At 67.2% G+C, this 57671-nt stretch carries 52 protein-coding genes and 1 riboswitch (1 of these 53 running past the window's edge); of the genes, 23 read left to right on the forward strand and 29 right to left on the reverse strand.

Features of this window, described 5'->3' with window-relative positions:
* Together ruvX and VHL31_RS11845 are read left to right on the forward strand one after the other, a co-directional pair.
* On the forward strand, window positions 1-581 hold a 581-nt coding region (ruvX, locus tag VHL31_RS11840), incomplete at its 5' end, for a Holliday junction resolvase RuvX (RefSeq protein WP_329661420.1).
* A gap of 74 nt (window positions 582-655) precedes the next feature.
* Entirely contained in the window at window positions 656-1642 is a 987-nt protein-coding gene (locus tag VHL31_RS11845; protein WP_329661421.1) for an MBL fold metallo-hydrolase, read from the forward strand.
* A 106-nt stretch (window positions 1643-1748) separates the two neighbouring features.
* Here the strand turns inward: VHL31_RS11845 and cmoA are convergent, their stop codons facing one another.
* Window positions 1749-2483: a carboxy-S-adenosyl-L-methionine synthase CmoA gene (cmoA, locus tag VHL31_RS11850; RefSeq protein WP_329661422.1), complete on the reverse strand. Its 735-nt coding sequence runs from the start codon at window positions 2481-2483 to the stop codon at window positions 1749-1751.
* Window positions 2484-2940: 457 nt separating this feature from the next.
* Between cmoA and VHL31_RS11855 the strand changes: the two genes are divergently transcribed.
* On the forward strand, window positions 2941-3669 hold the full coding sequence (locus VHL31_RS11855; RefSeq protein WP_329661423.1) for an isoprenylcysteine carboxylmethyltransferase family protein: 729 nt from the start codon (window positions 2941-2943) through the stop codon (window positions 3667-3669).
* Here the strand turns inward: VHL31_RS11855 and VHL31_RS11860 are convergent.
* The 12 genes from VHL31_RS11860 to mtnK all read right to left on the reverse strand — a co-directional run bounded on the left by VHL31_RS11860 (window position 3666) and on the right by mtnK (window position 16051).
* Window positions 3666-3962, reverse strand: a complete 297-nt coding sequence (locus tag VHL31_RS11860; protein WP_329661424.1) for a DUF2293 domain-containing protein — start codon at window positions 3960-3962, stop codon at window positions 3666-3668. The two genes, VHL31_RS11855 and VHL31_RS11860, sit on opposite strands and share 4 nt — an antisense overlap.
* 35 nt (window positions 3963-3997) lie before the next feature.
* Complete coding sequence (locus tag VHL31_RS11865; protein WP_329661425.1) at window positions 3998-4753, reverse strand: SGNH/GDSL hydrolase family protein; 756 nt, start codon at window positions 4751-4753, stop codon at window positions 3998-4000.
* Window positions 4754-4772: 19 nt separating this feature from the next.
* Window positions 4773-5870: a patatin-like phospholipase family protein gene (locus VHL31_RS11870; protein WP_329661426.1), complete on the reverse strand. Its 1098-nt coding sequence runs from the start codon at window positions 5868-5870 to the stop codon at window positions 4773-4775.
* A gap of 88 nt (window positions 5871-5958) precedes the next feature.
* Window positions 5959-6873 (reverse strand): 50S ribosomal protein L11 methyltransferase, encoded by a 915-nt coding sequence (locus tag VHL31_RS11875; protein ID WP_329661427.1) that lies wholly within the window; start codon window positions 6871-6873, stop codon window positions 5959-5961.
* Entirely contained in the window at window positions 6870-9131 is a 2262-nt protein-coding gene (locus VHL31_RS11880) for an ATP-dependent helicase (RefSeq protein WP_329661428.1), read from the reverse strand. Before VHL31_RS11880 ends, VHL31_RS11875 begins: the two co-directional genes overlap by 4 nt.
* 140 nt (window positions 9132-9271) lie before the next feature.
* Window positions 9272-10297 (reverse strand): alcohol dehydrogenase AdhP, encoded by a 1026-nt coding sequence (gene adhP / locus VHL31_RS11885; RefSeq protein WP_349262419.1) that lies wholly within the window; start codon window positions 10295-10297, stop codon window positions 9272-9274.
* A gap of 109 nt (window positions 10298-10406) precedes the next feature.
* Entirely contained in the window at window positions 10407-11003 is a 597-nt protein-coding gene (folE, locus tag VHL31_RS11890) for a GTP cyclohydrolase I FolE (protein WP_329661429.1), read from the reverse strand.
* Entirely contained in the window at window positions 11000-12016 is a 1017-nt protein-coding gene (locus VHL31_RS11895; protein ID WP_329661430.1) for a threonine aldolase family protein, read from the reverse strand. The genes folE and VHL31_RS11895 overlap by 4 nt, the downstream gene beginning before the upstream one ends.
* Before the next feature lie 5 nt (window positions 12017-12021).
* Window positions 12022-12816: an ABC transporter ATP-binding protein gene (locus VHL31_RS11900; RefSeq protein WP_329661431.1), complete on the reverse strand. Its 795-nt coding sequence runs from the start codon at window positions 12814-12816 to the stop codon at window positions 12022-12024.
* Window positions 12813-13700, reverse strand: coding sequence for an ABC transporter permease (locus VHL31_RS11905; protein ID WP_329661432.1), 888 nt, complete (start codon window positions 13698-13700; stop codon window positions 12813-12815). The genes VHL31_RS11900 and VHL31_RS11905 overlap by 4 nt, the downstream gene beginning before the upstream one ends.
* 17 nt (window positions 13701-13717) lie before the next feature.
* Complete coding sequence (locus tag VHL31_RS11910; RefSeq protein WP_329661433.1) at window positions 13718-14677, reverse strand: ABC transporter substrate-binding protein; 960 nt, start codon at window positions 14675-14677, stop codon at window positions 13718-13720.
* 99 nt (window positions 14678-14776) lie between these two features.
* Window positions 14777-16051, reverse strand: coding sequence for an S-methyl-5-thioribose kinase (mtnK, locus tag VHL31_RS11915; RefSeq protein WP_329661434.1), 1275 nt, complete (start codon window positions 16049-16051; stop codon window positions 14777-14779).
* A 233-nt stretch (window positions 16052-16284) separates the two neighbouring features.
* Here mtnK and VHL31_RS11920 point away from each other — a divergent pair, with 233 nt between their 5' ends.
* Window positions 16285-16494 carry a hypothetical protein gene (locus tag VHL31_RS11920; RefSeq protein WP_329661435.1) on the forward strand — a complete coding sequence of 70 codons (210 nt, stop codon included), beginning with the start codon at window positions 16285-16287 and terminating at the stop codon, window positions 16492-16494.
* Here VHL31_RS11920 and VHL31_RS11925 read toward each other — a convergent pair whose 3' ends face one another.
* Complete coding sequence (locus VHL31_RS11925; RefSeq protein ID WP_329661436.1) at window positions 16495-17178, reverse strand: response regulator transcription factor; 684 nt, start codon at window positions 17176-17178, stop codon at window positions 16495-16497.
* A gap of 324 nt (window positions 17179-17502) precedes the next feature.
* Between VHL31_RS11925 and VHL31_RS11930 the strand changes: the two genes are divergently transcribed.
* From VHL31_RS11930 to uvrB, 4 genes are all read left to right on the forward strand, one after another.
* A complete protein-coding gene (locus VHL31_RS11930; RefSeq protein ID WP_329661437.1) occupies window positions 17503-18990 on the forward strand; it encodes a glycosyltransferase in 1488 nt (495 codons plus the stop codon).
* Complete coding sequence (locus tag VHL31_RS11935) at window positions 18991-20058, forward strand: PilZ domain-containing protein (protein WP_329661438.1); 1068 nt, start codon at window positions 18991-18993, stop codon at window positions 20056-20058. It abuts the gene before it with no gap.
* Between the two features lie 15 nt (window positions 20059-20073).
* Complete coding sequence (locus tag VHL31_RS11940) at window positions 20074-20751, forward strand: GNAT family N-acetyltransferase (RefSeq protein ID WP_329661439.1); 678 nt, start codon at window positions 20074-20076, stop codon at window positions 20749-20751.
* A 97-nt stretch (window positions 20752-20848) separates the two neighbouring features.
* Entirely contained in the window at window positions 20849-23038 is a 2190-nt protein-coding gene (gene uvrB, locus VHL31_RS11945) for an excinuclease ABC subunit UvrB (RefSeq protein ID WP_329661440.1), read from the forward strand.
* 16 nt (window positions 23039-23054) lie between these two features.
* On the opposite strand, the gene VHL31_RS11950 is transcribed toward uvrB, so the two are convergent.
* Together VHL31_RS11950 and VHL31_RS11955 are read right to left on the reverse strand one after the other, a co-directional pair.
* Window positions 23055-23495, reverse strand: a complete 441-nt coding sequence (locus VHL31_RS11950) for a nucleoside deaminase (protein WP_329661441.1) — start codon at window positions 23493-23495, stop codon at window positions 23055-23057.
* Window positions 23492-24133 (reverse strand): DUF3426 domain-containing protein, encoded by a 642-nt coding sequence (locus VHL31_RS11955; protein ID WP_329661442.1) that lies wholly within the window; start codon window positions 24131-24133, stop codon window positions 23492-23494. The genes VHL31_RS11950 and VHL31_RS11955 overlap by 4 nt, the downstream gene beginning before the upstream one ends.
* A gap of 126 nt (window positions 24134-24259) precedes the next feature.
* On the opposite strand from VHL31_RS11955, the gene VHL31_RS11960 reads away from it, so the two are divergent.
* Both VHL31_RS11960 and VHL31_RS11965 read left to right on the forward strand, forming a co-directional pair.
* Complete coding sequence (locus VHL31_RS11960) at window positions 24260-24973, forward strand: cell division ATP-binding protein FtsE (RefSeq protein ID WP_329661443.1); 714 nt, start codon at window positions 24260-24262, stop codon at window positions 24971-24973.
* Window positions 24970-25833: an FtsX-like permease family protein gene (locus tag VHL31_RS11965; RefSeq protein ID WP_329661444.1), complete on the forward strand. Its 864-nt coding sequence runs from the start codon at window positions 24970-24972 to the stop codon at window positions 25831-25833. Before VHL31_RS11960 ends, VHL31_RS11965 begins: the two co-directional genes overlap by 4 nt.
* 9 nt (window positions 25834-25842) lie before the next feature.
* Here VHL31_RS11965 and gloB read toward each other — a convergent pair whose 3' ends face one another.
* The gene (gene gloB, locus VHL31_RS11970) at window positions 25843-26583 is read right to left on the reverse strand and encodes a hydroxyacylglutathione hydrolase (protein ID WP_329661445.1); all 741 of its coding nucleotides are present in this window, start codon (window positions 26581-26583) and stop codon (window positions 25843-25845) included.
* 105 nt (window positions 26584-26688) lie between these two features.
* Here gloB and VHL31_RS11975 point away from each other — a divergent pair, with 105 nt between their 5' ends.
* Together VHL31_RS11975 and VHL31_RS11980 are read left to right on the forward strand one after the other, a co-directional pair.
* Window positions 26689-27471, forward strand: a complete 783-nt coding sequence (locus tag VHL31_RS11975) for a class I SAM-dependent methyltransferase (protein ID WP_329661446.1) — start codon at window positions 26689-26691, stop codon at window positions 27469-27471.
* Between the two features lie 339 nt (window positions 27472-27810).
* A complete protein-coding gene (locus VHL31_RS11980) occupies window positions 27811-28155 on the forward strand; it encodes a DUF805 domain-containing protein (protein WP_329661447.1) in 345 nt (114 codons plus the stop codon).
* A 14-nt stretch (window positions 28156-28169) separates the two neighbouring features.
* Here VHL31_RS11980 and VHL31_RS11985 read toward each other — a convergent pair whose 3' ends face one another.
* Entirely contained in the window at window positions 28170-29099 is a 930-nt protein-coding gene (locus VHL31_RS11985) for a homoserine O-succinyltransferase (RefSeq protein WP_329661448.1), read from the reverse strand.
* Between the two features lie 86 nt (window positions 29100-29185).
* Window positions 29186-29264, reverse strand: a riboswitch (SAM riboswitch).
* 282 nt (window positions 29265-29546) lie between these two features.
* Between VHL31_RS11985 and VHL31_RS11990 the strand changes: the two genes are divergently transcribed.
* The 7 genes from VHL31_RS11990 (at window position 29547) to VHL31_RS12020 (ending at window position 41958) form a co-directional block, all read left to right on the forward strand.
* Window positions 29547-32027: a glycogen/starch/alpha-glucan phosphorylase gene (locus VHL31_RS11990; RefSeq protein WP_329661507.1), complete on the forward strand. Its 2481-nt coding sequence runs from the start codon at window positions 29547-29549 to the stop codon at window positions 32025-32027.
* 313 nt (window positions 32028-32340) lie between these two features.
* Window positions 32341-32724, forward strand: coding sequence for an alpha amylase C-terminal domain-containing protein (locus VHL31_RS11995; protein WP_329661449.1), 384 nt, complete (start codon window positions 32341-32343; stop codon window positions 32722-32724).
* A gap of 37 nt (window positions 32725-32761) precedes the next feature.
* The gene (glgC, locus tag VHL31_RS12000; protein ID WP_329661450.1) at window positions 32762-34030 is read left to right on the forward strand and encodes a glucose-1-phosphate adenylyltransferase; all 1269 of its coding nucleotides are present in this window, start codon (window positions 32762-32764) and stop codon (window positions 34028-34030) included.
* Complete coding sequence (gene glgA, locus VHL31_RS12005) at window positions 34030-35490, forward strand: glycogen synthase GlgA (protein WP_329661451.1); 1461 nt, start codon at window positions 34030-34032, stop codon at window positions 35488-35490. Before glgC ends, glgA begins: the two co-directional genes overlap by 1 nt.
* Window positions 35487-37118 carry an alpha-D-glucose phosphate-specific phosphoglucomutase gene (locus VHL31_RS12010; protein WP_329661452.1) on the forward strand — a complete coding sequence of 544 codons (1632 nt, stop codon included), beginning with the start codon at window positions 35487-35489 and terminating at the stop codon, window positions 37116-37118. The genes glgA and VHL31_RS12010 overlap by 4 nt, the downstream gene beginning before the upstream one ends.
* Entirely contained in the window at window positions 37119-41204 is a 4086-nt protein-coding gene (gene glgX, locus VHL31_RS12015) for a glycogen debranching protein GlgX (RefSeq protein ID WP_329661453.1), read from the forward strand. It abuts the gene before it with no gap.
* Window positions 41205-41208: 4 nt separating this feature from the next.
* Window positions 41209-41958: an SDR family oxidoreductase gene (locus tag VHL31_RS12020; RefSeq protein ID WP_329661454.1), complete on the forward strand. Its 750-nt coding sequence runs from the start codon at window positions 41209-41211 to the stop codon at window positions 41956-41958.
* Between the two features lie 46 nt (window positions 41959-42004).
* On the opposite strand, the gene gabT is transcribed toward VHL31_RS12020, so the two are convergent.
* The 11 genes from gabT to VHL31_RS12075 all read right to left on the reverse strand — a co-directional run bounded on the left by gabT (window position 42005) and on the right by VHL31_RS12075 (window position 53885).
* Complete coding sequence (gabT, locus tag VHL31_RS12025; RefSeq protein WP_414653708.1) at window positions 42005-43336, reverse strand: 4-aminobutyrate--2-oxoglutarate transaminase; 1332 nt, start codon at window positions 43334-43336, stop codon at window positions 42005-42007.
* The gene (locus VHL31_RS12030) at window positions 43305-44996 is read right to left on the reverse strand and encodes an NAD(P)/FAD-dependent oxidoreductase (protein WP_329661456.1); all 1692 of its coding nucleotides are present in this window, start codon (window positions 44994-44996) and stop codon (window positions 43305-43307) included. Before VHL31_RS12030 ends, gabT begins: the two co-directional genes overlap by 32 nt.
* Before the next feature lie 11 nt (window positions 44997-45007).
* Window positions 45008-45955 carry an agmatinase gene (gene speB, locus VHL31_RS12035; protein WP_329661457.1) on the reverse strand — a complete coding sequence of 316 codons (948 nt, stop codon included), beginning with the start codon at window positions 45953-45955 and terminating at the stop codon, window positions 45008-45010.
* Window positions 45952-46752, reverse strand: a complete 801-nt coding sequence (locus tag VHL31_RS12040) for a carbon-nitrogen hydrolase family protein (protein WP_329661458.1) — start codon at window positions 46750-46752, stop codon at window positions 45952-45954. Before VHL31_RS12040 ends, speB begins: the two co-directional genes overlap by 4 nt.
* A 14-nt stretch (window positions 46753-46766) precedes the next feature.
* On the reverse strand, window positions 46767-48365 hold the full coding sequence (locus VHL31_RS12045; RefSeq protein ID WP_329661459.1) for a 5-guanidino-2-oxopentanoate decarboxylase: 1599 nt from the start codon (window positions 48363-48365) through the stop codon (window positions 46767-46769).
* Window positions 48366-48368: 3 nt separating this feature from the next.
* Window positions 48369-49163: an ABC transporter permease gene (locus tag VHL31_RS12050; RefSeq protein WP_329661460.1), complete on the reverse strand. Its 795-nt coding sequence runs from the start codon at window positions 49161-49163 to the stop codon at window positions 48369-48371.
* Window positions 49160-50017, reverse strand: coding sequence for an ABC transporter permease (locus VHL31_RS12055; protein WP_329661461.1), 858 nt, complete (start codon window positions 50015-50017; stop codon window positions 49160-49162). The genes VHL31_RS12050 and VHL31_RS12055 overlap by 4 nt, the downstream gene beginning before the upstream one ends.
* A complete protein-coding gene (locus VHL31_RS12060) occupies window positions 50014-51069 on the reverse strand; it encodes an ABC transporter ATP-binding protein (RefSeq protein ID WP_329661462.1) in 1056 nt (351 codons plus the stop codon). The genes VHL31_RS12055 and VHL31_RS12060 overlap by 4 nt, the downstream gene beginning before the upstream one ends.
* Window positions 51070-51114: 45 nt before the next feature.
* Window positions 51115-52206: an ABC transporter substrate-binding protein gene (locus tag VHL31_RS12065; RefSeq protein WP_414653711.1), complete on the reverse strand. Its 1092-nt coding sequence runs from the start codon at window positions 52204-52206 to the stop codon at window positions 51115-51117.
* A gap of 197 nt (window positions 52207-52403) precedes the next feature.
* The gene (locus VHL31_RS12070; protein WP_329661508.1) at window positions 52404-53225 is read right to left on the reverse strand and encodes an SGNH/GDSL hydrolase family protein; all 822 of its coding nucleotides are present in this window, start codon (window positions 53223-53225) and stop codon (window positions 52404-52406) included.
* A gap of 129 nt (window positions 53226-53354) precedes the next feature.
* The gene (locus VHL31_RS12075; RefSeq protein WP_329661464.1) at window positions 53355-53885 is read right to left on the reverse strand and encodes a TlpA disulfide reductase family protein; all 531 of its coding nucleotides are present in this window, start codon (window positions 53883-53885) and stop codon (window positions 53355-53357) included.
* Window positions 53886-53926: 41 nt separating this feature from the next.
* Here VHL31_RS12075 and argH point away from each other — a divergent pair, with 41 nt between their 5' ends.
* The 4 genes in view from argH to VHL31_RS12090 are tightly spaced (at most 44 nt apart) and all read left to right on the forward strand, a layout consistent with a single transcriptional unit that may run on beyond the window.
* Window positions 53927-55294, forward strand: coding sequence for an argininosuccinate lyase (argH, locus tag VHL31_RS12080; protein ID WP_349262420.1), 1368 nt, complete (start codon window positions 53927-53929; stop codon window positions 55292-55294).
* 30 nt (window positions 55295-55324) lie between these two features.
* Complete coding sequence (gene lptM / locus VHL31_RS26945; protein WP_414653709.1) at window positions 55325-55441, forward strand: LPS translocon maturation chaperone LptM; 117 nt, start codon at window positions 55325-55327, stop codon at window positions 55439-55441.
* Window positions 55438-56697, forward strand: a complete 1260-nt coding sequence (gene lysA / locus VHL31_RS12085) for a diaminopimelate decarboxylase (protein WP_329661466.1) — start codon at window positions 55438-55440, stop codon at window positions 56695-56697. Before lptM ends, lysA begins: the two co-directional genes overlap by 4 nt.
* Window positions 56698-56741: 44 nt before the next feature.
* On the forward strand, window positions 56742-57671 hold the 5' end (the start) of the coding sequence (locus VHL31_RS12090; RefSeq protein ID WP_329661467.1) for a TIGR02302 family protein. 1644 nt of this gene lie beyond the right edge of the window; the window shows 930 of its 2574 coding nt (coding positions 1-930); the start codon lies at window positions 56742-56744; its stop codon lies beyond the right edge, outside the window.

Below are 57671 nucleotides of genomic sequence, written 5' to 3' on the forward strand. Positions count from 1 at the left end.
TCGCCACCGTGGCCTTGTCGATCGCCATGGATCTCTGGTCTCCTGCGCACGAAATAGGGAGAAGCGGCCAGCGGGCCGCAAAAGGCGCACGGAAGCTAGTGGCGACATCGATCTTCCGCAACCATGCCGACTTCGCGGCCACCCTGCCCAGGCGCGGCGGACTCCTGGCGCTGGACGTCAGCAAGCGCGCCATCGGCCTTGCCGGCACGGATGCCGAGCGGCGGATGGTGACGCCCTTGTTCACCCATCCCCGCAAGTCCTGGGCTCATGACCGCGAGACGCTGGTGCAACTCGTGCGCAAGCGGGCCACGGTGGCGCTGGTGGTGGGATGGCCGCTCGGGCTGGACGACCAGGAAGGGCAGGCCTGCGATCGCGTCCGCAACTTCCTGGACCTGCTGGTGCCGGTGCTGAACCTGCCGGTGCTCCTGCAGGACGAGCGGTTCACGACGGGCGGTGTCGAGGCCGCGATCGAGGCGGGCGACCTGCCGCCGCCGGGCAAGGACGGGAAGATCGATCATCTGGCTGCCGCACTGATCCTCGATGAAGCGCTCCATCATATCGGACGCCCGGCCGTCGCCTGAACCGGCCGGCGCACTATTTGGGCACGTATGGCGAGGGCATATTCAGCCGGTCTGATGGACAGGGAGAGACAGCGATGAATGTGGAACACGATATCGGCCGCCGTGGCGTGCTGGCGCTGACCGCGGGCGCGGCCGCCGCGCCGTTTGCCATTGCCGGACTGGGAACATCGAGTGCCATGGCGCAGACGACGGAGCAGGGCAGCGCGCGGCCGGTCTTCTACCGGTTCATGCTCGGTGAGTTCGAGGTCACGACCCTGCTGGACGGCTTCAACCAGGGCGAAGGGCCGCATCCGATCTTCGGCATGAACCAGCCGGCCGAGGCGGTGCAGGAACTGGCCCGCCTGAACTTCCTGCCTCCTGACCGGATGGAGAACAGCTACACGCCCGTCCTGGTGAAGGCGGGGCAAGAGCTGGTGCTGTTCGATACCGGCAACGTGCCCGGCCGCCGGCCGACCAGCGGGAACCTGCTGCAGAGCATGCAGGCGGCGGGCTACAGCCCGGAACAGGTGACCGTGGTGGTCATCACCCACATGCATGGCGACCATATCGGCGGCCTGATGCGTGACGGCCAGCCTGCCTTTCCGAATGCCCGCTACGTGACGGGGCAGGTCGAGTATGATTTCTGGTCGGCCGATGATCGCCTGGATGGTCCGACCGCCGATGGCGCCAAGCTGGTCCGCTCCAACGTGGTGCCACTTGCGGAGAAGACGACGTTTCTCGGCGACGACGGCGAGGTCGTGACCGGCATCCGGTCCGTCGCCGCGTTCGGGCACAGCCCCGGCCACATGGCCTACCATCTGGAGAGCGGCAGCGCGCGGCTGCTGCTCTGGGCCGATACGGCGAACCACTACGTGATGTCGGTCCAGCGACCGGAATGGCACGTGCGGTTTGATATGGACAAGGACGCCGCGATCGCGACGCGCAAGCGGCTGCTGGACATGGCGGCGGCCGACAGGATCCCCGTCACCGGCTACCACATGCCGTTCCCGGCGCTGGGCTACATCGACCGGCATCCCGACCGCTATCTATGGGTGCCCGTGACGTACCAGCTCAATCTCTGATCGCTGCAGCTTCACAGTCAGATCGAGCGGTGCCGCCAGCGGACAACTCTCTGAATCGAGACCATCGTAGGGGAGTTGCCGCGGGGACCGCTCGGCTGCCGCCAGGCTAATCCTTCACGGCGGCGATGGCGCAGAAATTGTACCAGCGAAAGAATTCCTCGACTGACGTGAAGCCGGCACTCTCGATCAGAGCCACGTTCTCCTCGTACCTGTAGGGGATGAGCACGTTCTCCAAGGCTTCACGTTTCTTCGCTATCTCCATCTCGCTATATCCGTTGCGCCGCTTCATCCCGTAATACTTGTTGATGAACAGGCGGTTCAGCATCCCGTTCGGGCTGGTGATCTTCTCGACCAGGATCAGGCAACCATTCCTCGTCATGCCCTGGTGGATGTGCCGAACCAGGCGTTCGCGGTGAAGCGGCCGCACGAACTGCAAGGTGAGCACGAGCAGGACGACCGACGCGTTCTCGATCGCCGGCAGGGTGTGGATGTCGGCTTCCACAAGCTCGTAGGGGCGGCCGCTCGGCAGGCTGCCCAGCTTGTGCCGGGCCTGGTCGAGCATGCTCGAGGCGTTGTCGATGCCGACGAAGCGCACGCTCGGGTCCACCCTGGCATCCAGCCTTTCCAGGCTGGTACCCGTCGAGCAGCCAAGGTCATAGAGGCTCGTGCCGGGGACGGCAAAGTCGGCTGCAAGTTCGGCCACCATGCGCTGGATCTCGGCATAGAACGGGACCGAGCGCTCGACCATGTCGTCGAACACGACGGATACCCGCTCGTCGAAGCGGAAGTCGCTGGTGGCGGCCTGCTGGTCGGCAAAGACCCGGTCGACGGCCTGCTGCACCGTCCTGCTACGCCCACAAACAGCGGGCGGCATGGGGCGGGAAGGTGCAGGGTCCATGACGGACGGAGAAGGTTCGACAGCCGGCGCCGTCAACGTGCTGCTCATGGCTGTTCCCCTGAGGATATGCCTCAACAATCGGACATCAGGCTAGCCGCGCAACCTGACGTGAACCTGACCAGCGGAACCGATCCCGCCCAAAACCGCGTCAGCATCAGCAAAGCATCATCTTAAATATGTCATTAAGCCGGCAAATAAAATGTATTTTCAGGATGCCCTGATATCTGCATGCGTCCCCCAAACACAGTTATGTGAACTGGCTTGATCTTGGCTGGCGCCAGCCATTGCCGGGGTGCATGATCTCACTGGTCCTGTAACCCGGCTTTTTTTGTCGATGGATGTTTCACCCGAACGGCAGGTGGACTGGCACATCCGCCTGCGTGTCATGGAGATTGCGGTCATGAATCTGGTGCGGATGGGGGCGCTGTCGTTCAAGCATCGCGGGCTGCTGTTGCCGATCGCCGTCGTGATCCTGCTCATCCCGGGCCCGCACCTCGTTGATGATCCGGCCGCCATCGGTCTGCTGGGACTGGTGGTCGCCCTGATCGGGCAGGCCATCCGCAATGGCACGATCGGGCTCGCCTACATCATCCGCGGCGGTAAAGATCACAAGGTCTATGCCGAGGACCTCGTGACTTCCGGAATCTACGCACACGTGCGCAACCCCATGTATCTCGGCAATGCCTTTCTCCTGGCAGGCCTGGGGCTGGCGACCAATTCCTGGGTGTTCATGCTGGTGGGCGTGCCGATCGGCGTGGCTACCCACGCCACGATCATGGCGGCGGAGGAGGACTTCCTGCGCCGCAAGTTCGGACCGGCCTATGAAGCCTATTGCGCGCGGGTGCCGCGCCTGCTGCCCAAGCTGTCCGGCCTGACCGCGACGATCCGCAGCATGACGTTCAACGGCTGGCGCGTGCTGCGGCAGGAATATGCCAAGCCGTTCGACTGGATCGTCGCCATCGCGCTGGTCACCATGCTGAACCTGTGGCGCGGCAGCCTCCTGGCGGAGCACCGGGGTCTGGTTCTCTTCCTGCTCATGCTGATCGTGGCCCGCCTCGTCATCTGGCTGGTGGTGCAGCGTCATGGCCAGCCACCGGCAGGCATCACCCATCCGCAGGGGCCGGCCTAGTCCCCTCCGGTGAGCTTTCGCCGCACACCCCAGGCTTGCAGCGCCTCGGTCATCTCGTCGGCCACGAAGGCCCGTGCACTATCGACGTCGTAGCCGTCGGCGAGCAGGTCGTCATACTCGGTCAGGGTGTGCCGGACATAGGCGACGAGGGACAGCCAGGCTGCCTCCTCGGGCGAAGCCCTGTCGAGGCCCGGGCTGTCCATCGCATGGTCGACGACGGCGTCCGCCTCGAAACGGGGGATCTTCGGCGCCAGCCGCCGCAAGGCTTCCTCGATGGTGCTGCGCCTGCTCATCGTTCGGACCGATCCGCTCCCGCCGTCGTTGGCCGCTAGACGAAGATCTCCGAACGATGTCGCCCGACATCGTGCTGGGCAAGCAGGGTGGCGATGGCCTTGGCGATCTTCCCGCCTCCTTGCACCGAGGGCTCGATCGGGTTGGCGAAGTCGGCCTCCTCGTTACAGATCAACCTCAGGTCCACGACCGGCAGGCCGCGACGGAAGGCCTGGCGGGTGATGCCGTCATTGAGAACCGCCAGCGCGGTGATCGCCAGCGTGCGCCGCGGCTCGGGATAGCGGGTGTCGTAGATCGTGCAGACGGCCGTCGGCCGGTCCAGCCGCAGGACCTGGTCCAGCATCTCGCCATAGGCGGCCTCGAACCACTGCCGGACGCGTGCCACCTCCATCAGGGCCTCGGCGACCGTGTCCACCGGCTGCTCAAAGATGCCGGCATGGCTGAGCGCGTCGTTGCCGCCGATGCTGATCACGAGATGGCTGGCGTCGGCCGGCATGGTGCGCAGCTGGCGGGGAATATCGCCGAGCCTGCCACCGTCGACGGCCGCGAGGCTGGCCCGCCAGCCGCCCGGGATCTGCTGGCGCAGCTGAGTGACCACGTCAGGACCGCCTCCGACATAGGCGCCGTTGTCGAAGACGGAATCGCCCAGCAGGACCACATGGCTCATCGACCGCTCCTGTGCCAGTGCACCGGCATCCGCCAGCATGGCGGCAGAGGCGGCGAGAACGGCGCCGCGCCGCGAGATCCCGCCGGGCGCCATCGTGCGAGCGGGAAAGGGAGGAAGCGGGCGCACATCCATGGCTCCGGCAGGGTCATAGCTCGTGGACCGACAGGCCCGGCGGAAACGCGGCCGCCGAGACCTCGGCCAGCGTCTGCAGCGCAGTGCGCATGTGCACGGCTCCTCGCTCCCAGCGCTCGTTCAGGGTCACCTCCGAATAGTCGAACATCTTGCCCCCACCCGCTTCGTCCGGTGCGGCGCGCTGGCCGATCAGCAGGACCACCGTCGGTCGCATCCGGCTGTCGGCCAGGAGGTGCACGACCTCGGGGTCCTGACGGCGTTCCGGCGGCAGCATCGCGGCAAGGCGCTGGATGTCGGCGCGCAACCGGTACGTCGCCTGCTGGCCCTGCAGGAGGCCCTGGGTCTGGTTGCCGAAGACGAGGTCGAGGCTGCGCGCCAGGGCGGCCGACAGGGAATGGGGCCGGCTTCCCTGCCGAGCGAACAACTCGACGACGAAGCAGACCTGTTCCCCATCTCCGGGTTCCTCCAGGACCAGGTCCAGCGGCGTGTTGCTGGAGAGGCCGCCATCGCCGAGAAGCCGCCCGTCCAGCTCCACCGGAGTGAACAGTGGTGTGAGGGCGCAGGAGGCGAGGATGTGCTCGACGCCGATCCGGCAGCCCTTGCCCGTGTCGAACACCACCCGCTCGCCGCTGACGATATCGGTGGCGGCGATGGTGACGCGGACCGGCCCGTCATTGAGAAGGTCGAAATCCACCAGTTCCTGCAACCACTCCTTGAGCGGCGACAGCTCGTAGAGGCCGGGGTTGCCGACGCTGGGGAAAAAGCGAGGGCGAAACATGCCGGGCCTGCCGAACAGGTGAGCCTGCATGACGCTGGCCAGGTTGTAGATCTGGCGCGGCGGGCCGGCTGCGGGCGTTCCCAGGAGGGACGCCAGGGGCGACGGGTTGTTGGCCGAGAATTGCCAGAACCGCTTGAGCTGGCTCACACGGCGCTCAGGCGGGCTGCCGGCGATGATCGCGGCGATCGCGGCACCCGTCGAACTGCCGGCCAGCCATTCGAGCGGCAATCCGCTGCCGTCATGCAGCGCGGCATAGGCACCCGCATGGTAGGCGCCAAGCGCCACGCCACCGGAAAGCACCAGGGCGGCACGGCGCGCTGGTTGGTCGTTCATGAAGCTCCTCGCTGCATTGCGCGCACCCGTGACCTGGATGCAAGCCTTGCCCGACAAAGCTTCCGCGACCCGGAAGGGGTTCCCGCGGCTAGCGCGGCTGGCGCAGGGTAATGATGACCCAGCGGTCGATGAGGAGGCGCCGCCGGCTGCGCAGGCCGGTCCGCCGGAACGCCGCCTCGACCCTGGCCGCCTGCTCGTCGATCAGCCCGGACAGGATCGCCACGCCGCCCGGCGCCAGCGCCCGTGCAAGGGAATCGGCCATCGCGACCAGCGGGTTGGCCAGGATGTTGGCGAAGATCAGGTCGTGGCCGCGCGGGTGGAACACCCCAGGCGTGGCGAAGCCGTCGCCGGCCCGGCAGGTGACACGGTGCGCCGCGCCATTGGTGCGGACATTCTCCGCAGCCACCTCGACCGCCACCGGATCCACGTCCACAGCCAGGACGGTGGCACGGGTGGCCTTGGCCGCGGCGATGGCGAGGATGCCGGAGCCGGTGCCCATGTCGAGGATGCGCCGCCAGGCCCGCCGATGGAGCACGCGGTCGAAGGCGAGCAGGCAGCCCTTGGTCGTGGCATGCTCGCCCGAACCGAACGCCAGGCCGGCATCGATCTGGATGGCGATCCGGTCGGGCGGGACCTGGTCCGCCTGGGCGCTGCCATGGACGTAGAAGCGGCCGGCCTCCACCGGCGGGAACTCGCGGCGCATGGCCTCGGTCCAGGCGGCCTCGGTGATCTCCTCGATCGCCAGGTCCGGCAGGTCCGGGATCAGGTCGCCCACCAGCTCCAGCAGGCGCTCGCGCTGGGCCGCCAGCTTCGGCCGCTCCGCCTCGACGATCTCCATCCGCCAGCGCTCGACGGTGAAGCCGCCATCGCCCTCGTGCTCGAACATGCCGGCCGACAGGCCCAGCTCGTCCAGCCGCTCGAACACCGCCTGGGCCAAGCCATCGTCGAGCACGAAGCTGGTGCGCCAGAGCGAGCCGGTCGTGGCATGGAAGACGTTGCTCACGCCTTCTTTTCCACAAAGCTGGCCATCACCTTCTTCACCCCCGACTTGTCGAAGGCGATGGTGAGCTTGTCGCCCTCGATGTCCTCGACCGTGCCCGGCCCGAACTTCTCGTGGAAGACCCGGTCGCCACGGCCGAAGGCGACCGTCGATGTCGGGCGCGGGCGGACCAGCTCCGCGCGTCCCTCCAGCACCTTGCCGGCACGCTCGAAGCCGGGTCCGCGCCCGGCCGCCGCCACCCTGCCGATGGGGAAGAGCGAGGTGACGCCGAAGGTGGGGTCGATGTCGGCGCGGCTCGCATTGTTGCGCAGGAGGTGGTGGATGTGCTCGCCCGGCAATTCCTCCACGAAGCGCGAGGGCAGGGCGGCACCCCATTGGCCGAAGATCCGCCGGTTCGCGGCATAGGTGATGGTGCAGCGCTTCTTCGCCCGGGTGATGCCCACATAGGCCAGGCGCCGCTCTTCCTCGAGCGACTTGGTGCCGCCTTCGTCCATCGCCCGCTGGTTCGGGAACAGGCCTTCCTCCCAGCCGGTCAGGAAGACGTAGTCGTATTCGAGACCCTTGGCGGCGTGCAGCGTCATCAGCGTGACCATGTCGCCGTCATTGTCGGCGGCGTTGTCCATGACGAGGCCGACATGCTCCAGGAAGGCCGGCAAGCTCTCGAACTCCTCGATCGCCTTGACCAGCTCCTTCAGATTCTCCAGCCGTCCCTGCGCCTCGGGAGACCGGTCGGCCTGCCACATCGCGATATAGCCGGATTCCTCCAGCACCGCCTCGACGAGGTCGCGCGGCGACCGGCGCGGCAGGTCGTCCCGCCAGCGGGCAAACGCGCGCAGCAGGTCGGTCAGCTGCTTGCGGCCGCGGGCCGGCAACTCGTCCGTCCCGAGCAGGGCCTCGGTAGCAGCTAGCACGCTGCGGTCGGTGGCGCGCGCCGCCTTGCGCAGGGCCTGCACGGTAGCCTCGCCGATGCCGCGCTTGGGCGTGTTGACGATCCGCTCGAAGGCCAGGTCATCGTCCGGCTGCACGACGACGCGAAGATAGGCGATCGCATCGCGGATCTCGGCGCGCTCATAGAAGCGCAGGCCGCCGATCACCCGGTAGGGCAGGCCCAGCTGGATGAAGCGTTCCTCGAACGCGCGCGTCTGGTGGCCGGCGCGAACCAGCACCGCGGCATCGGCCAGCTTCGCCTTGGCCCGCTGCAGCGCTTCCAGTTCGTCGCCGACAAAGATCGCCTCCTCCTGCTCGTCCCAAAGGCTGGCGACGCGGACCTTCTCGCCGTCGATGTCCTCGGTCCAAAGCGTCTTGTCGTGCCGTGCCCGGTTGCGGGCGATCAGGCCGGCAGCGGCCCCCAGGATATGGCCGGTGGAGCGGTAGTTCCGCTCCAGGCGGACGACCGTGGCACCCGGAAAGTCTTCCTCGAAGCGCAGGATGTTGCCGACTTCCGCGCCGCGCCAGCTGTAGATCGACTGGTCGTCGTCGCCGACGCAGGTGATGTTGCGGTGCTGCTGGGCCAGCAGGCGCAGCAGGAGGTACTGGGCGACGTTGGTGTCCTGGTACTCGTCGACCAGGATCGCCCGGAAGCGCCGCTGGTACTGGGCCAGCACGTCCGGCGCCTTGCGGAACAATTCCAGGCAATGCAGCAGCAGGTCGCCGAAATCGCAGGCGTTCAGCGTCGCCAGGCGCTCCTGGTAGAGCGAGTAGCAGGACAGCGTCTTGCCGCCCGCGAAGTCGCCCACCTCGGAGGCCGGCACCTTGTCCGGCGTCCAGCCCCGGTCCTTCCAGCGCTGGATCACGCCCAGCAGCGCGCGGGCCGGCCAGCGCTTGTCGTCGATCTCCAGCGCTTCCAGGACCTGCTTGAGCAGCCGGATCTGGTCATCAGTGTCCAGGATGGTGAAGCTCGACTTCAGGCCGACGATCTCGGCGTGGTAGCGCAGGAGGCGGGTGCCCATGGCGTGGAACGTGCCGAGCCACATGCCCTGCACGCTCTGGCCGATCAGCCGCTCGACCCGGTGCACCATTTCCCGTGCGGCCTTGTTGGTGAAGGTCACCGCCAGGATCTCGAAGGGCCGCACCCGTCCGGTCACCAGCAGGTGGGCCAGGCGCGTGGTCAGCACGCGGGTCTTGCCCGTGCCGGCGCCGGCCAGGATCAGCAGGGGGCCATCCTCGGCGGTCACGGCGGCGTACTGCTCGGGGTTCAGCCCGGCGAGGTAGGGGGCTGGCGAGCGGTGCAGCGCGGGAGCGGGCCCTGGGGCTAGCGACATGGGCGGCGGGGATCCGAGCGGGCGTGGTTCAGTGGAACATAAGGTGATCGACGAGGGAATAGGCGCTGGGGACAGCCGGGAGCAACCCCCGGCTGCACCGCCGGGACCCAAGGCTCGAGATGGACGGCAAGCGGTTCCGGTCAGTCCATGCGCAGCACGATGCGCCCGTCGATGCCGCCCTGTTCCATGCGGGCGAAGATCGCGTTGATGTTCTCGATCTCGTCCCAGGCGAAGTGCGCAGCGACCGTTCCGTCGCCGGCAAACGCCAGCGACTCCTCCAGGTCCTGGCGCGTGCCCACGATCGAACCGCGCACGGTGATCCGCTTCAGCACCGTGTCGAAGATCGGCAGGGCGAACTTGCCGGGCGGCAGGCCAACCAGGGACATGGTGCCGAGCGGCCGCAGCACGCCGAAGGCCTGCTCGAAGGCGGCCGGCGAGACCGCCGTCACCAGGACACCGTGGGCGCCGCCAATCCGGCGCTGGATCTCGGCGACCGGGTCGGTCTCCTTCGCGTTGACCACGAGATCGGCACCGAGCTTCGTGGCCAGATCGAGCTTGTCCTGGTGGATGTCGACGGCGGCGACATGCATGCCCATGGCCCGGGCATACTGGACCGCCATGTGGCCGAGGCCTCCGATGCCCGAGACGACCACCCACTCGCCGGGCTTCACCTCGGTTTCCTTGAGGCCCTTGTAGACCGTTACGCCGGCGCAGAGCACCGGTGCGGCCGGACCCCAGTCCAGGCCGTCCGGCAGGCGTCCGACATAGTCGGGGTCGGCCAGCGCGAACTGGGCAAAACTGCCGTTCACGGAATAGCCGGTGTTCTGCTGCTTGCCGCACAGCGTTTCCCAGCCGGTCCGGCAGTACGGGCAATAGCCGCAGGAGGTGTGCAGCCAGGGGATGCCGACCCGGTCGCCTTCCTTCACCCGCTGCACGTTGCGGCCGATGGCGGCGACCGTGCCGACACCTTCGTGGCCTGGGATGAATGGCGGGTTCGGCTTCACCGGCCAGTCGCCGTTCACGGCATGCAGGTCGGTATGGCAGACACCGGTCGCCGCGATCCTGACCAGGATCTGGTCGGGCCCGGGCTCCGGTACCGGCAGCTCCTCGATCACGAGCGGCTTGCCGAACGCGCGTGCCACGGCGGCCTTCATCATGTTCGTCAATTGCGGCGCTCCCTTGCCTGGTGGCTCCGTGATGGGCGGCAAGCTATCCCATGGGCTGTGCGCCTGTCCTTCCTGGAACCGCCGGCTGCGCCATCTCGCCCGATGCCGTTCAGCGTCCCGCGATGCCGCCGGGACCTGCGATCAGTGCCAGGAACTCCTGCCGATCCGCAGGTTCCGTCTCGAAGCAGCCGAGATAGCGCGAGGTGACCATCGTGGCACCGGGGCGGTGGACACCACGCGTCGTCATGCAGTGATGCGTCGCCTCAACCAGGACGGCTACGCCCTTCGGCAGCAGGATGTCCCGGATGGCCTCTGCGATCTGCGTGGTCAGCCGCTCCTGGACCTGGAGCCGCTTGGCAAAGCAGTCCACCAGCCTGGCCAGGCAGCCGATGCCCACGACCCGGTTGCCGGGGCGATAGGCCAGGTGGGCGCGGCCGATCATCGGGGCCAGGTGATGCTCGCAATGGCTCTCGAACGCGATGTCGCGCAGGAGCACGATCCCTTTGGTCCCGTCGATCTCGTCGAAGCTGGTGCCAAGGATCGCCTCCGGGCTCGTCCCGTAGCCGCGGAAATGCTCCAGATAGGCATCGACCACGCGTTGCGGGGTGCGGCGCAGCCCGGCCCGATCGGGGTCGTCGCCGATCCAGCGGAGCAGCGTCGCCACGGCCTGCTCCGCCTCTTCCCGCGATGGTTGGCCAGTGGTCATCCCACCGACGCCAAGAGCCGGTCGATGTCGTCCGCGCTGGTCGACCAGGAGGCGACGAGCCTGGTGCCGCCGTTCTCGTAGCCCGGATAGAACAATGCCTTCTCCGCGAGCCGGTCCTGCAGCGCTGGCGGCAGTTGCGCGAAGACCAGGTTCGCCTCGACCGGATAGAGAAGCCGCGCTCCCCTTTTCACGAGCCCCTCGGCGAGCCTCGTCGCCATGGCGTTGGCGTGGGCGGCGCGCTCCAGCCACCTGCCGCCGGCAAGAGCCCCCATGGCCTGGGCTGCGAGATAGCGCCCCTTGCTCTGCACCTGGCCGCTGCGCTTGCGCAGGAAGGGTGCCGCATGGCTGCGCGCCTTGCCGAACAGCAGGATCAGCTCGGCTGCCATGCCCCCGTTCTTGGTCATGCCGAACACCAGCGCGTCGACGCCGGCCCGCCAGGACAGGTCGGCCGGGGAGGCGCCGGTCCGTGCCAGCGCGTTCGCGAAGCGCGCGCCGTCCAGCATGAAGTGCATGTCGAAGCGCCGGGCGACCGTGCCGAACGCCCGCATCTCGTCGAGCGACCAGACCAGGCCGCGCTCGGAGGCCTGGGCGACCAGGAGGACCTTGGGCTGGGCCGAATGCATGGAGCCGAAATGGTAGCCGTCCAGCGCGCTCGCCACGTCGTCGGGGCCGAGGCGGCCATGGGGCTCGCCCACCGTGATCCAGCTGGCTCCGCCCGTGAACATGAGCGGCGCGTTGCACTCGTCCTGCACCACATGGGCCAGGGGATGGCAGACCACGGCACCCCAGGCAGGGCAGATGATCGAGAGGGCGAGGGCATTCGCGCCCGTACCGGTGATCGCCATGACGAGGTCGAGATCGTCGGTCTCGAAGACCCGCGCCAGCTCGTCCTTCAGCCGCTGCGACCAGCCGTCGGCGCCATAGGCGGTATCATGGCCTTCGTTGGCCCGTGCCAGGGCATCCATGACCTCGGGTGCAATGGGGGCGGTGTTGTCGCTGCGCAGGTCGAGCAAGGGGGTCATCCTACCAGGAGGGCATCGTCGTCGAGTTCGCCGCCCTGCCGACGGCGGAACAGCCGAAGGAGGTCCGGCACGTCCAGGCCGGCCCGGGCCTCGCCCGCCACGTCGAAGGCGACCTTGCCCTCGTGCAGCATGACGGTGCGGGTGCCGTGATCAAGCGCCTGGCGCATCGAGTGGGTGACCATCAGGGCGGTGAGGCGGTGCCGCTGGACGATCTTTTCGGTGAGACCGAGCACGAGTTCGGCCGTGCGCGGGTCGAGCGCGGCCGTGTGCTCGTCGAGGAGCAGGATCTTCATTGGCGCCAGCGCCGCCATCAGGAGGCTCACCGCCTGGCGCTGCCCGCCGGACAGGAGCCCCACCGGATCGGTCAGGCGGTTCTCCAGGCCCAGCCCCAGCTCCGCCAGCGACTCCCGGAACTGCTGGCGGCGGGCGGCCGTCAAAGCGCCGTTCAGGCCGCGCACGGATCCCCGGGCGATGCCCAGCGCCATGTTCTCCTCGATGGTCAGCTGCTCGCAGGTGCCGGCCTTCGGATCCTGGAACACACGTGCCACCAGTTCCGCCCGCCGATGCGCCGGCAGGCGGGTGACGTCGCGGCCGTCGATGACGATGCTGCCCTCGTCCGGCACCACGTCGCCCGAGAGGACACCCAGCAGCGTGCTCTTCCCGGCGCCGTTGCTCCCGATCACCGTCACGAACTGGCCGGCCTCGATCGCGAGGTCGACGCCGCGCAGCGCCCTCGTCTCCAGGGCGGTGCCACGGCCGAACGTGATCTCGATGCCTTCCATCGCGATCATCGTGCCGCCCTCATCCGGGCACGCAGCTTCGGCGCCAGCAGCGCGAAACCGACCAGCAGGGCTGTCACCAGGTTCAGGTCGGACGCCTGGATGCCGAGCATGTCGACGTCCAGCGCGAAGGCGATGACCAGGCGGTAGAGGAGCGAGCCCAAGAGGCAGGCGACGAGCGCGCCTAGGATCCCCTTCAGTCGGAACAGGGTCTCGCCCACGATCACGGCTGCCAGCCCGACCACGATGGTGCCAAGGCCCATGGTGACGTCGGCAAAGCCGTTCGCCTGGGCGAACAGGGCGCCGGCCAGGGCGCACAGCCCGTTGGAGAGCGCCATGCCGCCCAGCACCTGCCGGCTGGTGTCGATGCCCTGGGCGCGCGCCATCTTCGGGTTGGCTCCGGTGGCACGCAGGGAGAGTCCCAGCTCCGAATGGAGGAAGCGCGCGAGGAGCAGGGTGATGACGGCGACCACGACGAGCTCGACCAGGATCCTGGCCAGGTCGAACGACAGGAACGCTTGGCCCTCGAACGGGGTGAACAGGGTGGTCTGGCCCAGTAGGGCGACGTTCGGGCGGCCCATGATGCGGATGTTGATGCTGAACAGCGCGATCATGACCAGGATCGACGCCAGGAGATGCAGGATGCCGAAGCGCACGGCCAGCACCGCCGTTACCCAGCCGGCCACGGCCCCGGCCAGGATGGCGAGGACGGTCGCGGTAAACGGGTCCAGGCCGGCCACGATCGCCGCCGCGCAGACGCTGGCACCCAAGGGGAAGGAGCCGTCGACGGTCAGATCCGGGAAGTTCAGGACGCGAAACGACAGGAACACGGCGAGCCCGACCAGCCCGTAGATCAGGCCGAGTTCGACCGCGCCTAGAAACGAGATGAGCGACAAGGGGGGCCCTTCCTTCGTCAGGCGCCCACGATCTTGGCCGCGCGTGACAGCACGGCTTCGGGGATGGTGACGCCGAATGCGGCTGCCGCCGTCGGGTTCAGGACTAGGTCCGTGCCCTGCGCGACCTCGACCGCAAGGTCGCCCGGCTTCTCGCCTTTCAGCACCCGGGCGACGATCGCGGCTGTCTGCACGCCCACCTGGAAATAGTCGAAGCCGATCGAGCCGATGCAGCCACGGGCGACGCTGTCCGTGTCACCGCTGAAGACGGGTATCTTCGCCTGGCGCGCCACCACGATCAGGCTCTCCAGGGCGGAGACGATCGTGTTGTCCGTGGGCACGTAGATGGCGTCCACTTGGCCGGCCAGGCTCCGGGCGGCGGCCACCACGTCGGCCGACTTCGACGCCGTGGCCTCGACCACCTGAATCCCGCGCTCGTTGGCGTAGCCGGTCATCAGGCGGAGGAGGGTGACGGCGTTGGCCTCGCCGGGGTTGTAGGGGATGCCCAGGGTCTTCACCTGCGGGCTGATCTCCAGGATCAGGTCGAGATGCTGGGCCAGCGGCGACAGGTCGGAAAGGCCGGTCACGTTGCCGCCCGGGCGCGCCAGGTCTGTCACCAGCCCGGCACCAACCGGATCGGTCACCGCCGTGAACACGATCGGGATGTCCTTGGTGGCCGAGGCCGCCGCCTGGGCCGAGGGCGTGCTGATCGCCACGATGACGGCCGGCGCCATGCCGACGAAGCTGCGGGCGATCTGCGCTGCCGTCGCGGGCTGGCCCTGCGCGCTCTCGTAGGTCGTCTCGGCTGCAACGCCCTGCTGCTTCAGCCCCTCGATGACGCCGTCCCGGCAGGCATCCAGCGCCGGGTGCTCGACGATAGCGGTGATCGCCACGAGCGGCGCGTCGGCGGCCCATCCGCGCACGGGCAGGGTGGTGGTGATGAGCAGGGCTATAATGAAGCTGCGGCGATCGACACGCATGGGCACCATTCCGAGGACCGAATGACGCGGTGCTTTATGCCTCGTCCGCAGGGGGGACAAGCGCTTGGTGCGCCGGCCACCCTCGCCGAGCAACGACCTCTAGCCGAGATCCCGCTCCCTGATCGCTCTGGCACGCCCGGTGACCTGCTCGACGGAAGCATAGCTGCCGGCGTTCACCACCAGGTCCCGCGCCAGTTCCAGGACGCGTTTCTCGCAGGCCGCGCGACGGTCGGGATCCTCGATCCGCTCGAGGTCGGCATTGTGGGCAAGGCCCAGGGTACGCCGGATCATCGATGCGCCGGCATAGCGGACGGCGTCGGTCCACATCTGCTCGATGAAGGCGTTTTGGGCCTGCGCGAAGATCGCCGAGCCTTCCGGCAGGAGGTCGCGCGGGTAGGCGTCGCCGGTCCGGTGGCGGGTCCAAAGGTCCAGGAACTTCTGGGCGAACCCGTGCCAGACCCCATGAATCGTTTCCACCACCCAGGCGCGATAGGCGTCCCGCTCGTGCGATACCGTCTCGTGGCCGTCATGGCTGAAGAAGTTCAGCACCAGGTTGCCGAGCAGCTTGCCGATGTCGAACGCCATCGGCCCCACGAAGGCGAACTCGGGATCGATGACCCTGGTCTCGTCAGGGGTGACCATGATCGATCCCGTATGCAGGTCCCCGTGCAGCAGGGCCTCGGCCCTCGACAGGAAGTCCAGCTTGAGCCTCGAGATGGCGAGCTTCAGCTGGTCGTCGCCCCGCCAAGCCGCGGCCCAGCCATCCAACTGCGGGCTCGTCCACCGATTGAGCTCGTGCACCATGTAGGGATGGGTGAAGATCAGGTCCTCGGTGATCTTGCACAGGTCCGTGTTCGGGCAGAACTCGGTGATCATCGCCTTGCGCTGCGCCGCCGGCAGGGCCAGGTCCGACGTGAAGAACAGCGAGCGAGCCATGTAGTCGGTGATGTGCTCGACGAAGCGGGGATAGATCACGGCGTCGATCATGCCCCGGCGCATGATGATGTGCGGCGAGAGCAGTTCCATCACGATGAGGAAGAGCGTCGGCTCGTAGTGGAGGATCTGCGGCACCAGGCCATGGCAGTGCTCCGCCTGGATCACGCTCGCCCGGTACTCGAAGAAGGCGCGGTTGAGGTCGAGAGGCCAGCTCTCGCCGACCAGCCGCACATAGGGCAGGGCCTGCTTGACGCAGATGCCGCCGTTGTTGCCCTCCACGATGAACACGAGGTTGAGGTTGCCGTCGCCGACCTCGCGAACCTGCCAGCTTCCGCTGTCGCCGCCTAAGCGGGCCACGATGTCGGGCAGGCCCGCCAGGAGGTGCCGCAACTCGTTCTCGTCCATCATGCGATAGCCGTCGGGCGTCGGCAGCGCCATGTCGTCCAGCCTTCCTGTTGTCCTGCCGCGCCCGGTCGCGCGGCACACGGTGCAGGGCGCGTTTAGCGGCGGGATCCAGGCTGGTGCAAGGGACGGAACTGGGCCGCCGCTGGCCGGTTGAGGTCCGGACGCATCGGTACCCTGCCGGCTACACGGACGACTATCGGGCGCGGATGTTGGTTCTTCGGCCGGCTGCGTGCGTGCGGCGGGCCGGCCCGTTTAGGATCATGGCGATGGGTTTGCTCGAATTGACGATCACGGTCGGCTATCTCGCCGCGATGTGCATCTACGGCTACCTCTGCTACGTCCAGGGGGTCATGGACCGTGACCGCGACGGACGCCTGCCCGCCGTGCAGAAGGCCCTGCGCTTTGGTGATCGCTTCATCGAGCCGGCTGCGCCCGCACGGCGCCGCGCGGCCGAGGTTCGTCAGCTCGGACGCTGATCAGCGCGCCAGGCGGTAGCCGCCTGCCTCGGTGACGATCAGCGAAACCTGGCCCGGGTTCGGCTCGACCTTCTGTCTCAGCCGGTAGATATGCGTCTCCAGCGTATGGGTGGTGACGCCGGTATTATAGCCCCACACCTCGTCCAGCAGCACCTCGCGCGCGACCGGCTTGTCGCCGATCCGGTAGAGATACTTCAGGATCGCGGTTTCCTTCTCGGTCAGGTGAATCTTGCGGCTGCCGTTCATGAGCATCTTGGCGGCCGGCTTGAACTGGTAGGGGCCGACCTGGAACACCGCGTCGTCGGACAGTTCGTGCTGGCGGAGATGCGCGCGGATGCGCGCCATCAGCACCCACATGCGGAACGGCTTGGTGACGTAGTCGTTGGCGCCGCTCTCCAGCGCCAGCACCTCGTCGGCATCGCCGTCGCGGCCTGTCAGCATGATGACCGGCGCCTTCACGCCGTTCCTGCGCAGGAGCTTGCACAGGTCACGCCCGTCGGTGTCGGGAAGGCCCACGTCCAGGATGACGAGATCGAACTCCTCGCCCTTCACAATGGCCAGGGCTTCCTTGCCCGATCCGGCTTCCGTGACCCTGAAGCCTTCATGCATGGCGAGCTGCTCGGCCAGTTCACGACGAAGAGCGACATCGTCGTCGACGATCAGGATACGTTCGTTCTTAGCCATTCAACCAGCCCGTCACGCCACATGCTTCAGCGGCGGTTGCCAACCTATGAGTGACGATCACGAAGCTCAAGTGATCCACAGCGTCGATGCGGTCGGCCCCATGGGCGCGGACCGGCGTGGCGGTCGCAGGAAAGTGGCGCCACGTGGCATGACACACCGTCCTGGTGAAGATCGCCCCTGCGACGCTTCTGCCTTTCCCAGGGCGGGCGCCGCCGACTACAGAAACGGGCCGGCATCTTGTTGACGGGAGCGGCGACTGGTCCGGATCTGCGGCCTCATGAAGGAAACGATGACCAGAGACGGAAGGTCGGAGGTGGAGCCAGGATGATCCTGGCACTGCATTTCCTCGTGGTCGCGGCCGCGGTCATCCTGGTGCCGCCCTCTGCCGTGGCCGCCGTCGGTCATGGCATCCTGTTCGTGCCCGTCACCGTCGGAATCTGGCGCTATGGATGGGGCTTGGTCCACCTGGTCCGGGCGCTGCTGTTCCGGGGTCTCGTGTTCCCCAGGCTCCGTCGGCGCGCCGAGCGGGCGTGGGAGCCTGGCATCGGGGCTGCCACCGAACTCTTCGTGATCGTGACGAGCTATCGGATCGCCGCCGCCACGACTCTCGCATGCTGGCGGTCGGTCATCGCGGAAGCGGCTGCGTGGGAGGGTCCCGTGACGCTGGTAGCCTCGGTGGTCGAGCGCGGCGACGAGATGGCGATCCGCCGGCTGTTCGACCTGTCGGCGCCGCCATCCCGCGTCCGGCTCCTGCTCGTCCGCCTGCCGGGGCAGGGCAAGCGGCGGGCCCTGGCGACGGCGCTGCGCGGCGTGTCCCGGCGGATGCCGCCACCGGACGCGGTGGTGGCCGTGATGGACGGCGACACCATCCTGCCCGTCGGCAGCTTGGCCCGCACCGTTCCCTTCTTCTTGCACAATCCGCGGCTGGGCGGCATCACCACGGACGAACGGCCGGCGACGCTCGGTCATCGCTTCCCTTTCTCCTCATGGTACCAGCTTCGCTTCGCACGTCGGCACCAGACCATGAGTTCGGTGGCCCTGTCCGGTCGCGTCCTGGCCATGACCGGCCGGTTCTCGCTCTTCCCGGCCGACATCGCGACCGACCCGTCATTCATCGACACGGTCGAGAATGACGGCATGGACCACTGGCGGCTCGGTCACATCCCGTTTCTTACCGGCGAGGACAAGTCGACCTGGTTCCATCTGCTGCGCGCCGGTCGCCCGATGCTCTACGTGCCGGACGTGCAGGTCCTGACGGTGGAGCACCCGCCGCCGGGCGGCTTCCTGCGCGCCTCGCGCAAGCTGGTGCTGCGCTGGTCCGGCAACATGCTGCGCTCCGGGCGCAAGGCGATCGCCCTTGGACCGGGCAGGACCGGCTGGTTCCTGTGGTGGAGCCTGATCGACCAGCGCATCTCGATCTGGACCCCGCTCATCGGGCCGATCGCTGCGATCGTGACGGCGGTGGTGGCTACCCCTTGGGCGCTGCTCTTCTACGCCATCTGGGTCGTGTTCACGCGATCCGTCCAGACACTGGTCCTGCTGACCGCCCGTTCGTCCGTCGAGGGAAGCTGGCCGCTCCTGTTGTGGTACGATCAGGTCGTGTTGGCCCTGGTCAAGGCGAGGGCCCTGTTCAGGTTGGACAGGCAACGCTGGACTCGCCAGAACATCAGCAGCCGCAGTCCGGCGAACGGCTGGCGTGGAGCATTGGTCGAGGCGGGAGCGATCTACTTGCAGGTACTGGCGGTTCTGGGCCTGGGTACGTTTTTCGTCTTCTGGTCCGGTACCTTCCCGTGGCCGTTCGAAGGGCACTGAATGTCGAAGCAGGGAACGTCGAAGCAGGGTGCGGTCGAGCCGCCCGTTCACGAGGCGGAGATCCATCGCCAGCACGTCCGGCTGAAGATCCCGATTCGGGCCGAGATCGACGGCGCATGGTTCCAGGTCGACGACTGGTCGCTGGGAGGCTTTGGCGTGGATGCCGAGCCTCCGGCCTTTCGGGAGGGCGAGATCTTCCCGGTGGTGCTCGCCCTGCCGTTCGAGGACTTCGAGCTGACGGTCCGCCTCGACGCCGAGTTGGTCTATCGCCTGCCCGACAGGCCGCGCTTCGGCTGCCGCTTCACCGGCATGACCCGCGGTCAGATCAGCCTGTTCCGCCATATCGTCGACCGCTACCTGACCGGCGAGATCGCCTCGCCCGACGACGTGCTCGTGGCACTCGGGCGCGACTCGTTCGGCCCTGCGCGGGTGCCATCCGTTGACGAGGAAGGCGGCGGCCTCCGCCGGGTGCTGGGCTGGGCCCTGGCGGGCCTGGCGGGTCTGGCCCTGGCCGCGGTCGTGGCCTGGGGGGCCTATGAGCGGTTCTACCGTATCCGCGTCACCGACGCGCGGATCGAAGTGCCGATCTATCGTGTGAGCGCACCGGTCGTCGGCGAATTGAACCAGCTGGTTGCGGTGCGGGCGCCCACCTCGGAAGGCATGCCGATCGGCCAGGTGACCGGGCCAGACGGCCGCGCCTACAATCTTCTGGCGCCCTGCAACTGCACGATCGGCCAGTGGCAGGCGGCGGACGGTGCCGCCGTGACGGCCGGAAGCTCCGTCGCCCTGCTCATCTCGAACGACGTGCCGCTGAAGGTCGTGGCGAGGGTGCCGCTGGACAAGGCGCGGACCCTGACACCCGGAACGCCCGTACGCCTGTCCCTGCCAGGCGAAGGGGCCAGCCGCACGGGCCAGATCGAGCAGATCGAGCTGAAGGTCCCGCTGGAGAGCCTGATCGACCGGCGTCCGGCCGGCCGCGGAGATCCCCTCGTGCCGGTGGTCGTGCGCCCCGACGAGCCGCTGGACTTCGACCTGCTGGGTACGCCCGTCACCGTCGACCTGCGCTAGCCGGTGGCCCCCGTCGTGGACAGCTCTTTGGGTGTGCAGGTCCAGGCCTTCCTGAAGGGCTACCTGAACGCCCGAAGCGCCGCCGGCTCCGAGCTGGCCGTCGGCGAGGACCTGGCGATCGTCCGCTACCGCGTGCCGATGGGCCGTCCATCCGAGCTGTTCTGCTGGGGTACCCGCACCAAGCGCCTGCCACTGGAGCGCGGGATGTGGCTGACCTTGATCGGCGCCGACGCGGCGAGCTGGCCGCGCGACCTGCCTCGATCCATGCAGAAGCTCGCCGACGAGTACCTGATGGAGGCGATGCTGCCGCTCGGCGCGGAGGTTGCGGCCGACATCCAGGTGCATGAACTTGCCGATGCATCGGGCGCTGCCCGCCGCGTGGCGGCACGACCCGCCGCTGGCGCCGTGCATGCGGCCGTCGCCTATTTCGGTGCCGAGACGAACGGTACGTTGGCCGCGACGGCGCGTTTCGGCTGGGCCGACCGGGGCTTGGTGGTGGTGGACCAGGTCCTCACGCAGCCGGCCTTTCGCCGCCGAGGAATGGGTGAAGCCCTGATGGCGGCGATGAGCGCCAGGGCCGGTGCGCTGGGTGCGGCCCGCATGCTGCTGATCTCCTCGGAGGAGGGGCGGCGCCTCTACGAGCGGGTCGGCTTCCGGCTGCTGGCCCCTGTGGCGGTCTACCGGCAGGCCTAGAAACTCCCTGGCACCTGCGGTTCGTTCTCCTCTTGTTCTCGGAGGATCCACTCCCCACCATGTCACGTACATGGTCCGGAGCGGCGGCGGGGCGAGCATGAACACGACGGAAGGCCTGACCGGGCTGGAACTGCTCAAGGCGGTGGCGGAAGCGCCGGACCTGATCCAGAGGCCGGAGGGCGGGCAGGCCCTCACCCTGGCGTCGGACTACCAGCCCGCCGGCGACCAGCCGCAGGCCATCGCAGAGATCACCGACGCCCTCCTGCGTGGCGAGCGCGACCAGGTGCTGCTGGGCGTCACCGGCTCCGGGAAGACGTTCACCATGGCGAACGTCATCAAGAACCTGCAGCGGCCGACACTGATCCTGGCACCCAACAAGATCCTGGCCGCCCAGCTCTATGGCGAGATGAAGAGCTTCTTTCCCGAGAACTCGGTCGAGTACTTCGTCTCGTACTATGACTACTACCAGCCGGAAGCCTACGTCGCCCGGACCGACACCTATATCGAGAAGACGTCGGCCATCAACGAGCAGATCGACCGGATGCGCCACTCGGCGACCCGCGCGCTGTTCGAGCGTGACGATGTGGTGATCGTGGCGTCGGTCAGCTGCATCTACGGCATCGGTAGCCCCGAGACCTATGCCCGGATGACCATGACGCTCAAGCGCGGCCAGAAGGTCGACCGCGCCAAGCTGCTGCGCGCCTTCGTCGAGCTTCAGTACAAGCGCAACGACATGGAGCTGGCCCGCGGCAACTTCCGGGCGAAGGGCGACGTGATCGAGATCTTCCCGGCCCATCTGGAGGACAAGGCCTGGCGGATCGACCTGTTCGGCGACACGGTCGACGCGCTGGTGGAAATCGATCCGCTCACGGGCAAGCGGCTGGAGAAGATGGACCAGATCCGCCTCTACCCGAACAGCCATTACGTGACACCCAAGCCCACGTTGCAGGCGGCTGTGGAAGGGATCAAGAAGGAGCTGGAGGAGACGCTGGAGCACTACCGGGCGACCGGCAAGCTGCTGGAAGCCGAGCGGATCGAGCAGCGGACGACTGCCGACCTCGAAATGATCCTGACCACCGGCTCCTGCTCCGGCATCGAGAACTACTCGCGCTATCTGACCGGCCGCGCGCCTGGCGAGCCGCCGCCGACCCTGTTCGAGTACCTGCCGAAGAACGCCTTGCTGATCGTCGACGAGAGCCACGTGACGGTCCCGCAGGTGGGCGGCATGTACAAGGGCGACTTCGCCCGCAAGTCGATCCTGGCCGAGTTCGGCTTCCGCCTGCCGTCCTGCAAGGACAACCGCCCCCTCAAGTTCGAGGAATGGGACGCGATGCGGCCGCAGACGATCTTCGTCTCGGCCACGCCCGGCCCCTGGGAGATGGAGCGGACCGGCGGCGCGTTCTCCGAGCAGGTCATCCGCCCGACCGGCCTGATCGACCCGGTCTGCGAGGTGCGACCCGTCGAGCACCAGGTCGACGACCTGATGCACGAGATCAGGCTCGCCAAGGAGAAGGGCCTGCGCACGCTGGTGACGACGCTCACCAAGCGCATGGCCGAGGACCTGTCGGAGTACCTGCACGAGCAGGGCATCCATGTCCGCTACATGCATTCTGATATCGACACGCTGGAGCGCATCGAGATCATCCGCGATCTGCGCCTGGGCAAGTTCGACGTCTTGGTCGGCATCAACCTGCTGCGCGAGGGCCTGGACATTCCCGAATGCGGGCTGGTGGCGATCCTGGACGCCGACAAGGAAGGCTACCTCCGCTCGGAAACGTCCCTGGTGCAGACGATCGGCCGTGCCGCGCGCAACGTGGAGGGCAAGGTCATCCTCTACGCCGACACGATGACCCGCTCGATCAGGGCGGCTCTGTCGGAGACGGAGCGCCGGCGCGCCAAGCAGCTCGCCCACAACGAGTTGCACGGCATCACCCCGCAGACGATCAAGCGGCACATCGCCGACATCATGCGCGACGTGGCCGAGCGCGACTACGTGACGATCGACCTGGTCGAGGACAAGCCGACCATCCTGAGCGGCATGGAGCTGCAGCGCCATATCGGCGAGCTGGAGAACCGGATGCGCAAGGCAGCCGCCAACCTCGAGTTCGAGGAGGCAGCCCGGCTGCGCGACGAGATCAAGCGGCTGGAGGATGGCGAGCTGGGGATGCCGTCGCGGCCGGTGGCGCAGGCGAGCGCCAATGCCTGGAAGCCCACCAGCAAGTCGCGGGCGGAAAAGGCCAGGGACGCCAAGGCAAAGGCGCGGGGACGCAAGCGGCAGGGAGCCTGACCAGATCGCCCTGGTATTAACGCCGGGCCTGGAAGAACCCTCGCAACAGCTCCGCCGCCTCGCTCTCGCGGATGCCGGCTACCACCTCCGGCCGATGGTGGCAGGTCGGCTGCTCGAAGATCCGCGGGCCGTTCTCGACGCCGCCGCCCTTTGGATCCGAGGCGCCGTAGTACAGCCGGCGAATGCGTGCGAACGAGATGGCCTGGGCGCACATGGGGCAGGGCTCCAGCGTGACCCACAGGTCGCACTCGGGCAGGCGTGGCGATCCGGCCCGAGCCGCGGCGGCGCGCAGTACCACCATCTCGGCATGGGCGGTGGGGTCGTGTCGTTCCTCGACCCGGTTGCCGTCCGCGGCCACGATCTCGCCACCCTGCACGATCACGGCACCCACCGGCACTTCACCACGGTCTGCCGCGGCCCGGGCTTCCGCGAGCGCAAGCTCGACCGGTGAGCTCAAGGACGATTCTCGAGCCGCACGGCCGTATGACGGGCCTCCGGCGGAACATCCTGGACCCTGGTCTCGAACCGGACGGTGGCACGGGCCTCGAGGATCGCCGGCTCGACCTTGATGATCTCGTTCACCAGCTCCTTGCGGTCATCGTCCAGCACCGACACGTGGAGCGGCGGGACGGTCCTGGCATAGTCGGTCGTGTTCACCACTTCGCCCGTCACCACCAGCACGCGCACGCCGTTCTCCTGGGTCTCCGCCGAGGTCACGCCGCGGATCTCGATGCCCGGGTCGATCGTCACCGACAGCCCGACCAGCCGATAGACGCCAGCGGTCTGCGGCCACATGGTCGCGATGCGGTCGCGCGCCAGCACGGCACCGGCGACGAGGGTGACCAGAACGAGCAGCACGATCCAGCCGAGCCTGCTGCTGCGGCTTCCCGGCCTGACGGTGCCGGAGGTCTCACCGGGGCGAACCGGATCGGGCGCCGGCGGCGGCGGAGCGGTGGCGGACTCGGTGGCCGTGTGCTGGGGATCCACGAACCAGCGATGGCGACAGTTGGCGCAGGATACCATGCGGCCGCGCTCGCCGATGGCAGCGCTGTCGATCCGGTACTTGGCGGCGCAGTTGGGACAGGTGACGATCATGGGATCCGGAACGTATCGTATACCACACGTGTCCGTTGCAACGTGCGGATCTTCACGTAATCGTCGTCAGGCAACGTCGCCTCAGCGTTCGTCGTTTGCCGACCGGCAACCTGCTTGGGTTCAAAATTGAACGACCAGCGCGAAATCATTGTCCAGCTCATCGGCGCCGCCATGGCATATGGCTCGGGCCCGGACGTTCTGCGCGACATCGACCTCACGCTGCAAGCGGGATCGTTCCACGTGCTCACCGGCCGGAGCGGTGCCGGCAAGACCTCGCTGCTGAAGATGATCGCGCTGGCGAGGCCACTGGCGCGCGGGCGCCTGGACCTGTTCGGCCAGGACGTGACGCATGTACGGCGCCATGCCCGCCCGGGGCTGAGGCGCAGGATCGGCATGATCTTCCAGGACTTCCGCCTGCTCGACCATCTGACCGTCTTTGACAACGTCGCCTTGCCGTTGCGGCTCGCCCAGGTCGACACGAAGGAGACCGAGATGTCGACCGGGGAGATGCTGTCCTGGCTCGGCATGGACAATCTCGCTAGGGAGTTCCCGCCCGTGCTGTCCATGGGCCAGCGCCAGCTGATCGCCGCCGCGCGGGCGGTGGTGACGCGGCCGGCCTTGCTTTTGGCCGACGAGCCCACGAGCCATCTGGACCACGATCGGGGCGACCGGTTGATGCGCCTGTTCATGGAACTCAATCGGATGGGCACGGCAGTTCTGATCGCTACGCACCACGCCGGTGCCCTGCGCCGGTACCCGTTCCGGCAGTTGCAGGTGCATGACGGTACGTTGTGGCCTGCCGGACCGGCCGCCTGGCAGCCGGCGGAACGCATCGCATGAAGCGCAGCGACGTCGTGATCCCGCTCGACCGCACGGCCGCTGGCCGCATGATGACTTGGTCGATCGCCGTCCTGGTCTATCTCGCGGTGCTGGCGCTGGCAGTGGCCGGTGCTGCGCACCAGTTGCTGGGTGCTGCCGCGGAGAACGCCAACGTCGCGATCGTGTCGCTGCCGCCGCCGCTCGATGCCTCGAAGGCGGAAGGCGACCTCGCGGCGGTCACCGCCCTCCTGCTGGCTGATCCCGACATCGTCCGGGTCGACCGGATCCCGGCAGCCGAGGTCAGCGATCTTCTCGGTCAACCCGACGGGACGACGCTGCCGCTGCCCAGCCTCCTGGAACTGCGGTTCCGGCCGGCCCTGGAACCGGACTTCACGCGCGTGACCGGGCTCGTCCGCAGCGTCGTGCCGGACGCCGTCGTCGAGGACGCCGGCAAGGCCGGCGGCGCGAGGATCGATGTGGCGGAGAGCCTGCGCCTCCTGGGTACGGCTGCGGCCATCATGTTCCTGGCGGCTGCCATCGCCCTGGTCGTCGCCGTCATCCGCAGCGCCGTCCGTCACCAGGATGAGACCGTCGATCTTCTGCGGATGCTTGGGGCCTCCGACCGTTTCCTGGCCCGGCAGTTCCAGCGCCACGTGCTGCACGTGGCGCTGCGCGGGGGCCTGATCGGCTTTGCCGCGGCTGCCGTGACGATCGTCGTCCTGCTGGATGCCGGCGGCCTTCTCGAGCTGCCGGGCCTGGCGTCGCTGACCGCGATGCCGACCCCCTGGATCCTGCTGGCCGCCGTCCCACTGGTGATGGTCCTCCTGCTCACCGCGATCGGCCGCGTCACGGCGGGCCTGGCTCTGCGGCATCTGGATTGATCGGCAGGCTTACCCCCTGAAGCTGTTCTTCTCGGCGCGCAACTGGGCAAAACGCTCGGCCGTTCCCGCCAGGAGGAAGGGATTGGTGCGCTTTTCCTCGGCCAGGGTCGTGGGCACGGTCGGCTCGCCGGCGCTGCGCATGGCCTGGATCTTCTCGAGCCGCGCCTTGATCTCGGCGTTGTCGGGGAAGACATGGGCCGCGAATTTCGCGTTGCCGAGCGTGTACTCGTGCCCGGAATAGACGACCGTGTCGTCCGGCAGACCGCTCAGCAGCTGCAGCGAGTGCCAGAGCACGTCCGGCGTTCCCTCGCCGACCCGGCCGCAGCCCATGGTGAACATGACGTCGCCGCAGAACAGGACCTTCGCGTCGGGCAGGTAGTAGCTGATATGGCCCTGGCAGTGGCCGGGCGTATCCAGGACTTCCACCGTCGTGCCCAGGAGCTCGAAGCGCTGGCCGGGCTCCACCGTGCGGGTGAGCTTCGGCAGGCGATGGCAGTCTGCGCCGTTGCCGATCACCTCGACATGCGTGGCAAGCGCCAGCTGCTCGACGCCGTCGATATGGTCCGCATGATAATGGGTGATCAGGATCGTCCCGATCTGCAGACCCCGCTCGGCGAGCTTCTGGGCAATCGGCTCCGCGGCACCCGGGTCGACGATCACGACCGTCGAGTTGCCGTTCCGCCGCAGCATGAACGCGTAGTTGTCGTCCAGGATCGGCAGCAGTTCCACGGTGATATCGGTGTCGGCCAAGTCTCGTCTCCCCTTCATGATCGCGGTCGGGATCGTATATGGTCCGCAAGGGCGGGTCGTGCCAGCTTGGCGGCCTGCCGATCTGAGGCCGATGCCGGTGATGCGATGACGACCGACCTGGAGCAGTTCTATGCGAGCCGCAAGGGCCAGCTGGCGCGCCGGCTGGTCGGACTGCAACTGCGCCAGCTATGGCCCGACGTGACCGGAAAGACCATCGTCGGCCTGGGCTTCGCCGCGCCCTACATGGATGTGTTCGCCGAGCAGGCTGCCCAGACCATCGCGCTGGTGCCATCCAGCATGGGTGCCGGCCGCTGGCCCGAAGAAGGGCCCAATCGCCTTGCGATTTTCCAGGAAGACGAGATCCCACTGGCAGACCAGAGCGTCGACCGCATCCTCATGGTGCATGCACTGGAAACCTGCCGCAGTCTTGACCGGCTCATGCGCGAGATCTGGCGGGTGTTGGCGGACGACGGCCGGATCGTGTTGATCGTGCCCAACCGGCACGGCCTCTGGTGCCTTTCCGACACCACCCCGTTCGGTCAGGGCTCGCCGTTCACGGCCGGACAGTTGCAGCGGCTCCTGGCCCGGCATCTGCTTGTTCGCGGGGAGGTGCGTCGGGCCATGTTCGTGCCGCCGTGGAATCTCAAGCTGCTGCAGCGGATGGCCATTCCACTGGAACGGGCCGGCCAGCGGCTCTGGCCGGAACTGTCGGGAATCCTGCTGGCCGAGGCGGAAAAGCAGCTCTATCTCGGTGCTCCTTCCTTCCAGATCGCCCAGCCGCGCCGTCGCCGCTACGTCGTCATGCCGGAAACCGCCGCCGCCCGGACCAGCACCACCGTCCCCGTCCGCATGCTCGCCCCGAACGACCGCAGGCCGCCCAGGCGGTAATCACCGGTCCGGCAGGTTCCGCCGGGTGGACGAGGCCCACACCGCTGCACGCCGGCACCGTCGACGCGGAGCGCATGTGGCTGTTCATCGGATCACTGCGGCGATGTGCCAGTAGGCCTACGGCCAAGCGGCAAGATTTTTTTAATGAAACTCAGGCATAAGCGTGCCGAGGTTCAAGTTTCCCTGCTGTCCATGCGCTTGCAGGCCTATAACCGCTCGATGTAGCAACTGCATCTGACCGGCATCCGCGGCATGAATGTTCACATTCTTTGCCGGTGAGACCATCGCTCGTGACGCTGCTTGCCGGTCATGGAGTTTTTGCCTTGAGGAGATCCTCCCATGTCATTTGTTGAGGCAGTATCGGCTTGCTTCTCCAAGTACGCGACATTTCGAGGCAGGGCATCCAGGTCCGAGTTCTGGTACTTCAGCCTGTTCATCGTCCTGGTGATGATTGGGGCGACCATCCTTGATGCCGCGCTGTTTCCTCACGGGCGCTCGCTTTTTCCGTCGATCCTGGGCCTCGTCATCCTGCTTCCCAGCATCGCGGTGCTGGTGCGGCGGCTGCACGACACGGATCGGTCGGGCTGGTGGTACTGGATCTCGTTCGTGCCGCTGATCGGCACGATCGTGCTGTTCGTGTTCGCCGTGCAGCGAGGTACGCCGGGGCAGAACAGCTATGGGTGAATGCTGCGCGGCTGCTATGAGCCGATGGCGTCCAGCTCGAACGGCGTCGTCTGGTACATCTCGTTGATCCAGTTGCCGAAGAGCAGGTGGGCATAGGCCCGCCAGCGGTTCACCGGCCGCTTGGACAGGTCGTCGTCGGGATAGTAGCGCAGCGGCATCTCGATGTTCAGGCCGCGTTCCAGGTCGCGCCGATATTCGCGGTCGAGCGTGAACGTGTCGTATTCCAGGTGGTTGAACATGAAGAGGTGCCGGTTGGCCGGGTCCTCGCACAGGCAGAGGCCGGCACGGGATGAGCGCGCGAGCACCCGGATGCTGCCATCGGTCGGCAGGTCCTCTTCCCGAACCTCGGTGTGGCGGCTGACCGGCACCCAGAACTCGTCGTCGAAGCCGCGCATGAGCGGCGAACGCGCAGCGTCGCGCGGTTCGGTGACTTCGTGGCGGAAGATGCCGAAGCGCTTCTGGGGCAGGGCATGCTTGGGCACGCCGTGGAAATGGTAGAGCGCAGCCTGGGCGCCCCAGCAGACGTTGAAGGTCGAGTGCACATGGGTGCGCGACCATTCGAGGACGTCGACCAGCTCCTGCCAATACTTGACGTCCTCGAACTCGAGCAGCTCGACCGGCGCGCCGGTGATCAGAAGCCCGTCGAACTTGCGCTCCCGCACCTGCTCCCAGCTCCGATAGAAGCTCTGCAGATGGGACTGCGGAACGTTGCTGGGCACGTAGCTGCCGGTTGAGATCAGCGTCAGTTCGACCTGGAGCGGCGTAGCACCCAAGAGCCGTGCGAACTGGGTCTCGGTCGTCAGCTTGTCCGGCATGAGGTTGAGAAGGCCGACCTGCATGGGCCGGATGTCCTGCTTCTCGGCGACATCTTCCCCGATCAGGCGTACGCCTTCGTTCCGCAGCAGTTCCGCCGCCGGCAGATCGTTGGGTATCTTGATGGGCATGAATCGGTCCTCAGGCTCTCACCTAGCCTAACGGCCGACCGATCATGGACGGATATGTGACGATCTCCTGGGCAGGCCCCAGAAAATCTTCCTATATCACGACCTTTTAGCGGTTTGTTTAGCGTGGCCGCAAGCCGGTCGGCGCAAATCACCACGGACAACGACTGGAAGCTGGCCGTCCGCTCCCGGCTTGTCAAGGTATCGCCCCGCAGGCGCGATATTCCGCCGGCGCAGGGACGTGGATGCGGATTTATGCATCCCGGCCTCCCGTTTCCGAAGGGGCCCTTGCCAACCCGAACACAACCGCTGGAATGTACGGGCGCGGCTCCGGCTTTCAACGTGGACGATGCGGGGTGGGCCGCGCACCTTCGCGCCACATAGAGTTTGCGCAGGCTCATGGATCGGCTGGAACCGTCCGGAACCCTGTGCTGAAGGACCTGCGTCGTGATGGATACTGTCCAGCCGATCTCCATCCCGCCCGCCTCGAAGCGGCTGGCGGCCTCCCCCCCGACGGACCTGAAGGAAGCGATCGTCACGACGCTTCGCTACTCCGTCGGCAAGAACCCGGACTTCGCGCGCCTGCACGACTGGTACGCGGCCACCGCCCTGGCCCTTCGCGACCGCTTGGTCGACAAATGGTTCGCCACTACCGATCAGACCTACCGGCAGCAGAAGAAGCGGGTTTACTATCTGTCGCTGGAGTTCCTGATCGGCCGGCTCCTCACCGATACGGCCAGCAACCTGGGATTGCTGGACGAGGTGAAGGAGGCGCTGCGTGCGCACGGGATCGACTTCGAGGCGGTCAAGGCGCTGGAGCCGGATGCGGCCTTGGGCAATGGCGGCCTGGGGCGCCTGGCCGCCTGCTTCATGGAGAGCATGGCGACCGTCGGGGTGCCCGGCTACGGCTACGGCATCCGCTACGATTTCGGCCTGTTCCGTCAGGTCATCCGCGACGGCTGGCAGGTCGAGCTGCCGGAAGACTGGCTGGCCTTCGGCAATCCCTGGGAATTCGAGCGGCCCGAGGTGAACTACGAGATCGGCTTTGGCGGCCATGTCGAGGCCGAGGACGATGTCGACGGGAAGGTCGCCTATGCCTGGCAGCCTTCCGAGCGGGTAATCGCCCAGGCCTATGACACACCCGTGGTCGGCTGGCAGGGCAAGACCGTCAACACGCTGCGTCTATGGGCCGCCCGCCCGATCACGCCGATCCGCCTGGATGCGTTCAACCGCGGCCATCATGTCGACGCGTTCGCCGAGCAGGTGCGGGCGACCGCGATCTCGCGCGTGCTCTACCCCGACGATTCCACGCCCGAAGGCCATGAGCTGCGGCTGCGCCAGGAGTTCTTCTTCACCTCCGCCTCGCTGCAGGACCTGATCCGGCGCCACCTCACCCAGTATGACGACCTGACCTCGCTGCCCGAGGCGGCCAGCATCCAGCTGAACGATACGCACCCGGCCCTCTCGGTGCTGGAGCTGATGCGCATCCTGGTCGACCAGAACGGGTTCGAGCTGGACAAGGCGTTCGCCATCACCCGCGCCACGTTGGGCTACACCAATCACACCCTTCTGCCGGAGGCCCTGGAGACCTGGCCCGTGCCGCTGTTCGAGCGGTTGCTGCCGAGGCACATGCAGCTGGTCTTCGAGATCAATGCCATGCACTTGGCATCAGTCCGCCAGCGTCCGGACGCCAACGACGATCTGATCCGCTCCGTGTCGCTGATCGACGAAAGCCACGGCCGGCGCGTCCGCATGGGCCATCTGGCCTTCATCGGCTCGAAGATGGTCAACGGGGTGTCCGGCCTGCACGGCGAGCTGATGCGCGACACCGTGTTCAAGGACCTGAACAGGCTCTTCCCGGACCGCATCACCCACATCACGAACGGCATCACCTTCCGGCGCTGGATGGTGGAGTGCAATCCGGACCTGGCCCGGCTGATCACCCAGGCGATCGGCGATGAATGGATCGCCCGGGCGGACCGACTGAAGGATCTGGAGCGATTTGCCGACGATCAGAACTTCCTGGAGCGTTTCGCGCAGGTCAAGCGGGGAGCCAAGGACCGGCTGGCCGCCTTCGTGGCGCAACGAACCGGGATCCGGATCGACCCGCAATCAATGTTCGACATCCAGATCAAGCGCATCCACGAGTACAAGCGGCAGCTGCTGAACATCCTAGAAACGATCCATCTCTACGAAGCCATGCGCGCCAACCCCGAGCGCGACTGGACACCGCGCGTCAAGATCTTCGCCGGCAAGGCGGCGGCGAGCTATCATCGCGCCAAGCTGATCATCAAGCTGATCAACGACGTGGCGCGGGTGATCAACCGCGACCCGACGGTTCGCGACAAGCTGCGGGTCGTGTTCATGCCGAACTACAACGTCTCGCTCGCCGAGATGCTGGTGCCGGCGGCGGACCTCTCCGAGCAGATCTCGACCGCCGGCATGGAGGCATCCGGCACCGGCAACATGAAGTTTCAGGCCAACGGTGCGGTGACGATCGGAACGCTGGATGGCGCCAATGTCGAGATCAGCGAGCGGGTAGGGCGCGACAACATCCTGATCTTCGGGCTGACGGCCGATGAGGTCCGCGAGCGCTGGAGCAAGGGCCACAATCCGCGCGCCATCATCGAGGGCAATCCCGATCTCACCCAGGTGCTGGAAGCGGTCCGCAGCGGCGTGTTCTCGCCGGACGATCCCGGCCGCTACGCCCCGATCGTGGAAGACCTCTACAGTTCGGACTATTTCATGATTGCCGCCGACTTCGCGGACTTCGTGCGCGCCCAGCGCGAGGCGGACGGGCTGTACCGCCGGTCCGCGCGGTGGCGCCACATGTCGCTGCGGAACACGGCGAATGCCGGCTGGTTCTCCTCCGATCGGGCAATCCGCGAGTATGCCGAGCGGATCTGGCATGCGCCGATGGACCCCGAATGAAGTAGTCCATCGTGCAACCCGCCTCCGACTACCTCGTCCTCCACTCGGCCTCGACGCCGTGCTGGAGGCCCGTCATGGCGACCTGTTCGCCGTGCTCGGGCCACACAAGGTCGGGGGCGGGATCGTCATCCGCACGTTCGTGCCGTCGGAGGACCCCTGCGGGCCCCATGGACGACGACCTCTTAGGCGAGTTCGATGGCTGGGACGGCTGCCGTCATGCGATGCGCCGTCGCCTGGGCGCGGCCTCGAGCTGTTGCTGGCCGAACTGCGCGAAGGCGTCCCCTGCAAGTACGAGATCCGTGGGGCGGACGACATGCTGCTGGCGCTGAAAGCCGACCCAGTCGGCTTTGCCGCCGTCTACCAGGCAGGCGCCGCCTCGACCATGGCCAAGGTCGATGCTTTTGCCTGGAAGGACGACGAGCGGCTCTTTGGCGCCAGAGGCGCCCCGCCAGTCACGGTCGCCAGCAATTTCAAGTCCAAGCCCAGGCTTCATTATCGCCTGAGCCTGCCGAAACCTGGAAGCGGGCAAGCAGTTCTCAACACGGATGCTGCGTACTACCGAGGCAGCGGGATGGGCAATCTCGGTGGAATCGTGAGCGAGCCGATACCATGGCACGGCCGGCCGTACCCGGCGCTCGTCACGCTTCCCCCGCTTTCCACCCTGTTCTTCGTGGCGAATGATGAGCAAGCTGCCTGAGCGGCTGGCATGACAAGAACGGGCGAGGGGGCGACCGATGAACGAAGTCAGGACACCGACCACGGCACTGGCACGCAATGCCATGGCTTATGTTCTGGCAGGGGGACGAGGATCGCGCCTCCATGAGCTCACCGATCGCCGCGCCAAGCCCGCCGTCTATTTCGGCGGCAAGACCCGGATCATCGACTTCGCGCTGAGCAACGCCCTCAACTCCGGAATCCGGCGCATCGCGGTCGCCACCCAGTACAAGGCGCACAGCCTGATCCGTCACCTGCAGCGCGGCTGGAACTTCCTCCGCCCCGAGCGCAACGAGGGATTCGACATTCTGCCTGCCAGCCAGCGCGTCTCCGAGACGCAATGGTACGAAGGCACCGCTGACGCCGTCTTCCAGAACATCGACATCATCCAGGACTACAAGCCCGAGTTCATGGTCATCCTGGCCGGTGACCATGTCTACAAGATGGACTACGGGCTGATGTTGCAGCAGCACTGTGATACCGGGGCCGACGTCACCGTGGGCTGCCTGGAAGTCCCACGCATGGAGGCGGTGGGCTTCGGCGTCATGCATATCGACGAGAACTTGCGCATCGTCGACTTCCTGGAGAAGCCCAAGGATCCGCCGGGCATGCCGAACAACCCGGACCTGGCCCTGGCCAGCATGGGCATCTACGTCTTCAAGACCGACTTCCTGTTCGACCAGCTTCGCCGCGACGCGGAGGACCCGAACTCCTCGCGGGACTTCGGCAAGGACCTGATCCCCTACCTCGTCAAGAACGGCAAGGCGGTTGCCCACCGGTTCACCCAGTCCTGCGTGAAGTCGAAGGCGGAGAACGAGGCCTACTGGCGCGACGTCGGCACGGTCGACGCCTACTGGGAAGCCAATATCGACCTGACCGACATCGTCCCGCAACTCGACCTCTACGACCATGAATGGCCGATCTGGACCTATTCCGAACTCACCCCGCCGGCCAAGTTCGTCCACGACGTCGAAGGCCGGCGCGGTGAAGCGGTGAGCTCGCTGGTGTCGGGTGGCTGCATCGTGTCGGGTTCGAAGATCCGCCGCTCGCTGCTCTTCAACCGCGTGCATGTCCATTCCTATGGTGTGCTCGACGGTGCGGTGGTGCTCCCCTACGTGACGATCGGCCGTGGCGCCCGTCTGCGCAACGTCATCATCGACGGCGGCGTCACCATCCCGGATGGGCTGGTGGTCGGCGAGGATCCGGAACGTGACGTCCAGCGCTTCCGGCGGACGGACCGGGGCATCTGCCTCATCACCCAGCCAATGATCGACCGGCTCGCGCTGTAATGGCGCTTTCGGTTCTCTCGGTCGCATCCGAGTGCTTTCCCCTCGTCAAGACCGGAGGGCTGGCGGATGTGGTGGGGGCACTGCCCAATGCGCTGGCGCCGCACGACGTGGCGGTGCGCACACTCCTGCCCGCCTACCGCCAAGTCATGGGCAAGGCGCTCGACGTCGAGCGCCTGCTCGACCTGCCGGACCTGTTCGGCGCCGACGGCAGGCTGCTCGGGGCAAGATCGCCGGACGGATCCGACCTGCTGCTGGTCGACGCCCCGCACCTCTATGATCGCGTCGGCGGACCTTACCTCGACGCGACCGGGCAGGACTGGCCCGACAACGCGCAGCGCTTCGCTGCCCTCTCAATGGTGGCAGCCCGGCTCGGGCGCGGTCTCCTGCAGGGCTTCAGGCCCGACATCGTCCACGCCCATGACTGGCAGGCGGGCCTGGCCCCAGCCTATCTGGCCCTGTTCGGCGGCCGGCGTCCAGCCACGGTGCAGACCGTCCACAACCTGGCCTTTCAGGGCCAGTTCCCGCCGCGGCTCTTGGGCGAACTGCACCTGCCGAGCAGCGCCTTCGTCCCGGAAAGCCTGGAATATTACGGGCAGATCGGCTTCCTGAAGGCCGGGCTGAACTACGCGGACCGGATCACCACGGTCAGCCCGACCTATGCGCGCGAGATCCGGACGCCAGAGGGCGGCATGGGCCTGGACGGGCTTCTCAACGCCAGGGGCGACCGGCTGATCGGGATCGTCAACGGGATCGACATGACGATCTGGGATCCTGCCAACGATCCGCTGCTGGCCAGCAACTACACGGCCGATCGCCTGGACGGCCGGGCACCGAACAAGACGGCCTTGCGGGCGCGCTTCGGTCTGGACGAGGATGCCTCCCCGGTCTTCTGCATGATCACCAGGCTCAGCTGGCAGAAGGGCATCGACCTCCTCCTGGATAGCGCCCCCTATCTGGTGGAGGCCGGTGGCCAGCTGGCCATCCTGGGTGCTGGCGACATCCAGACCGAGGGTGCCTATGCCAGGCTGGCCGAGCGGCATCCGGGCCGGGTCGGCTGCATGTTCGGCTACAGCGAGGAGATCGCCCACCTGCTCGAGGCAGGGTCGGATGCGATCCTGATCCCGTCCCGCTTCGAGCCGTGCGGCCTGACCCAACTCTATGGCTTGCGCTACGGCTGCGTGCCGGTGGTGAGCCGGGTTGGCGGGCTCGCCGATACGGTGGTCGATGCGAACGATGCCGCCTGCAACGCCGGCGTGGCGACGGGAATCCAGTTCTTCCCCGTCACCACCTCGGCCCTGCGGGACGCGGTCCGCCGCACGCTGGCCTTGCACGAGGACCGCGACGCCTGGACCAGAATGCAGCAGAACGGCATGCGCAGCGACCTTGGCTGGGCACGACGTGCCGGCATCTACGCGGATCTCTACCGCAAGCTCGTTGAAAAGGGGGGAATGGCAACATGACGATCCAGACGATCCCGACCGAACCGTTCCCCGACCAGAAGCCCGGCACGTCGGGCCTGCGCAAGAAGACCCAGGTCTTCATGCAGCCTCGCTACGTCGAGAACTTCGTCCAGTCGATCTTCGACAGCCTCGACGACAAGCAGGGCAAGATGCTGGTCGTAGGGGGCGACGGCCGGTTCTTCAACCGTGAGGCCATCCAGGTCATCCTGAAGATGGCCGCGGCCAACGGCTTCGGCGCGGTGCTGGTCGGCCAGGGTGGCCTCCTGTCCACCCCGGCCGCCTCCTGCGTGATCCGGGCCCGCAAGGCCTTTGGGGGCATCATCCTGTCCGCCTCGCACAACCCGGGCGGCGCCGACGGAGACTTCGGCATCAAGTACAATATCGGCAACGGCGGGCCGGCCCCGGAGAAGATCACCGAGGCGATCTTCGCCTGCACGAAGACGATCAGCGAATACCGGATCTCGGACGCGGCGGACGTCGACCTGGATACGCTCGGCCAACAGGACCTTGACGGCATGGCCGTGCACGTCATCGATCCGGTCGAGGACTATCTGGGCCTGATGGCCAACATCTTCGACTTTCCCAAGATCCAGGAGATGTTCGCGTCGGGCTTCACCATGCGCTTCGACGCCATGCATGCCGTGACCGGACCCTATGCCACGGTCATCCTGGAGGGCGTGCTGGGTGCCATGCCCGGCACCGTCGTCAACGGCATGCCCTCGCCGGATTTCGGTGGCCATCACCCGGACCCGAACCTGGTCCACGCCAAGGAACTCCATGACCTGATGATGGGACCGGACGCCCCGGATTTCGGCGCGGCCTCGGACGGCGACGGCGACCGCAACCTGATCATCGGCAAGGGGATCTTCGTGACCCCGTCGGACAGCCTGGCCATCCTCGCGGCCAACGCCCACCTCGCCAAGGGCTATGCCGGCGGGATCAAGGGCATCGCCCGGTCGATGCCGACCAGTGCCGCGGCCGATCGGGTGGCGGAGAAGCTCGGCGTTCCTCTCTACGAGACGCCCACCGGCTGGAAGTTCTTCGGCAACCTGCTCGACGCTGGCATGGCGACGATCTGCGGCGAGGAGAGTGCCGGGACGGGCTCGGACCATGTCCGCGAGAAGGACGGGCTCTGGGCTGTCCTTCTGTGGCTGAACATCCTGGCGGTACGCAGGCAGTCGGCGAAAGACATCGTCGCCGAGCATTGGGCCACCTACGGGCGCAACTACTATACGCGCCACGACTACGAGGAGGTCGATGCCGAGGCGGCCGGCAAGCTGGTCGAGGAGTTGCGCATGCGCCTGAGCGAGCTGCCGGGGAGAGTCGCAAATGGCCGGGGCATCTCGCGGGCGGATGACTTCACCTACAACGATCCGGTCGACGGCTCGACCAGCGCGAAGCAGGGCATCCGCATCCTGTTCGACGACGGTGCCCGGATCGTCCTGCGCCTTTCCGGCACGGGCACGGCCGGCGCCACGCTGCGCCTTTATCTCGAGCGCTTCGAACCCGATCCCACCCGCCACCAACTGGATACGCAGGACGTGCTGGCCGACCTGATCGACACCGCCGAGCAACTGGCCGGCATCAAGGCGCGCACCGGACGCGACGCGCCCTCGGTCATCACCTGAGTGGCTTTCCGAATTCTCCCGGGACGCCCGCACCCGCTTGGCGTCACGCTGGACGGGACCGGCGTGAACGTCGCATGGCCGACGCTCAACGCCGGGCGGGTCGAGTTCTGCATCTTCGACACCGAGGGCGAGCGCGAGATCGCCCGCCTCGTCCTGCCCGATCGCGAGAACGGCGTCGTCTTCGGCCGGATCGAAGGGGTGGGGCCGGGCACCCGCTACGGCCTTCGCGCCCATGGGCCCTATGCGCCCGAGGCCGGGCACCGCTTCAACCCGAACAAGCTGCTGGTGGATCCCTGGGCGAAGGTGCTGGACCGCCCGTTCCGGCTGACCTCGGCCATGTTCGGCTATCGCCGTGGCGACGGGGCGGCCGACCTGTCCTTCGACGACCGCGACAGCGCTCCTGACATGCCGAAGGCGGTCGTGGCTGGTCCGGTGGCCGGTCGAGCCGACAGCCGCCTGCGGACTCCCTGGACCCGTACCATCGTCTACGAGGCGCATGTCAAAGGGCTGACCCAGCTCCATCCGGCGCTGCCCGAGCGGGTCAGGGGGAAGCTGGCGGGTCTGGCGGAGCCGGCCATCCTCGAGCATTTCGGGAGGCTCGGGGTCACGACGGTCGAGTTGCTGCCGATTCATGCCTTTCTGGACGAGCGCCACCTCGTCGACAACGGGCTCGGCAACTACTGGGGCTACAATCCCGTTGCCTTCTCCGCACCGGATCCTCGCTACGTTGCCGGCGCTGCCATGGACGAGGTCGCCGAGACGATGGAGCGATTGCACCGTGCCGGCATCGAGGTGATCCTCGATGTCGTCTACAACCATAGCGCCGAGGGCGACGAGTTCGGCCCGACCGTGTCGCTGCGCGGCCTCGACAACGCGCTCTACTACCGGCTCGATCCGGCCAATCCGCGTTTCTATCTGAACGATGCCGGCTGCGGGAACACGCTGGCGACCGAGCGCGCGCCCGTGCTGCGCATGGTCATGGATTCCCTGAGGCACTGGGCGGCGCTGGGTGTCGACGGCTTCCGGTTCGACTTGGCCACGACCGTCGCACGCACCGCGCAGGGCTACCAGAAGGACGGCCCGTTCCTGATGGCGCTGCAGCAGGATCCGGTGCTGGCCGACCTCAAGATGATCATGGAGCCCTGGGACATCGGCCCGGGCGGCTGGCAGACCGGCAACTTCCCGGCTGGCTTCGTCGAATGGAACGACCGGTTCCGCGACGACATGCGCCAGTTCTGGAAGGGCGAGAGCGAGATGATCGGCCGGCTGGCCACCCGACTGGCTGGCTCGCAGGACCTGTTCGGCAAGGGCGAGCGAGGGCCGGTCGACAGCCTGAACTTCATCACCGCCCATGACGGCTTCACGTTGCGCGACCTGGTCTCCTACGAGCGCAAGCACAACCAGGCCAACCTCGAGGACAACCGGGACGGTTCCGACAGCAACCATTCCTGGAACAACGGTGCGGAGGGCCATTCGGACAATCTTGGCGTGATCGGCCGGCGCCATGCCGACATCCGCGCCCTTTTGGCCTGTCTCCTCGTGTCCCGCGGCACGCCGATGCTGACCATGGGCGACGAACTCGGCCGGACCCAGCACGGCAACAACAATGCCTACTGCCAGGACGGGCCGCTCAGCTGGGTGCACTGGGACGAGGCCCCGCCCGAGGCGGATGGCGTCGTCGATTTCATCGGCCGTCTGGTCAAGTTGCGGCAGGAGCATCCCGCCCTTCGTCCCCAGGGCTTCCTGAACGGGGAGACGGTCATCTGGCGTCGCGAGGATGGCCGCGTCTTCGACGAGGGTGACTGGCATCGTCACGATCGTCGTTTCATCGGGATGGAACTGCGGTTCGGGCCGGCGACGGCCGAAGATCACGACCACCTCTACGTCGCGATCAATGGGCATCATGGCCCCGTCCATCTCACCTTGCCCGAGCCGGATCGGTGCTGGCGTCAGGAACTCTGCTCGGCCTCGGACGCTCCACCGGTGACGCTACGTGCGAACCAGCTCGAATTGCAGGCCCGATCCGTGACCATTCTGACCGATCGTGACTACCCCAGCGACGGCAACGACCCCGAGACGCTGAAGCGTCTGGCAGACCTTGCCGGCATCGACCTCACCTGGTGGGACATTGGTGGCACCCGGCACGACGTGTCGCCGGACAGCCTGAAGTCGCTGCTGGAAGCCATGCGCATCCCCGCGGGCAGCCCTGGCGACATCGCCGAATCCCTCGACCGCATCACGCGCGAGCCCTGGCAGCGGATGCTGCCGAGGCTGCAGGTGGCGCGTGTCGGGCAGCCGATCACGCTCGACATCACGGTTGCCGATCCGGACCGGCCGGTCGAGCTCGACCTGGCGGCCGAGAACGGCGAGGAGCGTCGGATCAGGATCGAGCCGGGCCAGGGCTCGGTGCTGGCACGGCGGGACATGGACGGGCGGACGCTCACCCGCTTTCGGGTCACGCTGCCGGAGATGCTGTCGGCCGGGCGGTGGCAGGTCAGGAACGACCCGGAGCCCACCTTTCTCCTGGTGTCCCCCGGCCGCTGCTACCTGCCCGACGCCTTGCAGCGTGGCGGCCGCCGCTTCGGCATCACGACCCACCTCTACTCGCTTCGCAGCCGCGAGCGCGATTCGGGAATTGGCGACTTCGAGACGCTCGCCTTCTTCGTGGACGCCTGTAAGGAGCTGGGTGCCGATATCGTCGGCCTCAATCCTTTCCATGCGCTGTTCCTGAGCGATCCCGGGCGCGCCAGCCCTTATTACCCCTCCGACCGCCGTTTCGTGGACCTGCGCTACTTCACGAGTGTCCTCGACCAGCAATACCTGCCTCGGGGCGAGCCGGAGGATGGCGGCCGGATCATCGACTACCCGGGGGTGGTCGCGGCGAAACTCGCGGCGGCCGAGCAGGCTTTCGCGGCCCTGATCGACCAGAGCCAGCTCGATGTGTTCATCGGCGAGCATGGCGAGGAACTCGCCTCCTTCGCCACCTTCCAGGCGCTGGAGGAACGGTTCGGCTCCAGCGACTGGCATAGCTGGCCGGATTGGGCACACCGCCCGGAGACAGTGGGCGACCGGATCGACCCGGCGCGGGTCCGGTTCTTCTCCTATCTGCAGTGGATGCTGGACCAGCAACTGGAGGTGGCCGCCGGGCGCACCGAGGGCATGGCGGTCGGCCTCTACCGCGATCTGGCTGTCGGCGCCGCTCCCTCGGGCGCTGAGTTCTGGTCGCAGCAGGGACGGTTCGCCCGCAACGTCGCCATCGGCTCGCCGCCCGACCCGTTCAGCGCGTCCGGCCAGATCTGGGGCGTGCCGCCGCTCGATCCGCAGATGCTGATCAAGGAAGTCATGGCGGGCTGGCGCCGTCTCCTGCGTGCCAACATGCGCCATGCCGGTGCCTTGCGCATCGACCACGCCATGACCTTGCAGCGCCTGTTCTGGGTTCCTTCCGGTGCCTCGGCGCTGGACGGCGCCTATGTGCGCAATCCCGTCGACGCGATGTTCGCCGAGCTTGCGATCACCAGCGGGCAGGCGCGCTGCATGATCGTCGCCGAGGATCTCGGCACCGTTCCGGAAGGCTTCGGCCAGCGTTTGGCGGATGCCGATATCCTGTCCACCAAGGTGATGTGGTTCGAGCGCGACGGCGACCAGTTCCGCCCGCCGGAACAGTGGCCGGAGCGGGCGGCCGCCTGCATCTCGACCCATGACCTGGCGACTCTGAAGGGCTTCTGGGAGGCAGACGACATCAAGCTGCGTGCCAGGGTGAGCAACGAGCCGGCCCCGGCGGAGGCCCTGGCTGCCCGCGAACGTGAGCGCGGCAATCTTGCCCATCTCATGGGGATCGATCCGAACGACGAGGATGCGCTGGCCCCGGCCGCGCATGGGATGCTCGCCCGCACCCCTTGTTCCCTGGTACTGGCCCAGGCGGAGGACCTGGTCGGGGAAGTGGAGCAGCTCAACCTGCCCGGCACCGACCTGGAGCGGCCGAACTGGCGGCGCCGGCTCGATGTGGCGGTGGAAGATCTTCCCGATCACCCCTTGGCCCGGAGCGTCGTCGCCGCCATGAAGGCGGAACGACCTGAAGGGGGCTGATGGAATGGCGGCGGCAAGAATTGCATTGATCACGGGCGGCGGTACCGGCGTTGGCCGGGCCACCGCCCTTGCACTGGCGAAGGCCGGCTGGTCGCTGGTCCTGGCTGGCCGGCGCCAGGAACCGCTGGACCAGACCTGCAAGGATGCGTCGCCGGCTGAGTGCATGGGCGTCGTGACCGATGTCAGCGACTCCGCGTCGGTCGAGAACCTGTTCGCGAGGATCAAGGAGCGCATCGGCCGCCTCGATCTTCTGTTCAACAATGCCGGTACGTTCGGCCGCAACGCGCTCCTGGAGGAGCTGACCTACGAGGACTGGAAGGCCGTCGTCGATGCCAACCTGACCGGTCCCTTCCTGTGCACGCGGGAAGCCTTCAAGATGATGAAGGATCAGGACCCCCAGGGCGGCCGGATCATCAACAACGGCTCGATCTCAGCGCATGTGCCGCGGCCGAACTCAATCGCCTATACCTCCACCAAGCACGCAGTCACCGGCCTGACCCGTTCCACCTCGCTGGACGGGCGCAAGTACAATATCGCCTGCGGCCAGATCGACATCGGCAACGCCGCCAGCGAGATGACCAAGAAGATGGATGCGGGTGTTCCTCAGGCGGACGGCAGCATCAAGCCTGAGCCGAAGATCGACCCACAGCACGTGGCCGACACGATCGTGCACATGGCGAGCCTGCCGCTCGACGCGAACGTCCAGTTCGTGACGGTGATGGCCACCAAGATGCCGTTCATCGGCCGGGGCTGAGCAGCGGGAAGAGGGGAGGGCCTCCGTGGCCCTCCCGCTCCATTGACTAGGCCGCCGCCTCGATCATGGACCGTTCGACGATGGCGAGCCCTTCCTCGACGATCTCGTCGGAGGCCGTGAGCGGCACCAGCACGCGCAGGATGTTGCTGCTGGGACCGCAAGCGAGCAGTACCAGGCCGTACTTGCGCGCCGCGGCCGTCACCCGACCGGTGAACTCCGTCGCCGGCTTCTTGCTTTCCCGGTCCTTGACCAGCTCCACCGCCACCATTCCGCCAAGGCCGCGCACATCGCCGATGGCGGTGATGTCGTTGCGCCTCGCCATGCCGCGACAGCGCTCGATCACCGTGGCACCGAGGCTCAGGCTGCGGTCGAGCAGCTTTTCTTCCTCGATGATGTCGAGCACCGCAAGCGCCGCGGCGCAGGCCAACGGATTGCCGGAATAGGTGCCGCCGAGGCCGCCCGGGTTGATCTTGTCCATGATCTCGGCCTTGCCGATCACGCCGGAGAGGGGAAAGCCGGCGGCCAAGCTTTTTGCCGTCGCGATCAGGTCAGGCACGACGCCCGAGTGCTCGATCGAGAAGTACTTGCCGGTCCGCGCCATCCCCGCCTGCACCTCGTCCGAGATCAGGAGGATGCCATGCCGGTCGCAGAGTTCGCGCAGTGCTTGCAGGAACTCGAAGGGCGCGATGTAGAAGCCACCCTCGCCCTGGACCGGCTCGATGATGATGGCCGCGACCCGGGATGCCTCGATGTCCGCCTTGAACAGCGCGTCGATGGCCGCCAGCGACTGCTCGCTCGTGACCCCATGGTAGGGCGACGGAAAGGGGACGTGGTAGATCTCGTTCGGGAACGGCCCGAAGCCAAGCTTGTAGGGCGCCACCTTGCCGGTGAGGCCCAGCGTGAGCAGGGTGCGGCCGTGGAACCCACCCTGAAAGGCGATCACGCCTGGCCGGCCGGTGGCGCCACGGGCGATCTTGATGGCGTTCTCGTTCGCCTCGGCCCCGGTCGAGAAGAAGATCGTCTTCTTCGGCTCGTCGCCCGGTGCCAGTCTGTTCAGCTTCTCGGCCAGCTCGACGTAGGGCTCGTAGGGCAGGACCTGGAAGGCGGTGTGGATGTAGTTGTCCAGCTGGGCCCGGACCGCTTCCAGCACCTTCGGGTGCCCGTGGCCGACATTCTGCACACCGATGCCGCCGGCAAAATCGATGTAGCGGTTGCCTTCCACGTCCCAGATCTCGGCATTCTTCGCCTTGGCCGGGTAGACGCCGGTGGCGTTGCCGACCCCGCGCGGCACGGCCGCCGCCCGACGTGCCTGAAGTTCCGCATTCGTCGTCACGATCGTTCTCCGTTCAGTCGTCGAGGGCAAGTGGGGCGAGTTCATCGAACCGATCGCCGGGGCCCGGGTTCTCGCGGGCGCTGCATCCGCTGAGATGGCGCACGACACCCCACACGGCATTGAGCGCCGTGGTGACGGCACCTTCGGCCCAGCCAGCCGTCCAGGACACGTCGTCGCCGGCAAGGAAGATGCCGCGCTGCTCGGGCGGCAGGTCGTCCTGCATGAAGTGCGAGAACAGCCGCCGCTGGTAGCGGTAGTGTCCGGGCAGGTTGGCCTTGAAGGCACCCATGAAGTTCGGATCCGACTCCCAGGACACCGTAATCGGATGGCCGATGATGTGCTGGCGGATGTCCAGGTCCGGATAAATCTGCGCCAGGCTGTGCAGCATCAGCCTGACCCGCTCGTCCACCGGCAGCGACAGCCACTTCATCGCGTCGTCGTTCCAGGTGTAGGACAAGCAGATCACGCCCGGCTTGTCGTCGCCCTGGTCCAGCAGGTAGGTGCCGCGGGTGAGGCGGTCGGACAGCGTCATGCTCATCCGGTCGCGGCCCGTGCTGGGATCGACCTCCTTCCAGAACGGCCGGTCGACCATCACGAAAGTCTTGGACGCCTGCATGTAGTGCGTCCGCTCCATCGCCATCCACATGGGATGGGAGAACAGCTGCTCGTTGCAGTCGATCCGCGCCGACAGGAGCCAGACCTGGCAGGTAACCACGACGGCATCGTAGGAACGCCGGTTGCCCCAGCGGTCGGTGATGGCGATCTTTCCGTCGTCTTCGCGCACGATCCTGGCCACACCCGGCATCGGCATGCCGTTGTGGAGGTCCTTCAGCGACGTGCCATCCGGCCAGTGGACCATGCCGTCCAGCTTCTTTGTCCAAAGCCCTACCGGCAGCTGCTCGACACCGCCCAGGACTTGCCGATGGTCCTCGTCCGCGTTCGTGTAGACGACGCGCAGAATCTCCAGCATCGAGTTGGGGAAGTCCGTGTCCCAGCCGCCCGTGCCGAAGCCTACTTGGCCGAACACCTCGCGGTGACGGAAGGAGCGCTCGCGAAAGGCGCGCGAGCCGGCGATGAAGCCGTAGAAGGAGCGCTCGTCCCAGACCGGCACCAGCTCGTTCCAGATGGCCTTGATCCTGCCGACGTCACGGTCGCGGATGGCAGCCTGCATCGCGCCAAAGGAGGCCTCTTCTTCCAGTACCTCTTTCCATGCATGCGCGACCTCGTGGAACAAAGGCGGCAGGTCGGCGAGCGTGCGCCCGTAATGGGCCTTGCCGCCTAGTTCGATCACCGTGCTCCGCGACGCCGGCGTCAGCGGGTTGGGGAAGGGCTCCGTGCGCAGGCCCGCCTGATCGAAATAGTGGAACAGCGTGGTGGCCGATGGCGGGAAGCGCATCGCTCCCAGCTCCGCGATCGTCCCGTCGCCACCCTTGAACGTCTCCGAGCGCAGCCGCCCGCCGATCCGGTCCGACTCGTACACGACCGGTTTCAGCCCGAGCTTCATCAGCTCGTAGGCGGCAACGATGCCGGAAATGCCGGCGCCGATCACCACAACCTCCGTGCCGTGCCGTTCCGCCGGGATGCTGCCGAGCCCGGCCGGGTGGCGGACATGGTCGTCGAACGGATAAGGAAAGTCCGGCCCGAACATGGTGACCGGCTTCAGCTCGATGCCCGGTGCCGCCGGGGCCGGCATGGAAGCCGACATGCTGGACCTCCTCAGGCCCGGTACTGGACGCCCGGCAACACGCAGAGCATCTCGAACAGGATGTTGGCCGCCACCAGCGCCGTGGTGCCGGCCTGGTCATAGGGTGGCGATACCTCGACGAGATCGCAGCCCACCAGGTTCAGGCCCCGGCACCCGCGCACGATCTCCAGCGCCTGCCAGATGGTGAGCCCACCCACCTCCAGCGTTCCCGTGCCCGGTGCGAAGGCCGGATCCAGGCTGTCGATGTCGAAGCTCATATAGACCGGCCCGTCGCCCATCATGGTGCGGACCTCCTCCATCAAGGGCGTCAGCGACTTGTGCCAGCACTCCTCGGCCTGCACGACGCGAAAGCCCTGCTGGCGCGGCCAGTCGAAATCGTCGGCGGCATAGCCCGAACCGCGCAGACCGATCTGGATGGCGCGCTTCATATCGATCGCCCCGTCCTCGACCGCGCGCCGGAACGGCGTGCCGTGCGCAATGCGCTCGCCGAACATGTGCTCGTTGATGTCGGCATGGGCATCGACATGGATGAGGCCGACCGGCCCGTGCTTCTTCGCCATGGCGCGCAGGATCGGGTAGACCAGCGTATGGTCGCCGCCTAGGCCCAGGGGAATGCAGCCGGTGGCCAGGATCTTGTCGTAATGGTCCTCGATGATCTGGACCGACTTCTTCAGGTCGAACGTGTTGGTCGGGATGTCGCCGATGTCGGCCACCTGCAGGCTGTCGAACGGGGCCGCACGGGTCGCCATGTTGTAGGGCCGGATCATCGTCGATTCCTGCCGGATCTGGCGCGGGCCAAAGCGCGTGCCGGCCCGGTGCGAGGCGCCGATATCCATCGGGATGCCAACGAAGCAGGCGTCCAGCCCTTCCGCCGACGATGCCGCCGGCAGCCGCATCATCGTGCCGGGGCCGGCGAAGCGCGGCATCTCGTTGCCGCCGAGCGGCTGGTTGAAGCTCATCGGCGGCCTCCATGCATGAGGGCGGCATACAGTTCCGGCCGGCGATCGGCGAGGTAGGTGTAGAGCGGCCGTGTCCGCTCCAGCAGGTCCCGGTCCAGTTCCGCCGAGATCACCTCCTCGCCTCGACCGGCGCGGGCCAGGTCCACGCCGTCAGGGCCGACGATGCAGGAGAGCCCGCAATAGTCCAGGTCGGCCTCGACCCCGCAATGATCGGCATAGGCGATGAAGACCTGGTTCTCGACGGCCCGGGCGGGGACGATCGTGCGCGCGATCACGTCATAGGGCTGCATGAGCGCGGTGGGCACCACCACCAGGTCGGCGCCGGCCAAGGCCAACGACCGCACGGCCTCCGGAAACTCGACATCGTAGCAGATCAGGACACCCACCTTGAAGCCATCGAGCTCGACCACCGGCGAATGGCCGTCGCCTTCCTGGAACATCGAGCGGTCCAGGTCGGTGAAGAGATGCGACTTGCGGTAGTTCAGGAGCGTGTTGCCGTGGCGGTCGATCAGGATGGCAGCGTTGTACACCTTCCCGTCCGCGCCCCGCTCGGGATAGCCATAGAGCAGCGCCGTGCCCGTCGCTCGTGCAATCATGGCCGCCCGCTTGGCCGACGGCCCATCCACCGGCTCGGCCAGCCGCTCCGCCGCTTCCCGGCCGATCGCATAGCCCGACAGGAACATTTCCGGACAGACCAGGAGGCCTTCTTCGACGTGCGCTGCGGCCTCCGCCACGCGCTCCATGTTCTCGGCAGGTGTTCCCGCCTTCTCCGGTCCCTGGAACAGGGTGACCCGCATCTTCCCGATCCTTCTCACGCCAGATACGGCGCATCCTCGTCGATCTCGACCAGCGTCGGCACGCTCCGTCCGGCACTGGCCCTCAACAATTCTTCCAGATGCTCGATGCTCTCCGCTCGGCCGGCCACGCAGCCGAAGCCACGCGCGATCGCGACGAAGTCCGGCGTCACCAGGTCGACCCCGATCGGCGGCACGCCTGTTTCCGCCATGTAGGTCTTGATCTCGCCGTAGCCACGGTTGTTCCAGAGCAGGATCACGATCGGCACCTGCGCTTCCACGGCCGAGGCCAGCTCCGGCAGCGTGAACTGGAACCCGCCGTCGCCGATCAGCGCCACCACCGGCCGGTCCGGGGCCGCCAGCTTCGCGCCCATGGCAGCCGGAAGCGCATAGCCCAGCGTGCCATAGCCGGTGCTGGCGTTGAACCAGGAGCGAGGCCGCGCCGGCGCATGGAACTGGTTGCCGCCATAGACGGGCTGGGTCTGGTCGCCGGCGATGATGGCATCGGGCAAGGCACGGTCCACGGCATCCAGGACGCGCCGGTGCCCCTGGATCGACGGCCACCAAAGGGCCTGCACCGCCTCCCGCACCGCTCCGGCCCGGATCCGGCCTCCCTTGGCGATCGTGGTGGCCTTCAGCGCATAGAGCAGCGCATCCAGCGTGAGCCTCGCATCGGCGACGATCGGCACGTCCGCCGGCCGGACCCGCATGGTCTGCTCGGGATCGATGTCCACCCGGATCAACTGCCCGTCGAACTGCAGCTCCTGTGGATCCGGGTACATCTCCGTCTCGCCGAACTCGGTGCCAACGGCGAGCACCACATCAGCTTCCTTCAGGGCCTGGCGCAGCGGCGCGAACGAGAAGTTCTCGCCCATGTGGAGCGGGTGGTTCGGCGGGATCACGCCCTTGGCGTTGACCGTGTTGATGAAGGGTGCCCGCAAGAGTTCGATCAGCGCCAGCGCCGGCTCGCCCGCCTCCACCGCACCACCGCCCAGCACGAGGAGTGGCCGCTCGGCAAAGCGCAGCAGTTCGGCCGCCCGTGCGATCCTGGCCGGCGAGGGTGCTGGCGGTCCAACCGTCGGAAGCTTCCTGACCTCGACGTGGCTGGCGTCGGCGCGGATCACATCCACCGGGATCTCGAGATGGATCGGCCGCGGCCGTGAGCAGCAGAACAGGGCGAAGGCACGCGCCAGGACCTCCGGCAGCTGATCGGGCGAGAGCAGCGTGTGGCTGAACGCAGTCACCCCCGCCGCCATGTTCCGCTGCGACGGCAACTCGTGCAGCCGGCCCTGGCCCATGCCCAGATGGTTCGTCCGGGTCACGCTGGAGATCACCAGCATCGGCATGCTGTCGCCATAGGCCTGGCCCATGGCGGTCAGGATGTTGGTCACGCCCGGCCCGGTCACCACGAAGCAGGCGGCAGGCTTGCCGGTGACGCGCGCATAGCCGTCCGCCATGAAGCCGGCACCCTGCTCGTGCCTGGGCGTGACATGGCGGAGACCGGTCTCTGGCAGGCCCCGGTAGAGTTCGACCGTATGGACGCCTGGAATGCCGAACACGACCCGGATGCCGTTGGCTTCCAGGAAGCGGACCAGGACCTCGCCGGTGGTAGGCATCGTTCAGTCCTTTGACCAGGCGCCCAGGAGCTTCGGGAGATCGCCGAACCGGGCGATCAGCCCGAACACCAGGGCGGCGAATAGCATGAACACCACGGCGACCACCGCCATGACCGGCGTATAGCCATAGCGCAGGCTGTTGAAGATCTTGATCGGCAGCGTCTCGACCGTGAAGCCCGAGACCATGTAGGCCACGATGTACTCGTTCAGGCTGAGCACGAAGGCGAACGCATAGCCGGAGATCAGGTAGGGCCGGATCAGCGGCAGGATGATCGTCGTGAAGACCTTCCGCTCGTCCGCGCCCATGGTCGTGGCGGCCTCGACCACCTGCCGGTCGATCGAGTTCAGCCCGAGCGTGATGGTGACCAGCGGCAGGGTCACGAAGAAGATCGCGTGGCTCACGATGGTAGCGACGATCGAGCCGTACAGGCCAACGCTCACCCAGAACACCAGGAAGCCCAGGGCAGTGATCACCGGCGGCAGGGTGAATGGTGCGACGCCCAGCCCGTACAGCACGCTGCCGTAGCGGACCCGGTAGCGCCACAGGAACCAGGCGAGCGGGAAGGCGATCAGCACGGCCAGTGCCGCGGAGGTGAACGCGATCAGGAGGCTGTTGCCCATCGCGTTCAGCCAGTCCGGCTGATTGAACAGCTCCGCGTACCAGCGCAGGGACGGGTCGCGCGGCGGAAACAGGAGTTGCTGCGCGCCGTTCAGCGATACCCCGGCCACCACGATCAGCGGGCCCGCCAGGAACAGGAGGACCAGGCCCATGAACAGCTTGCTGCCGAGCCTGCTCATCGGGGTGCTTCCCGGCTGGCACCCAGCACGAGCGTCAGCCCGATGAAGGCCAGGCTGAACAGCATCAGGAAGATCGCCATCGCCGCCGCGAACGGGATGTTCGATTGGAACACCGCCTGGTCGGTGATGTGCACCGAGAGCGTCCAGTGCGGCGGCCGGCCCAGCACCTGCGGCAGCAGGAAGGCGCCGAGGTTGAAGACGAACACCATGATGACCGCGCCCATCAGCGAGGTCTTCAGGACCGGCACGACGATCGTGAAGAAGGTCCGGAACGGCGAGGCGCCCAGCATCCGCGACGCTTCCGGCAGCTCCGGATCGAGGCGCGACATGGCCGGGTAGACGATCAGCACCGTGTAGGGGAAGCCCAGGTAGCACATGCCCATGAGCAGGGCGCCGAAGCTGGGGGTCCAGGCGACGGGGCGCGGGAGCATGCCCAGCCACACCATGACGTTCGACAGGCCGGCGTTGCGCGAGAGGAGCGTCGACCAGGAAAAGCCGATGATCACCTCCGACAGCGACAGGACCGCCAGGATGAACACGAGGATCGGCACCTGCGCCCGGCGGCGGAGGCGGGTCAGGAAGTAGGTGAACGGGAACGCCACCGCGACGACGATCGCTGCCGAGAGAATGGAGATCCAGAGCGAGAACAGCAGCGCCCGGCCGAAGAAGGCGCTGACGAAGCGGCCGTAATTGTCGAGCTCGAAGGCTGGCTCGAAGAAGGCGCCTTGGACCTGGTGGAAGAAGCTCACCGCCAGCATGATGCCGAACGGCACCACGAAGAACAGGACCAGCATGCCTGCCGGCCACAGCATCGGCAGGTGGGCCATGAGACCGTGCGGCCGCTCGGTCGTCATGACGCCAGCACCACGCAGGCGGCCGGCGGCAGCTCGATGGTCACCGCGTCCCCCGTATCCACGGCCGGGCGAGTCCGCGGCGAGCTGACCGCCAGGATCTCGCGTCCGCTGCACTCCAGCATGATCTCGACGCTAGCACCCAGGTCCCGCACGAACGTCACCTTCGCCGGCAGGTGGTTCGGACCGGTCTCGGTGCCGGGATGGACCAGGACCTCTTCCGGCCGGATCGAGATCGAGGCCTTCGTCCCGCGCACGAGCGCCCGGCCTGCCTCGGTCTGCACCGGCAGGCCGTCGACGATGATCACGCCGTCCTCGCCGCCCACCACGCCGGTCAAGAGGTTGCTGGAGCCGATGAAGTCGGCGACGAAGGCATTGACGGGATTGCGGTAGATGTCGAGCGGCGAGCCCACCTGCTGGACCTCGGCATGGTTCATGACGACCACGATGTCGGCCATGGTCAAGGCTTCGCGCTGGTCATGGGTGACGACGATGGTCGAGATCCCCAGGCGCTTTTGCAGGAGCTTCAGTTCGACCTGCATGGTTTCCCGCAGTTTCGCGTCCAGCGCGGAGAGGGGCTCGTCGAGCAGGAACAGCTTGGGATCGATCGCCAGGGCCCGCGCGATCGCCACGCGCTGGCGCTGACCGCCGGAAAGCTGGGAGATCTGCCGGTCAGCGGTCCCAGGCAGGCGCACCAGGTCCAGCAGCTCTTCTGTCTTGCGGCGTCGAGTGGCCTGGTCCGCACCGCGGATGCGCAGCCCGTAGGCGATGTTCTCGCCCACCGTGAGATGGGGGAACAGGGCCAGCGACTGGAACACCATGCCCAGATTGCGCCGGTGCGCCGGCAGGCCGGAGATGTCCGTACCGTCCAGGAGGATGCGCCCCCTGGTCGGCGTCTCCAGCCCGGCGATCACCCGAAGCAGCGTGGTCTTTCCGCAGCCGGACGGCCCCAGCAGGCAGATGAACTTGCCGTCCGGGAAGTCGAGGTCGATGTCCTTCAGGGCCTCGAACATGCCAAAGGACTTGCCGACATGGTCGATGCGCAGTCCGGACATCAGATCCTCACGAAGCAGCCGATGGATTGAGCGAGCGGGGGCGGATCAGCCCGCGATCAGCTCGCTCCACTTCTGGCTGATCCATTCGTCCTTCTCCACATAGAGCTCGTAGCGCGGCAGGATCGGCGGGATGTCGCTACCGACCGCGGCGAACTCCTCGCTGGTCAGGTCGGTCAGCTCCCGCTTGACCGTGGGCGCCGTGCCGACCCTGCGGGCCAGCTTCGCCTGGATGTCGGGCCGGCACATATAGTCGATGAAGGTATGGGCCTCGGCGATCGCCGGCGAGGTGTTGACCACGCACCAGGAGCCGGAATCCAGCACGCCGCCCTCGGCCGGGAAGGTGGAGCGCACCGGCTTGCCCTTGCTGGCGGCAAGCCCGGTCACATCGTGATAGTACTCGCCCATCGGGATCTCGCCCGCTTCCAGCGCCTGCTGGAACTGCCCCTCGTCGCGCCACCAAAGCTGCACGTTGGGAACGAGCTCGGCCAGCTTGTCCATGACCTTCTGCACCCCGGCCTCATCGGCCAGCACGTCGGTGGAGCCGAACCAGGTCTTGGCGGTGATCTCCAGCAGGAACGAGTTGGAGGCCAGGGCCATCAGCCCGAGCTGGCCGGCATTGTCCTCCTCCCAGAACGCCTTCCATGACGTCGGCGCCTCCGGGTAGGCTTCGGTGTTGGTGGCAAGCGTCACATACCAGGACACCGCCCCGATGCCGCTGATGCCGCCATCCGGATAGCGGTGCACGAAATGCTCGTGGAGATTCTTGGCGTTGGGCAGCTTGGCCTCGTCGAGCGTCGCCCAGAGCTTGGCATTCTCGCCCTTCAGGCGCGCCACCTGGGCCATCATCGAGACGTCGGCCGGCGCTTGGCCGGCCTTGGCAGCGGTCTGCAACTGGACAAGCCAGGCCTCGCCGGTCGGCTCGGCGACCGATTCCACCTCGATGCCCGATTCCCGGGTGAAGTCCGGGTAGATGTGCTCGTCGAAGCTGTCCTTGAAGTAGCCGCCATAGGTGCCGACCTTGAGCGTTCCGGCCGCACGTGCGCTGCGCGACCAGAGGCCGGCCCCTGCGGCCACGCCCAGTGCCGCCGCGCCCAGCATCAGCTCCCGGCGGCCTGTGGCCGGACCGGCTCCACGCATCTTGTTCATCTGCGACGTCCCCTGCTGCCGGCGATGCTCGAGTTCGTTCGCCCGCCGGCCCTGCGGTTAACAATGGTCGCGGGTTCTTCGTCCGTCGTCAAAGAATCGCATTCTGTCACATGGGCGACACGCAGCGCCAAAAGAAGAGGGCGGGCCCGCTGCCGGACCCGCCCTCCCTCGCGACTTGCGATGGTCGATCAGCGACGCGAGCGGACGACGAAGTCCAGGACGGTGCTGAACTCATCGGCCAGGATCTGGTGGCCCTTGGCCCCGAAATGATTGCCGTTCAGGAACAATGCCGTGGTCTGCGACCGGGTGACGTCGGCGGTCGTGACGTTGTTCAGCCCGTAGACCTGCGGGCGAAGCATGACGTCGGTAATCCGGCGGTAGATGTTGGCGTTGATGACGCCCGGCCGCTTGGAGAGCAGGTCGTAGGTGAAGGTCAGCCAGTCGCGGGTACGGGTGACGTACTCCGCGCGTGTCTTCGGGTTCTTGCTCCAGTCGTGCACGGAGGTGAGGATCAGCCGCCGCTTGCCGGCCATGGCACCCGCCGCGATCAGCCGGTCCACGCCCGTCCGATAATCGATCTTGGACTGGGTCAGGGTGGACCAAAGGCTGTTCGTGCTGCGGGCGATGTCGTTGTAGCCGAAATAGACGACCGTGACGTCGTCCGTGCCCCAGCCGGGGTTGGCCAGGAACTGGTCCAGCTGCGACTTGAACGTCCCGCGGACGGGCGCACTCGAATAGGTCCGCGCCGTAGCACCCGACAACGCGAAGTTGCGCATGGTCGCCGCACGACCGCGGCTCACCAGGAGTTCCGCCCAGTTCGGGAACGGCGTGTAGTTGAACTGGGTGTCGTAGTTCGGGTCCGAGTAGCTGTCGCCCAGCACGACGAGGCGCTGCGTCACCTTCACTGGAATATGGGAAGCCTGGGCTGCCGACGAGAACGCGACTGCAGCGGCACCGCCTGCGAGAATGTGGCGACGACTGAACATGCCGGACACGACCTTCTTGAGCATCAACAATGGTGGTTGGCTCTACTAGGGGACACCACCGGCGCTGGATACCCTTTATCCACGCTTTGGCGTACCGGGTGATGCATTTGGGCGACCATCCTGCTGGTGTAGTTGCAGGACAACGATCGAGATCTATTCGGCGCGCAACTCGTCGATCAGTTCAAGCGCCTCGGGGCCGTCCCAGGCGGCGATCCCCAGCAATCGGCCCACCTCCTGTCCCTGCCGGTCGATCACCAGCGTTGCCGGCAGGCCCGGTGCATTGAGGAGCCGGGCCGCCTTGACCGTCGGGTCGCGGCCGATCTCCAGGTGCGCCACGCCGACATCGTCCAGGAACTGCTGCACCCGCTCGGGCGGCGCCTTGTCCACGCTGAGTGCCAGCACCGTCACATCGTCCTTGGGGTACATCGCCTGCAGCCGGTCCAGGGACGGCATCTCCTCCCGGCAGGGCGCGCACCAGGTCGCCCAGAGATTCAGGACCACCACCCGGCCCTTCAGCGCGGCGAGGTCGGTCTCGTTGCCCCCCTGGTCCAGGTACTTTATCTCCGGCACGGCCGTACGCTCGTCCGATCTCTTGAAGTCGAACCCCTCGGCGGCGAAGGCCGGTCCCGGCAGGGCCACGAGGGCCAGGAGCGAAAGCAGGCGGCGGCGGTCCAAATTCTTCACCTCTGGATGCGAACAGCGTGAGCAGCGGCAGCGGACGTAGCATGTGGGGCGGACATTTCCAGGAGGGACCGGCCCCCCTCATGGAAGCCATCAACGCCTCGATCCCCTTCGACCGCCGGCTGTGGCGCGAGGATCTGGCAGGATCCGCCGCGCATGCGCGCATGCTGGCGGACCGCCAGGTGATCTCGGGGGCCGACCGCGATGCCATCCTGGAGGGGCTGCAGCGGATCGCCGCACGCATCGAGGCGGGCCAGTTCGAATTCACCACGGCGCTGGAGGACATCCATCTCAATGTCGAGGCGAGGCTGACCGAGGATATCGGCGAGCCTGGCCGCCGCCTCCATACCGGCCGCTCCCGCAACGATCAGGTCGCCACCGACTTCAAGCTCTGGACCCGCCACGCCATGCGGCGCGCCGACGAGTTGCTGTGCGGTCTGCAGCGCGTGCTGCTCGACCTGGCGGAGAAGCACGCGGCCACGGTGATGCCGGGGTTCACCCACCTCCAGGCCGCCCAGCCGGTGACTTTCGGCCATCATCTCATGGCCTATGTCGAGATGTTCGGCCGCGACCGCTCGCGCTTTGCCGACGCGCTGGCGCGGGCATCCGACAGTCCGCTCGGCGCCGGTGCGCTTGCCGGCACCTCCTATCCGATCGACCGGCACAGCACCGCCCGTGAGCTCGGCTTCAGCCGGCCGATGGCGAACTCGATCGACGCGGTGTCCGACCGCGACTTCGCCCTGGACTACCTGGCCAGCGCGTCCATCGGTGCCGTGCACCTGTCGCGCCTTGCCGAGGAGCTGGTGCTCTGGAGCACGCCGCAGTTCGGCTTCGTGCGCATGCCGGAGGCGTTCACCTCCGGCAGCTCGATCATGCCGCAAAAGCGCAACCCGGATGCCGCGGAGCTGGTGCGCGGCAAGTCCGGCCGGGTGATCGGTCATCTCCAGGCCCTCCTGATCGTGCTGAAGGGGCTTCCCCTGGCCTATTCCAAGGACATGCAGGAGGACAAGGAGGGCGTGTTCGACGCGGTCGACAATTACGAGCTGGTCCTGCGCGCCATGGCCGCCATGCTGGAAGGCATCACGGTGTTCGAGGCGCGGATGCACGCGGCGGCCGGCGTCGGCTACACCAATGCCACCGATCTCGCCGACTGGCTGGTGCGCGAGGGCGGCGTGCCGTTCCGCGACGCCCATGCGATCGCCGCCCGCTGCGTGAAGGTCGCGGAGGAGCGCGGCGCCAGCCTGGAGGAGCTGCCGCTGGAGGTCATGCAGTCGGTGGACGGGCGGATCGATGCGCGTATCTTCGCGGTGCTGGGCGTCGAGAACTCGGTCGCGAGCCGGACCAGCGAGGGCGGCACGGCGCCGGTGAGGGTCCGCGAGGCGATCGCCGCAGCCCGGATACGCTTTCTCTGATCATGTTCCATCACCACAGGCCCACCCCCGATGCGTAAGCTGCTCGTTCTCGCCATTCTCCTGCTTCCGCTTGCCCTGTCGGCGTGCGGCAAGAAGGGCACTCTCGAAGTTCCGCCCGAGCCGGCGAACGAGAGCGGCAACCCGTGAGCCCGGTGTTCGGCCGGCGCAGCGGACAGCTGTTCGTCGAGGAGGTCCCGCTCGCCGCCATCGCGGAGATGGCGGGAACCCCGGTCTACGTGAACTCGGCCGGCGGGATGCGCGCCCAGGCCCGGGCGCTGATCGATGCGTTCGCCGGCCAGGACGTCCAGGTCTGCTATGCCGTGAAGGCCAATCATCACTTGGCCATCCTGAAGCTGTTCGCCAGCCTGGGCCTTGGCATGGACACGGTGTCGGGCGGCGAGATCGCCCGCGCGCTCAAGGCAGGGTGTCCGCCCGAGCGCATCGTCTTTGCCGGCGTGGCCAAGGACGATGACGAGATGCGCCAGGGCCTCCGGCACGACATCTGGCAGTTCAACGTCGAATCCATCGAGGAGCTTCGTCGCCTGGACCAGGTGGCGCAGACGCTCGGCACGCGCGCCAGGGTGGCGCTCCGGGTCAACCCGAACGTCGCTGCCGGCGGCCACGACAAGATCTCGACCGGCAGGAAGGGCGACAAGTTCGGCGTGCCGGTCGAGAACGCCGTGTCGATCCTGGGCGAAGCCGCGCGCATGCCCGGCATCGAGCCGGTGGGCCTCCATTGTCACATCGGGTCGCAGATCACCGAGCTGGCACCGTTCGAGGCTGCCTATCTCAGGGTGATCGAGGCCTGGAAGGCGGTGCGGCAAAGCGGGGTGCCGATTACCCGCATCGACTTTGGCGGCGGCTTCGGCGTCCACTACCGGGAGGCGCCCAACTTCACCATCGCCGACTACGCCGCGATGGTGAAGCGCATCACGACGGGCCTGGGCGCGAAGCTCGTGCTGGAGCCGGGCCGCTTCCTGGTGGCCGAGCAGGCCGTCCTTCTCACGCGCGTCATCTATCTGAAGGAAACGGGCGAGCACCGCTTCCTGGTCCTGGACGCCGGCATGAACACGCTGATCCGTCCGGCGATGTACGGTGCCTGGCACGACATCGAGCCTGTCGGGATCCCCGGCGCGGAGCTGGCACCGACCGAGGTGGTAGGCCCCATCTGCGAAAGCAGCGACTTCTTTGCCCGCGGCCGGATGCTGCCGCGCATGGTGGAGGGCGACCTCGTGGCGATCATGCAGGCTGGTGCCTATGGAAGGGTGATGGCATCGGACTACAATTCTAGGCCAGGACCTGCCGAAGTCATGGTAGACGGGGACCAGTTCGATGTGATCACCCGGCGTCGGCCGGTCGAGAAGCAGTACGAGGACGAGGTGATCCCGCCCTGGCTGGGCTAGATCCGGCCGGTACGGGGAGGACCCAGCCAAGAGGGAATGGGCCGTTGGACCGGTCGAATCAGGCGATGAGCATGCCGCGCAGGCTGAACCGCACGATCCGGGCTGCCCGGCTGTTCGTGGACATCGAGCAGCTCTGGGCCGTGGCACGCTGGCCGCTCCTGGTGCTCTGCCTGTTCCTGATCGCGGCGCTGTTCGGCCTCCTTTCGAGGCTGCCCGCCGTCCTCCATGCGATCGTGCTCGTCCTGTTCGCCGCGGCCTTCCTGTTCACGCTCGTCCAGGCGGTCCGCCGCTTCCGCCCGGCGGGCAGGGCGCAGGCGCTCAGCCGCCTGGAGGCCGACAGCGGTTTCAGCCATGCCCCGCTCCGCGCACTGGACGACAAGCTGGCCGGCGGGGCCGACGATCCGTTTACCCGCGCGCTCTGGGCGCGCCACAAGGCGCGCCTGGCCGATCTGTCGACGAAGACGAAGCTGCTCCCGCCCCGCTCGCAGCTGCCGAAGCTGGACCCGTGGGCGGTGCGTGCAGGGTTGGTATTGGTGCTGGCCATCGCACTGGTCGATGCCGAGGGCCGCATCGGCCAGCGCCTGCGTGACGCGTTCATCCCGGGCATCGCCGCCCGCGAGGCGGCCCAGGCCGTGACCGCGACGCTCTGGGTCGAGCCGCCGGCCTACACCCGCCAGCCGCCGCGCCTGATCGAGGCAGGCGGAACCCGCACGATCGTGCCGGCCGGCTCGCAGGCCCTGATCCAGATCCATCATCTGCCCGAGGAGTCCGCGGCACCCACCGTTGTCTTTGAAGGCACCGACGTCACTGCCACCCGGCTGGGCGAGGCCAGTGCCGAGGCCCGGCTGGAGGTGAAGCAGGACGGCGATGTGGTGATCCGCGACGATTCCCAGCAGGAGATCGCGCGCTATCTCCTGGCGGCGCAGCCCGACCGGGTCCCGACGATTCAGGGCGAAGGCAGCCCGCGCACGACC

The organism is Geminicoccus sp. (genome assembly GCF_036263595.1).
In the GTDB taxonomy this organism is placed as follows: domain Bacteria; phylum Pseudomonadota; class Alphaproteobacteria; order Geminicoccales; family Geminicoccaceae; genus Geminicoccus.

Excerpts from the sequence above, each read along its gene's own strand:
- VHL31_RS11930 (WP_329661437.1), top strand. The coding sequence starts at position 17,503 with ATGATCCTGGCACTGCATTTCCTCGTGGTCGCGGCCGCGGTCATCCTG.
- folE (WP_329661429.1), bottom strand. The coding sequence starts at position 11,003 with ATGACCACTGGCCAACCATCGCGGGAAGAGGCGGAGCAGGCCGTGGCG.
- gabT (WP_414653708.1), bottom strand. The coding sequence starts at position 43,336 with ATGAACTCGCCCCACTTGCCCTCGACGACTGAACGGAGAACGATCGTG.
- VHL31_RS12020 (WP_329661454.1), top strand. The coding sequence starts at position 41,209 with ATGGCGGCGGCAAGAATTGCATTGATCACGGGCGGCGGTACCGGCGTT.
- VHL31_RS11845 (WP_329661421.1), top strand. The coding sequence starts at position 656 with ATGAATGTGGAACACGATATCGGCCGCCGTGGCGTGCTGGCGCTGACC.
- VHL31_RS11965 (WP_329661444.1), top strand. The coding sequence starts at position 24,970 with ATGAAGCGCAGCGACGTCGTGATCCCGCTCGACCGCACGGCCGCTGGC.
- speB (WP_329661457.1), bottom strand. The coding sequence starts at position 45,955 with ATGAGCTTCAACCAGCCGCTCGGCGGCAACGAGATGCCGCGCTTCGCC.
- VHL31_RS11900 (WP_329661431.1), bottom strand. The coding sequence starts at position 12,816 with ATGATCGCGATGGAAGGCATCGAGATCACGTTCGGCCGTGGCACCGCC.
- VHL31_RS12045 (WP_329661459.1), bottom strand. The coding sequence starts at position 48,365 with ATGCCTACCACCGGCGAGGTCCTGGTCCGCTTCCTGGAAGCCAACGGC.
- VHL31_RS11910 (WP_329661433.1), bottom strand. The coding sequence starts at position 14,677 with ATGCGTGTCGATCGCCGCAGCTTCATTATAGCCCTGCTCATCACCACC.
- VHL31_RS11975 (WP_329661446.1), top strand. The coding sequence starts at position 26,689 with ATGACGACCGACCTGGAGCAGTTCTATGCGAGCCGCAAGGGCCAGCTG.
- VHL31_RS12010 (WP_329661452.1), top strand. The coding sequence starts at position 35,487 with ATGACGATCCAGACGATCCCGACCGAACCGTTCCCCGACCAGAAGCCC.
- uvrB (WP_329661440.1), top strand. The coding sequence starts at position 20,849 with ATGAACACGACGGAAGGCCTGACCGGGCTGGAACTGCTCAAGGCGGTG.
- glgA (WP_329661451.1), top strand. The coding sequence starts at position 34,030 with ATGGCGCTTTCGGTTCTCTCGGTCGCATCCGAGTGCTTTCCCCTCGTC.
- VHL31_RS11860 (WP_329661424.1), bottom strand. The coding sequence starts at position 3,962 with ATGAGCAGGCGCAGCACCATCGAGGAAGCCTTGCGGCGGCTGGCGCCG.
- VHL31_RS11870 (WP_329661426.1), bottom strand. The coding sequence starts at position 5,870 with ATGAACGACCAACCAGCGCGCCGTGCCGCCCTGGTGCTTTCCGGTGGC.
- mtnK (WP_329661434.1), bottom strand. The coding sequence starts at position 16,051 with ATGGCGCTGCCGACGCCCGACGGCTATCGCATGATGGACGAGAACGAG.
- VHL31_RS12070 (WP_329661508.1), bottom strand. The coding sequence starts at position 53,225 with ATGCTCAAGAAGGTCGTGTCCGGCATGTTCAGTCGTCGCCACATTCTC.
- VHL31_RS11920 (WP_329661435.1), top strand. The coding sequence starts at position 16,285 with ATGGGTTTGCTCGAATTGACGATCACGGTCGGCTATCTCGCCGCGATG.
- lptM (WP_414653709.1), top strand. The coding sequence starts at position 55,325 with ATGCGTAAGCTGCTCGTTCTCGCCATTCTCCTGCTTCCGCTTGCCCTG.
- VHL31_RS11880 (WP_329661428.1), bottom strand. The coding sequence starts at position 9,131 with ATGTCGCTAGCCCCAGGGCCCGCTCCCGCGCTGCACCGCTCGCCAGCC.
- VHL31_RS12065 (WP_414653711.1), bottom strand. The coding sequence starts at position 52,206 with ATGCGTGGAGCCGGTCCGGCCACAGGCCGCCGGGAGCTGATGCTGGGC.
- VHL31_RS12040 (WP_329661458.1), bottom strand. The coding sequence starts at position 46,752 with ATGCGGGTCACCCTGTTCCAGGGACCGGAGAAGGCGGGAACACCTGCC.
- VHL31_RS11855 (WP_329661423.1), top strand. The coding sequence starts at position 2,941 with ATGAATCTGGTGCGGATGGGGGCGCTGTCGTTCAAGCATCGCGGGCTG.
- VHL31_RS11990 (WP_329661507.1), top strand. The coding sequence starts at position 29,547 with ATGGATACTGTCCAGCCGATCTCCATCCCGCCCGCCTCGAAGCGGCTG.
- VHL31_RS11955 (WP_329661442.1), bottom strand. The coding sequence starts at position 24,133 with ATGATCGTCACCTGTCCCAACTGCGCCGCCAAGTACCGGATCGACAGC.
- argH (WP_349262420.1), top strand. The coding sequence starts at position 53,927 with ATGTGGGGCGGACATTTCCAGGAGGGACCGGCCCCCCTCATGGAAGCC.
- VHL31_RS11980 (WP_329661447.1), top strand. The coding sequence starts at position 27,811 with ATGTCATTTGTTGAGGCAGTATCGGCTTGCTTCTCCAAGTACGCGACA.
- VHL31_RS12030 (WP_329661456.1), bottom strand. The coding sequence starts at position 44,996 with ATGTCGGCTTCCATGCCGGCCCCGGCGGCACCGGGCATCGAGCTGAAG.
- glgC (WP_329661450.1), top strand. The coding sequence starts at position 32,762 with ATGAACGAAGTCAGGACACCGACCACGGCACTGGCACGCAATGCCATG.
- VHL31_RS12060 (WP_329661462.1), bottom strand. The coding sequence starts at position 51,069 with ATGTCCGGACTGCGCATCGACCATGTCGGCAAGTCCTTTGGCATGTTC.
- VHL31_RS11985 (WP_329661448.1), bottom strand. The coding sequence starts at position 29,099 with ATGCCCATCAAGATACCCAACGATCTGCCGGCGGCGGAACTGCTGCGG.
- VHL31_RS12055 (WP_329661461.1), bottom strand. The coding sequence starts at position 50,017 with ATGACGACCGAGCGGCCGCACGGTCTCATGGCCCACCTGCCGATGCTG.
- VHL31_RS12050 (WP_329661460.1), bottom strand. The coding sequence starts at position 49,163 with ATGAGCAGGCTCGGCAGCAAGCTGTTCATGGGCCTGGTCCTCCTGTTC.
- VHL31_RS11935 (WP_329661438.1), top strand. The coding sequence starts at position 18,991 with ATGTCGAAGCAGGGAACGTCGAAGCAGGGTGCGGTCGAGCCGCCCGTT.
- VHL31_RS11925 (WP_329661436.1), bottom strand. The coding sequence starts at position 17,178 with ATGGCTAAGAACGAACGTATCCTGATCGTCGACGACGATGTCGCTCTT.
- VHL31_RS11995 (WP_329661449.1), top strand. The coding sequence starts at position 32,341 with ATGCTGCTGGCGCTGAAAGCCGACCCAGTCGGCTTTGCCGCCGTCTAC.